The 55,268-nt window shown below is 64.8% G+C and carries 57 protein-coding genes and 1 tRNA gene (2 of these 58 cut by a window edge); 30 read left to right on the top strand and 28 right to left on the bottom strand.

Translation table 11 applies throughout. The features are described from left to right. A protein-coding gene (locus ACVMB1_RS03955) for a division plane positioning ATPase MipZ (protein ID WP_244558651.1) crosses the window boundary here: on the bottom strand, positions 1–123 show its start. Its footprint begins 663 nt before the window's first position; the window shows 123 of its 786 coding nt (coding positions 1–123); it begins with the start codon at positions 121–123; the stop codon falls past the left edge of the window. Here ACVMB1_RS03955 and ACVMB1_RS03950 point away from each other — a divergent pair. Continuing rightward, positions 122–358 (top strand): hypothetical protein, encoded by a 237-nt coding sequence (locus ACVMB1_RS03950; protein WP_168857948.1) that lies wholly within the window; start codon positions 122–124, stop codon positions 356–358. The genes ACVMB1_RS03955 and ACVMB1_RS03950 overlap by 2 nt on opposite strands. A 6-nt stretch (positions 359–364) precedes the next feature. On the opposite strand, the gene ACVMB1_RS03945 is transcribed toward ACVMB1_RS03950, so the two are convergent. Beyond that, positions 365–1,153: a crotonase/enoyl-CoA hydratase family protein gene (locus ACVMB1_RS03945; protein WP_076824401.1), complete on the bottom strand. Its 789-nt coding sequence runs from the start codon at positions 1,151–1,153 to the stop codon at positions 365–367. A gap of 104 nt (positions 1,154–1,257) precedes the next feature. Here ACVMB1_RS03945 and ACVMB1_RS03940 point away from each other — a divergent pair, with 104 nt between their 5' ends. The 4 genes from ACVMB1_RS03940 to ACVMB1_RS03925 all read left to right on the top strand — a co-directional run bounded on the left by ACVMB1_RS03940 (position 1,258) and on the right by ACVMB1_RS03925 (position 4,904). Beyond that, entirely contained in the window at positions 1,258–1,827 is a 570-nt protein-coding gene (locus tag ACVMB1_RS03940) for a TetR/AcrR family transcriptional regulator (RefSeq protein WP_076824399.1), read from the top strand. Between the two features lie 37 nt (positions 1,828–1,864). Next, positions 1,865–2,623 (top strand): SDR family NAD(P)-dependent oxidoreductase, encoded by a 759-nt coding sequence (locus ACVMB1_RS03935; RefSeq protein WP_076824473.1) that lies wholly within the window; start codon positions 1,865–1,867, stop codon positions 2,621–2,623. Positions 2,624–2,732: 109 nt separating this feature from the next. Beyond that, entirely contained in the window at positions 2,733–3,656 is a 924-nt protein-coding gene (locus tag ACVMB1_RS03930; protein ID WP_076824397.1) for a glutathione S-transferase family protein, read from the top strand. Between the two features lie 213 nt (positions 3,657–3,869). Continuing rightward, on the top strand, positions 3,870–4,904 hold the full coding sequence (locus tag ACVMB1_RS03925; RefSeq protein WP_141343047.1) for an LLM class flavin-dependent oxidoreductase: 1,035 nt from the start codon (positions 3,870–3,872) through the stop codon (positions 4,902–4,904). 84 nt (positions 4,905–4,988) lie between these two features. On the opposite strand, the gene ACVMB1_RS03920 is transcribed toward ACVMB1_RS03925, so the two are convergent. From ACVMB1_RS03920 to ACVMB1_RS03910, 3 genes are all read right to left on the bottom strand, one after another. Further along, a complete protein-coding gene (locus tag ACVMB1_RS03920) occupies positions 4,989–6,560 on the bottom strand; it encodes a porin (RefSeq protein ID WP_057015232.1) in 1,572 nt (523 codons plus the stop codon). Between the two features lie 738 nt (positions 6,561–7,298). Next, the gene (locus ACVMB1_RS03915) at positions 7,299–10,403 is read right to left on the bottom strand and encodes a DEAD/DEAH box helicase (protein ID WP_076824471.1); all 3,105 of its coding nucleotides are present in this window, start codon (positions 10,401–10,403) and stop codon (positions 7,299–7,301) included. A gap of 291 nt (positions 10,404–10,694) precedes the next feature. Then, positions 10,695–10,769 (bottom strand) — tRNA-Gln (locus ACVMB1_RS03910). Positions 10,770–10,987: 218 nt separating this feature from the next. On the opposite strand from ACVMB1_RS03910, the gene ACVMB1_RS03905 reads away from it, so the two are divergent. Beyond that, positions 10,988–12,766: an acyl-CoA dehydrogenase gene (locus ACVMB1_RS03905; protein WP_057015231.1), complete on the top strand. Its 1,779-nt coding sequence runs from the start codon at positions 10,988–10,990 to the stop codon at positions 12,764–12,766. 346 nt (positions 12,767–13,112) lie between these two features. Next, on the top strand, positions 13,113–14,357 hold the full coding sequence (locus tag ACVMB1_RS03900; RefSeq protein ID WP_229193590.1) for an IS4 family transposase: 1,245 nt from the start codon (positions 13,113–13,115) through the stop codon (positions 14,355–14,357). A 169-nt stretch (positions 14,358–14,526) separates the two neighbouring features. On the opposite strand, the gene ACVMB1_RS03895 is transcribed toward ACVMB1_RS03900, so the two are convergent. After that, complete coding sequence (locus ACVMB1_RS03895; protein ID WP_256520744.1) at positions 14,527–14,649, bottom strand: hypothetical protein; 123 nt, start codon at positions 14,647–14,649, stop codon at positions 14,527–14,529. A 162-nt stretch (positions 14,650–14,811) separates the two neighbouring features. Beyond that, on the bottom strand, positions 14,812–15,117 hold the full coding sequence (rpsU, locus tag ACVMB1_RS03890; protein ID WP_076829105.1) for a 30S ribosomal protein S21: 306 nt from the start codon (positions 15,115–15,117) through the stop codon (positions 14,812–14,814). A gap of 498 nt (positions 15,118–15,615) precedes the next feature. On the opposite strand from rpsU, the gene ACVMB1_RS03885 reads away from it, so the two are divergent. Next, positions 15,616–15,849 carry a DUF6894 family protein gene (locus ACVMB1_RS03885; RefSeq protein WP_057015230.1) on the top strand — a complete coding sequence of 78 codons (234 nt, stop codon included), beginning with the start codon at positions 15,616–15,618 and terminating at the stop codon, positions 15,847–15,849. A 22-nt stretch (positions 15,850–15,871) separates the two neighbouring features. Here the strand turns inward: ACVMB1_RS03885 and ACVMB1_RS03880 are convergent, their stop codons facing one another. Continuing rightward, positions 15,872–16,114, bottom strand: coding sequence for a DUF6894 family protein (locus tag ACVMB1_RS03880; protein WP_082653668.1), 243 nt, complete (start codon positions 16,112–16,114; stop codon positions 15,872–15,874). Positions 16,115–16,203: 89 nt separating this feature from the next. On the opposite strand from ACVMB1_RS03880, the gene ACVMB1_RS03875 reads away from it, so the two are divergent. Continuing rightward, complete coding sequence (locus tag ACVMB1_RS03875) at positions 16,204–16,446, top strand: hypothetical protein (RefSeq protein WP_057015229.1); 243 nt, start codon at positions 16,204–16,206, stop codon at positions 16,444–16,446. Between the two features lie 110 nt (positions 16,447–16,556). Here the strand turns inward: ACVMB1_RS03875 and ACVMB1_RS03870 are convergent, their stop codons facing one another. The 3 genes from ACVMB1_RS03870 to ACVMB1_RS03860 all read right to left on the bottom strand — a co-directional run bounded on the left by ACVMB1_RS03870 (position 16,557) and on the right by ACVMB1_RS03860 (position 18,415). Continuing rightward, positions 16,557–16,817 (bottom strand): hypothetical protein, encoded by a 261-nt coding sequence (locus ACVMB1_RS03870; RefSeq protein WP_057015228.1) that lies wholly within the window; start codon positions 16,815–16,817, stop codon positions 16,557–16,559. 104 nt (positions 16,818–16,921) lie between these two features. Next, on the bottom strand, positions 16,922–17,131 hold the full coding sequence (locus ACVMB1_RS03865; protein WP_028339489.1) for a cold-shock protein: 210 nt from the start codon (positions 17,129–17,131) through the stop codon (positions 16,922–16,924). A gap of 291 nt (positions 17,132–17,422) precedes the next feature. Beyond that, positions 17,423–18,415 carry a LysR family transcriptional regulator gene (locus ACVMB1_RS03860; protein WP_057015227.1) on the bottom strand — a complete coding sequence of 331 codons (993 nt, stop codon included), beginning with the start codon at positions 18,413–18,415 and terminating at the stop codon, positions 17,423–17,425. Positions 18,416–18,558: 143 nt separating this feature from the next. Between ACVMB1_RS03860 and ACVMB1_RS03855 the strand changes: the two genes are divergently transcribed. Then, a complete protein-coding gene (locus tag ACVMB1_RS03855; RefSeq protein ID WP_076828970.1) occupies positions 18,559–18,945 on the top strand; it encodes a DUF1330 domain-containing protein in 387 nt (128 codons plus the stop codon). A gap of 44 nt (positions 18,946–18,989) precedes the next feature. On the opposite strand, the gene ACVMB1_RS03850 is transcribed toward ACVMB1_RS03855, so the two are convergent. Together ACVMB1_RS03850 and ACVMB1_RS03845 are read right to left on the bottom strand one after the other, a co-directional pair. After that, on the bottom strand, positions 18,990–20,060 hold the full coding sequence (locus ACVMB1_RS03850) for a lytic transglycosylase domain-containing protein (RefSeq protein ID WP_083715064.1): 1,071 nt from the start codon (positions 20,058–20,060) through the stop codon (positions 18,990–18,992). 75 nt (positions 20,061–20,135) lie between these two features. Next, positions 20,136–20,828, bottom strand: a complete 693-nt coding sequence (locus ACVMB1_RS03845; RefSeq protein ID WP_456848296.1) for a VOC family protein — start codon at positions 20,826–20,828, stop codon at positions 20,136–20,138. A 136-nt stretch (positions 20,829–20,964) separates the two neighbouring features. On the opposite strand from ACVMB1_RS03845, the gene ACVMB1_RS03840 reads away from it, so the two are divergent. After that, positions 20,965–21,528, top strand: a complete 564-nt coding sequence (locus ACVMB1_RS03840; protein ID WP_057015223.1) for a DinB family protein — start codon at positions 20,965–20,967, stop codon at positions 21,526–21,528. Positions 21,529–21,630: 102 nt separating this feature from the next. After that, on the top strand, positions 21,631–22,359 hold the full coding sequence (locus ACVMB1_RS03835; protein ID WP_028334486.1) for an alpha/beta fold hydrolase: 729 nt from the start codon (positions 21,631–21,633) through the stop codon (positions 22,357–22,359). 89 nt (positions 22,360–22,448) lie between these two features. On the opposite strand, the gene paoC is transcribed toward ACVMB1_RS03835, so the two are convergent. From paoC to ACVMB1_RS03815, 4 genes are read right to left on the bottom strand one after another with little or no spacing between them, the layout of a single operon-like run. Further along, positions 22,449–24,656 carry an aldehyde oxidoreductase molybdenum-binding subunit PaoC gene (paoC, locus tag ACVMB1_RS03830; protein ID WP_076828974.1) on the bottom strand — a complete coding sequence of 736 codons (2,208 nt, stop codon included), beginning with the start codon at positions 24,654–24,656 and terminating at the stop codon, positions 22,449–22,451. 31 nt (positions 24,657–24,687) lie between these two features. Continuing rightward, positions 24,688–25,638, bottom strand: a complete 951-nt coding sequence (locus tag ACVMB1_RS03825; protein ID WP_456814086.1) for an FAD binding domain-containing protein — start codon at positions 25,636–25,638, stop codon at positions 24,688–24,690. After that, positions 25,635–26,276, bottom strand: a complete 642-nt coding sequence (gene paoA / locus ACVMB1_RS03820) for an aldehyde dehydrogenase iron-sulfur subunit PaoA (RefSeq protein WP_076828978.1) — start codon at positions 26,274–26,276, stop codon at positions 25,635–25,637. The genes ACVMB1_RS03825 and paoA overlap by 4 nt, the downstream gene beginning before the upstream one ends. A gap of 13 nt (positions 26,277–26,289) precedes the next feature. Beyond that, entirely contained in the window at positions 26,290–26,472 is a 183-nt protein-coding gene (locus ACVMB1_RS03815; RefSeq protein WP_141340070.1) for a hypothetical protein, read from the bottom strand. A gap of 203 nt (positions 26,473–26,675) precedes the next feature. Here ACVMB1_RS03815 and ACVMB1_RS03810 point away from each other — a divergent pair, with 203 nt between their 5' ends. The 9 genes from ACVMB1_RS03810 to ACVMB1_RS03770 all read left to right on the top strand — a co-directional run bounded on the left by ACVMB1_RS03810 (position 26,676) and on the right by ACVMB1_RS03770 (position 36,752). Next, positions 26,676–27,437, top strand: coding sequence for a crotonase/enoyl-CoA hydratase family protein (locus ACVMB1_RS03810; protein ID WP_050387826.1), 762 nt, complete (start codon positions 26,676–26,678; stop codon positions 27,435–27,437). A gap of 61 nt (positions 27,438–27,498) precedes the next feature. Further along, a complete protein-coding gene (locus tag ACVMB1_RS03805) occupies positions 27,499–29,169 on the top strand; it encodes a bifunctional metallophosphatase/5'-nucleotidase (RefSeq protein WP_076829108.1) in 1,671 nt (556 codons plus the stop codon). Positions 29,170–29,457: 288 nt separating this feature from the next. Beyond that, positions 29,458–30,384, top strand: coding sequence for a histone deacetylase family protein (locus tag ACVMB1_RS03800; protein ID WP_057015218.1), 927 nt, complete (start codon positions 29,458–29,460; stop codon positions 30,382–30,384). A gap of 127 nt (positions 30,385–30,511) precedes the next feature. Beyond that, positions 30,512–30,763 (top strand): exodeoxyribonuclease VII small subunit, encoded by a 252-nt coding sequence (locus tag ACVMB1_RS03795; RefSeq protein WP_028334494.1) that lies wholly within the window; start codon positions 30,512–30,514, stop codon positions 30,761–30,763. A gap of 544 nt (positions 30,764–31,307) precedes the next feature. Beyond that, the gene (gene dxs / locus ACVMB1_RS03790; RefSeq protein ID WP_050387827.1) at positions 31,308–33,236 is read left to right on the top strand and encodes a 1-deoxy-D-xylulose-5-phosphate synthase; all 1,929 of its coding nucleotides are present in this window, start codon (positions 31,308–31,310) and stop codon (positions 33,234–33,236) included. Positions 33,237–33,335: 99 nt separating this feature from the next. Continuing rightward, positions 33,336–33,899, top strand: coding sequence for a nucleoside 2-deoxyribosyltransferase (locus ACVMB1_RS03785; RefSeq protein ID WP_057015217.1), 564 nt, complete (start codon positions 33,336–33,338; stop codon positions 33,897–33,899). After that, complete coding sequence (locus tag ACVMB1_RS03780) at positions 33,896–34,657, top strand: TlyA family RNA methyltransferase (protein ID WP_057015216.1); 762 nt, start codon at positions 33,896–33,898, stop codon at positions 34,655–34,657. The genes ACVMB1_RS03785 and ACVMB1_RS03780 overlap by 4 nt, the downstream gene beginning before the upstream one ends. Beyond that, positions 34,650–35,891: a class I SAM-dependent RNA methyltransferase gene (locus ACVMB1_RS03775; RefSeq protein WP_057015215.1), complete on the top strand. Its 1,242-nt coding sequence runs from the start codon at positions 34,650–34,652 to the stop codon at positions 35,889–35,891. Before ACVMB1_RS03780 ends, ACVMB1_RS03775 begins: the two co-directional genes overlap by 8 nt. A gap of 54 nt (positions 35,892–35,945) precedes the next feature. Beyond that, positions 35,946–36,752: a nucleotidyltransferase domain-containing protein gene (locus ACVMB1_RS03770; RefSeq protein ID WP_456849875.1), complete on the top strand. Its 807-nt coding sequence runs from the start codon at positions 35,946–35,948 to the stop codon at positions 36,750–36,752. 131 nt (positions 36,753–36,883) lie between these two features. Here ACVMB1_RS03770 and ACVMB1_RS03765 read toward each other — a convergent pair whose 3' ends face one another. After that, entirely contained in the window at positions 36,884–37,735 is an 852-nt protein-coding gene (locus tag ACVMB1_RS03765) for a DUF1194 domain-containing protein (protein ID WP_057015213.1), read from the bottom strand. A 233-nt stretch (positions 37,736–37,968) separates the two neighbouring features. On the opposite strand from ACVMB1_RS03765, the gene clpS reads away from it, so the two are divergent. Both clpS and ACVMB1_RS03755 read left to right on the top strand, forming a co-directional pair. Continuing rightward, the gene (clpS, locus tag ACVMB1_RS03760) at positions 37,969–38,274 is read left to right on the top strand and encodes an ATP-dependent Clp protease adapter ClpS (protein ID WP_021076758.1); all 306 of its coding nucleotides are present in this window, start codon (positions 37,969–37,971) and stop codon (positions 38,272–38,274) included. Between the two features lie 90 nt (positions 38,275–38,364). Beyond that, positions 38,365–39,129: a hypothetical protein gene (locus ACVMB1_RS03755; protein ID WP_246786842.1), complete on the top strand. Its 765-nt coding sequence runs from the start codon at positions 38,365–38,367 to the stop codon at positions 39,127–39,129. A 97-nt stretch (positions 39,130–39,226) separates the two neighbouring features. On the opposite strand, the gene ACVMB1_RS03750 is transcribed toward ACVMB1_RS03755, so the two are convergent. The 3 genes from ACVMB1_RS03750 to ACVMB1_RS03740 form a co-directional block, all read right to left on the bottom strand. After that, positions 39,227–40,420, bottom strand: a complete 1,194-nt coding sequence (locus tag ACVMB1_RS03750) for an adenylate/guanylate cyclase domain-containing protein (protein WP_057015212.1) — start codon at positions 40,418–40,420, stop codon at positions 39,227–39,229. A gap of 44 nt (positions 40,421–40,464) precedes the next feature. Continuing rightward, positions 40,465–41,553, bottom strand: coding sequence for a chorismate synthase (aroC, locus tag ACVMB1_RS03745; protein WP_057015211.1), 1,089 nt, complete (start codon positions 41,551–41,553; stop codon positions 40,465–40,467). Positions 41,554–41,702: 149 nt separating this feature from the next. Next, positions 41,703–42,302, bottom strand: coding sequence for a histidine phosphatase family protein (locus ACVMB1_RS03740; protein WP_076828980.1), 600 nt, complete (start codon positions 42,300–42,302; stop codon positions 41,703–41,705). Between the two features lie 226 nt (positions 42,303–42,528). Between ACVMB1_RS03740 and ACVMB1_RS03735 the strand changes: the two genes are divergently transcribed. Together ACVMB1_RS03735 and ACVMB1_RS03730 are read left to right on the top strand one after the other, a co-directional pair. After that, entirely contained in the window at positions 42,529–43,017 is a 489-nt protein-coding gene (locus ACVMB1_RS03735) for a sigma-70 family RNA polymerase sigma factor (RefSeq protein ID WP_016844579.1), read from the top strand. Between the two features lie 67 nt (positions 43,018–43,084). Further along, complete coding sequence (locus ACVMB1_RS03730; protein WP_076828982.1) at positions 43,085–43,849, top strand: anti-sigma factor family protein; 765 nt, start codon at positions 43,085–43,087, stop codon at positions 43,847–43,849. 385 nt (positions 43,850–44,234) lie between these two features. Here ACVMB1_RS03730 and ACVMB1_RS03725 read toward each other — a convergent pair whose 3' ends face one another. Continuing rightward, positions 44,235–45,194: a DnaJ C-terminal domain-containing protein gene (locus tag ACVMB1_RS03725; RefSeq protein ID WP_076828984.1), complete on the bottom strand. Its 960-nt coding sequence runs from the start codon at positions 45,192–45,194 to the stop codon at positions 44,235–44,237. 118 nt (positions 45,195–45,312) lie between these two features. Further along, positions 45,313–45,720, bottom strand: a complete 408-nt coding sequence (locus ACVMB1_RS03720) for an RT0821/Lpp0805 family surface protein (RefSeq protein WP_057015270.1) — start codon at positions 45,718–45,720, stop codon at positions 45,313–45,315. Between the two features lie 108 nt (positions 45,721–45,828). On the opposite strand from ACVMB1_RS03720, the gene pdxH reads away from it, so the two are divergent. After that, on the top strand, positions 45,829–46,470 hold the full coding sequence (pdxH, locus tag ACVMB1_RS03715) for a pyridoxamine 5'-phosphate oxidase (RefSeq protein ID WP_057015208.1): 642 nt from the start codon (positions 45,829–45,831) through the stop codon (positions 46,468–46,470). A 155-nt stretch (positions 46,471–46,625) separates the two neighbouring features. Beyond that, complete coding sequence (locus tag ACVMB1_RS03710) at positions 46,626–47,378, top strand: SDR family NAD(P)-dependent oxidoreductase (protein ID WP_018270354.1); 753 nt, start codon at positions 46,626–46,628, stop codon at positions 47,376–47,378. Between the two features lie 132 nt (positions 47,379–47,510). Here the strand turns inward: ACVMB1_RS03710 and ACVMB1_RS03705 are convergent, their stop codons facing one another. Both ACVMB1_RS03705 and ACVMB1_RS03700 read right to left on the bottom strand, forming a co-directional pair. Then, entirely contained in the window at positions 47,511–47,732 is a 222-nt protein-coding gene (locus tag ACVMB1_RS03705; RefSeq protein ID WP_063709281.1) for a hypothetical protein, read from the bottom strand. Between the two features lie 130 nt (positions 47,733–47,862). After that, the gene (locus tag ACVMB1_RS03700) at positions 47,863–48,840 is read right to left on the bottom strand and encodes a magnesium transporter CorA family protein (protein ID WP_057015269.1); all 978 of its coding nucleotides are present in this window, start codon (positions 48,838–48,840) and stop codon (positions 47,863–47,865) included. Between the two features lie 338 nt (positions 48,841–49,178). Between ACVMB1_RS03700 and ACVMB1_RS03695 the strand changes: the two genes are divergently transcribed. Next, positions 49,179–49,856, top strand: a complete 678-nt coding sequence (locus ACVMB1_RS03695; protein ID WP_057015206.1) for a L,D-transpeptidase — start codon at positions 49,179–49,181, stop codon at positions 49,854–49,856. 11 nt (positions 49,857–49,867) lie between these two features. Here the strand turns inward: ACVMB1_RS03695 and ACVMB1_RS03690 are convergent, their stop codons facing one another. Next, positions 49,868–51,064 (bottom strand): extensin family protein, encoded by a 1,197-nt coding sequence (locus ACVMB1_RS03690; RefSeq protein ID WP_076828986.1) that lies wholly within the window; start codon positions 51,062–51,064, stop codon positions 49,868–49,870. 76 nt (positions 51,065–51,140) lie between these two features. Between ACVMB1_RS03690 and ACVMB1_RS03685 the strand changes: the two genes are divergently transcribed. Both ACVMB1_RS03685 and ACVMB1_RS03680 read left to right on the top strand, forming a co-directional pair. After that, on the top strand, positions 51,141–52,769 hold the full coding sequence (locus ACVMB1_RS03685; protein ID WP_057015204.1) for a fatty-acid--CoA ligase: 1,629 nt from the start codon (positions 51,141–51,143) through the stop codon (positions 52,767–52,769). A gap of 243 nt (positions 52,770–53,012) precedes the next feature. Further along, positions 53,013–53,870 (top strand): DUF1499 domain-containing protein, encoded by an 858-nt coding sequence (locus ACVMB1_RS03680; protein ID WP_057015203.1) that lies wholly within the window; start codon positions 53,013–53,015, stop codon positions 53,868–53,870. Positions 53,871–53,962: 92 nt separating this feature from the next. Here ACVMB1_RS03680 and ACVMB1_RS03675 read toward each other — a convergent pair whose 3' ends face one another. Then, the gene (locus tag ACVMB1_RS03675) at positions 53,963–54,880 is read right to left on the bottom strand and encodes an MBL fold metallo-hydrolase (protein WP_057015202.1); all 918 of its coding nucleotides are present in this window, start codon (positions 54,878–54,880) and stop codon (positions 53,963–53,965) included. A 200-nt stretch (positions 54,881–55,080) separates the two neighbouring features. Beyond that, on the bottom strand, positions 55,081–55,268 hold the final stretch of the coding sequence (locus tag ACVMB1_RS03670) for an acyl-CoA dehydrogenase (RefSeq protein WP_028334515.1). Its footprint extends 1,027 nt past the window's final position; the window shows 188 of its 1,215 coding nt (coding positions 1,028–1,215); the start codon falls outside the window, past its right edge; the stop codon is at positions 55,081–55,083.

Genomic DNA, 55,268 nt, shown 5'->3' with positions numbered 1-55,268 from the left:
CGAGGTTTCCCGCGCCCAGTCCCGCCGGTTCTCGACGTAGTGCGTCAGCGACTTCTGCTTGTTATCGAGATCGATGGTAGCGACGCGCTGACCCGCCTTGATCAGCGTGATGGCGATATGCATGGCAATTGTCGACTTGCCCGAGCCGCCCTTGTTATTTCCGACAACTATTACTCGTGCGTTTGTCATGGGAATCCATACCGGACGCTTGAGTGAAAGCAGGACGAAACAGAATTTAATGAATGGATCGAATCTCCCTGATTCGATGAATCTCGACAAGAGTCGCTGCTACATTGTCGTGATCGAAATCAAGAAGCTGCGACATCATTGTCACAGCTTCTTCGAGCACGTATCGTGAACGCAACTAGCGCCCCTGAAACACCGCGGCGCGGCGCTCAACGAACGACTTGATACCCTCGGCCGCATCTGATGTGTTGAGCACACGTTCGCGGATCTGCGGAATGATCGCGATTGCCGCCTGCTCGCCGGCTTCGATGAACTTGCGGCCCGCCTCCTTGGTCACCTGGATTCCAAGCGGCGCATTGCGCGCGATGATCTCCGCGAGCGCCATCGCGCGCTCGACCTGCTGGCCCGCCGGCACGACTTCCTGCACGAGACCGATCCGATGCGCCTCGGCGGCGGTGAACTCGTCGCACAGCAACAGGTGATACATCGCATCGCCCCACCCGGCGCGGCTGATATAGCGGAAATGCGCGCCCGCCAGCGGCGCGATGCCGCGCTTGGCTTCCATCTGGCAGAAGCGGCTGTCGTCCGCGGCGATCACGATATCGCCGGCCAGCATCATCTCGATGCCGACGGTGAACACGATACCCTGCACCGCCGTGACGATCGGCTTCCGGCAGCGCTTCGACAATCCGAACGGGTCGACGTTGCCCTCCGGCAGCGGCTTGCGCGTCGCCGTCGGACCGAAGAATTTCGGCATGTCGAGACCCGCGGTGAAACTGCCGCCGGCGGCGCAGAGCACCCCGACCCAGAGGCCGTCGTCATTGTCGAGCAGCGTCAGCGCGTCGGAAAGCTCAGCCATCATCTCCGGACTGAAGGCGTTCTTCTTCGCGGGATTGTCGATGATGATCTTGAGGATGTGGTCGTGCCGCTCGTGGCGGACCCGCCCTTCGCTCGCGCTGCCGGACATCAGTTCCTCCCTGCTTTGTGACTGGATAATTTCTGGATGATGGTTGTCATGCAGATGCATGATGGTCATAATCCAGAAAGAGAGTCAAACAGGGGCGAGGCGAGATGGGCCATTCCCAGGCCGACAAGGCCAGGAGCCGTGAGCGTATTCTGAACGAGGCTGCGACGCAGATCCGCGACAAGGGCCTCGACGCGCTCAGCATCGGCGGCCTGATGCAGCAGGTGAAGCTGACCCATGGCGGTTTCTATGGGCACTTCGCCTCGCGTTCCGACCTGATCGCCGCGGCTCTGGAACTGGCGCTGCATGCAGGCGAAGCGTCGGCTCACGCGGCGCGCGATCCCGACAAGCCGGGCAATATCAGTACACTGGTGCGGAGCTATCTCAGCCGCGCCCATCGCGACTCGCCCAAGTCGGGCTGCGCGATCGGCGCGCTGATCTCGGATGTCGGTCGCGCCGATGCGCAGTGCCGCGCGGTGATGGAGCCGCACATCGAATCCTTCATCGCTAAGGTCGCCGAGACGTTCGGCGACGATGACGACGGCAACGCAATCCTCGCGGTGAGTGCGATGGTCGGGGCGCTGGCGATCTCGCGCGTCCTCACCGACCAGAAGCGGTCCGATGCCGTCCTGCGCACCGTGCGCGACAGCATCATCGCGATGGCGTCCGACGAATGATTTCGCCCGCGCCGCGGGCACCTTGATGGAGCAAGCCATGAACGACCGATCCGCCCTCGAGCCGACCGCCGTACAAGGAAGCGTGCTGATTGCCGGCGTCGGCGCGTCGAACGGCCTCGGCGCCGCGATTGCGCGTCGCTTTGCCGCCGGCGGCTATCCCGTCGCGATCGCCGGCCGCAACGCCGACAAGCTCGCCGCGACCGCGGCCGAGCTGGCCGCAAGCGGCGCAACGGTCGCGCATGTGGTCGGCGACGCCTCCACGGCGGCCGACGTCGCGCGCTTCGTCGCGGCGGCCGAGCGGCTCGCACCGCTCGCGATGGCTGTGCACAATGCAGGCTCCAACCGGCCGGCACCGTTTCTGAAGGTCAGCGAGCAACGCTTCGAGGAGCACTGGCGCGAACACGCGCTCGGCGGTTTCCAGCTGGCACAGGCCGCGATCCCTGCTTTGCTTGCGCGCGGCGGCGGCACGCTGGTCTTTACGGGCGCCAGCGGTTCGCTGCGCGGCAAGGCCAACTACTCACCGTTCGCCGCCGCCAAGGCCGCGCTGCGCGCGCTGGCGCAGAGCGTGGCGCGGGAATTCGGGCCGCAGGGCATCCATGTCGGCCATGTCGTGGTCGATGGCGGGATCGAGGGCGACCGCCTGCTGAGCATGCGTCCGCAATTGAAGGACGAGCGCGGGCCGGACGGCATGCTCAACATCGCGGCCATCGCCGACGCCTATTGGGTGCTGCATCACCAGCATCGCAGCGCCTGGACGCTGGAGCTCGACCTGCGGCCGTGGGCGGAGCAGTTCTGAACGCGCTGCGCCGCCCTCCCGCCCGTGAATATAGGTTGCGATCGGCCGGAATCTTGTCAGCTTATGCGGCAAGGTCCGTCGAGATCGCACCCTGTCCCGGGAGAAGGCCATGTCGCAGCCCACGCCGATCCTGCACCATTTCGATCAATCGCCGTTCTCCGAGAAGATTCGCATCATCTTCGGATTCAAGAAGCTCGCCTGGAGCTCGGTGCGGATCTCGCGGATCATGCCGCGGCCGGACCTGATGCCGATGACCGGCGGCTATCGCCGCACGCCGACGATGCAGATCGGCGCCGACATCTATTGTGACACCCAGATCATCATCCGCGAGCTGGAGCGGCGCTACCCGACGCCGACGCTGTTTCCGGCAGGCAATGCCGGCGTGCCCTGGGCGCTCGGCATGTGGGCCGACCGGCCGTTCTTCCAGAACACGGTCAACCTCGTGTTCGGCTTCGTCGGCGACAGGGTCCCGCGGGATTTCATCGAGGATCGCGAGAAGTTGCGCGGCGGCAAGTTCGACGTCGCCGCCATGACCGCGGCGCTGCCGCAGATGCGCGACCAGTTCCGCGCCAATATCGACTGGATCGAGGCGCAACTCGGCGACGGCCGGCCGTGGCTGTTCGGCGAGTTCAGCCTCGCGGACGTCAGCGCCTACATGAACGTGTGGTACGCGCGGCAGAGCCTCGCCACGATGGACGAGATCATGAATTCCTTTCCGCGCGTTGTGGCATGGGAGGAGCGCATCCGCGCCATCGGCCACGGCACGCGCACCGAGATGTCGTCGGCCGACGCGCTCGAGATCGCGGCGAAGGCGCGGCCGGAGTCGCCCGTGTTCGGCGACCCCAGCGACCCGAACGGTCGCAAGCCCGGCGACGTCGTTGCCGTGATGCCGGATGACTACGGCAAGATCCCGGTGCGTGGCGAGATCATCTCGCTGTCGGCGCAACACATCGCGATCCGCCGGTCGGATGAACGCGTCGGCGAGGTGGTGGTGCATTTCCCGCGCGCCGGCTTCCTGGTGGTCCCGGGCTGATTGGCGCAGGCTGCTCCGAAGCGGGCCTGGAAACGCTGCGTTTCGCGGCGTGACCTTGCCGGCCCCCTGAACCGGCAATAGTTCCCATCTATCTCCAACCCAAGGCTCCACAGCGCAGGCTTGCGGATCGATCCGCAGCAACCCGACCTTTCGGCCTGCGTGCGATGGGTGGCCCGTGGCGGATGCTCCGCCACGCCGACAACCGGACTGACCATGACGACCTCCGTCGAATTCGGGCTTGATACGTTTGGCGACGTCACCAACGACGCCGCCGGCACGCCGCTGCCTCATGCCCAGGTGATCCGCAACGTCGTCGACGAAGCGGTGCTGGCCGATCAGCTCGGGATCGATTTCATCGGGCTCGGCGAGCACCACCGCGCCGATTTTGCGATCTCCACGCCCGAGACCGTGCTGGCGGCAATCGCGGCACGCACCCAAAACATCCGCCTCGGCTCGGCGGTGACCGTGCTGAGCTCGGACGATCCGATCCGCGTCTTCCAGCGCTTCGCCACGGTCGACGCGGTCTCGAACGGCCGCGCTGAGGTGATCCTCGGCCGCGGCTCCTTCACCGAGTCGTTCCCGCTGTTCGGCTTCGACCTCAGGCAATACAACGAGCTGTTCGAGGAGAAGCTCGATCTGTTCACCGAATTGCTCAAGCAGGAGCCGGTGACCTGGCAGGGCAAGCTGCGGCCACCGCTCAAGAACCAGTCGGTCTATCCGCCGGTCGAGCACGGCCGGCTGAAGGCCTGGATCGGCGTCGGCGGCAGTCCCGAATCGGTGGTGCGCGCGGCGCATTACGACCTGCCGCTGATGCTTGCCATCATCGGCGGCGATCCCAAGCGCTTTGCACCTTATGTCGACCTGCACCAGCGGGCCTACCAGCAGTTCGGCCGCGAACCGAAGCCGATCGGCGTGCACTCGCCGGGATATGTCGCCGAGACGGACGCGCAGGCACGCGAGGAGCTGTGGCCGGACTACAAGGTCATGCGCGACCGTATCGGCAAGGAGCGCGGCTGGCCGCCGATGGGCCGCGACGAGTTCGTGGCCGAGGCCGAGCACGGCTCGCTCTATGTCGGCGCGCCGGAAACCGTTGCTCGCAAGATCGCGGCGACCGTCAAGGCGCTCGGCGCGGCGCGCTTCCAGCTGAAATACTCGGCGGGCCCGCTGCCGCACGACAAGCTGATGAAGAGCATCGAGCTCTATGGCCGCGAGGTGGCGCCGATGGTGCGCGAGATGCTGGCCGCGTGACGCGCCAGAACCGGCATGACAAAGCAAAACCCCCGGCGTTTTCGCGCCGGGGGCTCTGTTAGATCGCAATCAGATCAATCGGTATTACCAGTTGCGCTGAGCGCGGAGCAGCAACATGTAGGTGTTCTGGTCCTTCAGCTCGTAGATTGCGCCGGGCTTGCCGATCGTCGGGCTGCCGGGGAAGGCGACCGTACCGGCGAAGCTCTGGTCCAGACGGGTGTAGGTGAAGTCGGCCGAGAAGGTCAGGTTCTTCACCGGGGTCCACTGAGTCTGCGTGCCGAGCTGCGCGATGCTGTAGTCGGGGTTGCAGGACGTCAGAGCCGAACCAGCACCGAAGAAGTTGCTGAGCGAGCCACCCACGCCGTTGCCGGCCGGACCGCAGATGTAGCCCTTGGCCGTGCTGTTGTAGTTAACCTGGGCCCAGGCACCGTAGATGCTGGTGTTCCAGTTCGGATTCCAGTTGTGCACGTAGGCACCGCGGAAGCCGTAGGTCGTGATCAGCTGCTGCTGACCGCCGGTCACGAAGATCGAGTCCGGCGCGATGCCGAAGCCGATGCTCTGATAGGCGCCCGGAACGTTGGTTCCGCCGAAGATGGTGTTGCCACCAGCCGAACCGGCGAGGTCCTGGATGTTGTAGCGGGTTGCACCGTTGGTGTAGACACCCTGCAAGTTGATGGTGTCGCCAGGTCCGGTCGGGATGTTCTTGATCGACAAGGCCAACGCACCAGCCCAGCCCCACTTGTCGTCCGGATGACCGGTCAACTCGGTGCCGCCGTAGTAGGCCGCGTGGTTGTTATGCGCGGCGAACGATGCCTGGAACAGACCCCAGGCCTGATCGACGCGCAGCATCGCGACGAGATCCGGAGCGATCGTGCCGGCGTAGTCGCTGATACCGAACACGTTGGTGTTGCCGGGAACGCCGAAGGTGACCGGCGCGCCGAGGTTGACCACGCCAGCCTGATAGTAAGCCGTCTGGTCCTGAGCCGACAAAGACAGCGACACGCCGTTGCCGAACTGCGCGGTGTAGGTGAACTGGTTCACACCAGTGATCGTGCCGCCGCCGCCGACGAGACCGTCGTAGCTGTTGCCCGGGTAGTTGGCCCACGGAGCCGAGAACTGCGAGACCGCCTTACCGATGGTGAAGCCGGCGAACTGAATGAATGCGTAGTAGACACCGACCGTACCAGCGGCGACGTTACCAGAGCCGGCATTGTTCGGAGCCGCAGACGTACCGATCGGCGAGTAAACGGTCGAGCCGTTGCCCAGACCGGCATAGTTGTCTGTCGTCCAGGAGAACGTCGCATCGAAGAAGGTGCGGACCACGCCGTATTCGGTCGCGGTGCGCGTATCGATGTTCAGATCTTCACGCGAACGCCAGGTGTAGCCGTTGGTGAAGCGGTTGTTCGCACCACCAGCACCCGAGGTGTTGCCGGTGTGGTCCGAGTTGGTGTTCGCCAGAACGTCGACGCGCAGGTAGCCGCCCAGCTTGATACAAGTGTCGGTGCCCGGGATGTAGTAGAAACCGGGACCATACAGGGAGCAAACCTTCACGTACTCGACCGCTTTGGCCTTGACGGGAAGATCGGCCGCCTGAGCTCCGCCGACCGCGACGAGAGCCGCCGCCGAGCCGAGGATAAGGCTCTTAACCATCTTCATGTTAAACCTCCAAGTTGCTCTATCTCAGGGAAGGTTCCGGATCCGCCGGGTAAAACACCCTCAGGTTGGTTCCCTTGTCCCTTAAATCCCCGCTTAGTCGCTTCGCGTCTTCGGACACACCCGCATGAACGCGAGGGACTTAAGCGAACCACCTAGAACGGGACGACCTCGGGATGCCCCCCTCCGTCGTAGTTCCATATGAGACAGAAGGCCCCCGATCACGCAACAAAAGACCGCTCGGTTTGGGGCGAGTTGCGGCTGTTTTCGGGCAAATGTTGCACAAATATCACGGACTTTTGAATTGCGGCATTTCCGCAAGCCATTGAAACAAAATACGAATATTTCAGTTACCGCTATCGGGCACAAGATTGGGCAACACCACGCGGAACGGTGTGCAAAACGCGTAGTCCTACTGAGAAAGCGATTGCTGAAGCCGGCTTCGGCAAGCGCTGATTCCGGTATCCGGGCACGACGTTTCGGCCCAAAACGCCGCGATTTGAACAACATAACCCGCCCTGAATACCGTCGACTCGCGCCTGGAAGGGCTTTCCGATGGCTCGGAGCAGGCCGAATGACGGCGGGCGGTTCGCCACGCATGTGCAGTAACGATGCTACATGTCACTGGGATGTCAGCGCGCAGAATCGGTCGATTTGTTCTCCGCAGCTCCGGCGCGCTGAAATATCTCTACTGCGCGCGGCGCACCCGCAAGGCTCGTCTCCGACGGAGCCGCGTCGCCCTCACTCGTCCAAAATGTCCAGGAGATCCTCGATCCGCTCGAAAGGCGGCTCGTGTATGTTGTCCGAATAGAACACGCGATCGCCGTCGCGCTGGAGCGAACGTGCTCTGGATTTGGGCAGCCTCCCGGGAAGGAACGTCGCCGCGACGGCCTCCGGGCCGACATCGAGCCTCACGATCCCTCGCCGCTTGCAATCGATCCTGAGCCTCGCCGCGGCGAAGAAGTCCCGCCCCGCCGACGGCAGCCTGCCGAAGCGGCGCGAGGTCTCTTCCTCGAGATCCTCCAGATCGTCTTCGCTCCGGCACCTCGCGGCACGGCCATAGATTTCAAGCCGCACGGATTCCGATTGCACATAGCTCCTGGGCAGCAGATCCGCGAGCGGAAGGTTGAGATCGGGCACCCACATATCGGCGGACCGGTCGTTGGTTTTCTCCGAGGCTTGCTTCAGAAGGTGGCTGTAGAGCACCGGACCGAAAACCTGCACGTGGCCGGATTGCCGCTCCGAAAGCAGATCCCCGGCGCCTCTGAGGTCGAGATCCCGCTCGCTGATCGCAAAACCGGCGCCCGGTCTGCTGAACTCCTCCAGAACGGCCAAACGCCTCCCGGATTGTTCCGAACTGGATTCGGTCAGCATGTATGCGAAGGCTCGTGTCCCGCCGCGTCCCACCCGGCCTCTGAGCTGGTGGAGCTGTGCCAGACCGAACTTTTCCGGCCAGCAGACCACGATGGTGTTCGCCCGGGGGATGTCGAGACCGCTTTCCACGATGTTGGTCGCCAGGAGGACGTCCGCCTCGCCTTCGACGAAGCTCATCATTCGATCGTCGATTTCGTCGACGGGTAGCTTGCCATGCAGGCAGACGATGCGGAGCTCCGGGGCCATCGACTGCACGCGCGCCAGCATCGGATCCAGATCCTGGATGCGCGGACAGATCAGAAAGCTTTGCCCGTGACGTCGCTGCTCGCGCAGCAATGCTGCGGCGATGGCGGCGTCCGAGAGCGGAGCGATCTTGGTCGCGACCGGAAGCCGATGAACGGGCGGGGATGCGATCACGCTCAGCTCCCTGAATCCCGCAAGGCCCGCCGCAAGTGTGCGCGGAATCGGCGTGGCACTCATCCACAGCGTATGGGCGCCCTTCGCCAGCCCTGAAAGCTTCGCCTTCTCGGCCGCGCCGAAGTGCTGCTCTTCGTCGACAATGACCAGGCTCAGCTTGGCGAACCTCACGTCCTTCGATGCGATCGCCTGCGTGCCGACCACGACCTTCATCTTGCCGCTTCGCAGGCCCTCCTTGGTCTCCTTCACCTCCGGAGCCGACGTCGCCCGCGACAGGCTTCCCACTTCGATGCCAAGCGGAGCAAACCGTTTGCGGAAGGTTGCAACGTGCTGCCTTGCCAGAACAGTCGTCGGCACGACGACGGCGACCTGCTTGCCCGACAGCGCAACGGCCGCCGCCGCGCGCAATGCCACCTCGGTCTTGCCAAACCCGACGTCGCCGCAGACGACCCGATCCATCGGATGACCGGACGCCAGATCATCGAGGACGTCGCGAATTGCCTTCGCCTGGTCGACGGTCGTGAAATACGGAAAGCGCGCGACGAACCGCTCATAGGCGGGACCGGGAGCGACCAGCTTGGGAGCGCGCCGGCGGCGCCGTTGCGCGATGTGTTTGGCAAGCGCCTTGGCGGCAGTCTGGATTTCCCGCTCCGCCTTGCCACGCCGCGTCCACCACGTACTGCCATCGGCCCTGTCCAATGCCAGCTTGCCGAGCTCCGCGGCATACGGCCAGATCAGCGCAAGATCGGCCGGCGGAACGAGGACGGCATCATCCCCCGCGAATGCCAGCCTGATCATCTCGCGCGATGATCCCTTCCCCATATCGAAGGTCTGCAAGCCATCGAGCACGGCCAGCCCGCGTTGCAGATGCACGACGACCGCGCCGCGCTCCGGCACGTCGGGATGATCGAAAGCCGAGCTCCAGGCTCGCGCCATGGGCTGCGGATGATGCGCCCTGCTGCCGAGCACGTCGGTCGCCGTCACGACGACGAGCGGCTTGCGCCCTGAGCCGATGAAGCCGGTGTCGAAGTCGGCCAGCAGCGCGCCTTCGCCGCCCCGCCCCTTCGCCGCCTCGTTCCAGTCGGCGAAGCGCTCCGCCTTGATCCCGCTCATTCGCTCCATCGCGCGCAGGTCATCTTCGACCGCCGCGACAAACAGCAGCCGCGATCCGGCGCGCTCGGTGTCGGCGACAAATGCGCGAAGAGCCTTCCGCGATGAGGCGACCTTCGAGAAATCAGGCGTGGCGGTGAAAGCTGCCTTTCGGGGCAGCGAGCTCATCCGTTTGGTCAGCCGTTTCCAGTCAGCGGGCCCCAGATACTCGCGCTCCGCCTCCCTGCGGCCGGCCGCCTCCTTGATCGTGCTCAGCCAGCTATCGGCGTGGCCCGAAACGCCGGCGTCCGCGATCCAGCGCGCGCGCTGACAATAATCCGGCAGCGCCGCCCGCTGTGCCCGCTTGCCTCCCAACGCGATCCGTTCGGACATCGGGTCGATGTGCAGTTCCTCCGCGTCGAACACGACGTCGTGCTCGTCTGGATCGACACCGGCGATTCTGCGGATCACGCCACCGGAATGCTCAATTCTGAACGGCCCCAGCGCGCCCGCGGGAAATACCTCGAACGTCATTCCGTGGAACAGAGCGCTGCCGGGATAATCCGCCTCTTCGTCGAGATCGTATCCCAGAGCTTCCAGACGATCCTTGAGTTCCTGCTCGGAATAGCCCGCCCCCACCTTCAGGCTGATGCTGAGGCGCGCCGAGCTGGCGGGCAACGGCAACCGCTCCATGATCGCCTCGGCCGTCGACACCAGGAAGACCGGCTTCTTGCTCCGGGCGAGGCGCCTCAACACCGAACTGCGCCGGCCGGCGATCTCTCGTGACGGCTCCAGCCCGTCAAAGGGCAAGGTATTCAGCCTCGGGAACACCAGCACCTCGAGCGAGGGATCGAGCGAATGCAGCACGCTGCCCAGGCGCTCTGCCCTGTTCTCGCTTTCCGCAAGGAAAACGATGCCGTCCCGCCCGGATTTCTTCCATTGCTCGAGAAGATGAAGCGCCAGCATGCCAAGCGGTGAGGAAGACGAGATCCCGGAACGCGCCGATCCCTTGCTTTTCTTCTTCGCGCCAGCAGCAGCGCGTGCCTTCTTGGTATTCGCCACGTCAGATCCGTCGTTATGTCGTGATTACGATCGCCCGTTGACCTGGATCTCCGGGCGACTCGGGGCTTGTCGCCCGCCGCCATGGAAGCGAAAGCGGCACAGATTTCCAGCCAAGCCGGCCCAATCCGCCCGAAATGGCGGCGGGGGCGGCCGGCAAAAAAACGATTCCTCTCTTGAAATCAACGGCTTGCTTGCTGGCTGGGGCGGGAGGGATCGAACCTCCGAATGGCGGAATCAAAATCCGCTGCCTTACCGCTTGGCTACGCCCCAACGCGCCGATCGAAGGCCACGTCGGTCTATAGGGTGAGTCCCGCCATTTCAACAGGGCGGCGATCGAAAAGGCACGAAAGCCGCAGGATGATGACGGTACTCTTTATAAGGCGACGCCGCGGTGGCCGAAACAGACCGTGCGATGTCCGTTCGGACTGTTGAGAGGGCGCCGGTTTCATGGGATGACAATTTGCAAACGCCTCGTCGGGAGTAACGCCATGACCTACCGTGCGCCGATCAACGATATCTTGCTGTCCCTCAATCACGGTGCGGGGCTCGCTGCCGCCGTGGAGGCCGGCCATTACGGCGATTTCGACGGCGACATCACCGCTGCGGTGCTAGAAGAAGCCGGCAAGTTCGCCTCCGACGTGCTGGCGCCGCTGAATCGTGTCGGCGACGAGCACGGCATCAAGCTCGACAACGGCAAGGTGACGACCGCGCCGGGCTGGCCCGACGCCTACCACCGCTGGACCGCCGCGGGCTGGAACGCGGTCTCAGGGCCGGAAGCATTCGGCGGCCAGGGCCTGCCGCTCGCGGTCAACGCCGCCTGCACCGAGATCTGGAGCGCGTCGAACGTCGCCTTCGGCCTCTGCCCGCTGCTGACGCTGTCGGCAATCGAGGCGCTCGATGCCCATGGCAGCGCCGAGCTGAAGAAGACCTATCTCGAGAAGCTGGTCACCGGCGAGTGGACCGGCACGATGCAGCTCACCGAGCCCAATGCCGGCTCCGACGTCGGCGCGCTGCGCACCCGCGCCGAACGCGCCCCCGACGGCACCTACCGCATCAAGGGCACCAAGATCTTCATCACCTATGGCGAGCACGACATGACCGACAACATCGTGCATTTCGTGCTTGCACGATTGCCCGATGCCCCCTCGGGCACCAAGGGAATCTCGCTATTCCTGGTTCCGAAATTCCTGGTCAATGCCGACGGCTCGCTCGGCGAGCGCAACGACATCCATGCCAGCGGCGTCGAGCACAAGCTCGGCATGCACGCCTCGCCGACCTGCACCATGACGATGGGCGATAAGGGCGGCGCGATCGGTTATCTGATCGGCGAGGAAAACCAGGGCATGCGCTGCATGTTCACGATGATGAACCAGGCCCGCCTCGGCGTCGGCCTCGAAGGCGTCGGCATTGCCGACCGCGCCTATCAGCAGGCGCTGGCCTATGCGCAGGAGCGAAGGCAAGGCAAGGCGATCGGCCACAAGGGCGACGGGATGGATCCGATCATCGTGCATCCCGACGTCAAGCGCATGCTGATGCAGATGCGCAGCATGACGGCGGCGGCGCGCACGATCTGCTACGCCACCGCGGTCGCGCTCGACGTTTCGGTGCGCGCCAGGGACGCCAAGGTGCGCGCCGAGGCCGCGGCCCGCGGCGCGCTGCTGACCCCGATCGCCAAGGCCTTCTCCACCGACATCGGCAACGAGGTCGCCTATCTCGGCGTGCAGATCCACGGCGGCATGGGCTTCATCGAGGAGACCGGCGCCGCGCAGCATTATCGCGACGCCCGCATCACCTCGATCTACGAGGGCACCAACGGCATCCAGTCGATCGACCTCGTCACCCGCAAGCTCGGCGCCAATGGCGGCGCCTCGGTCTGGGCGCTGCTGGACGAGCTCGCTGCCGTCATCAAGCAGGTCGAGACCTCCAACGATCCGGCGTTCGGCACCACGGGCGCCAAGCTGCGCGACGCGCACGCCGCGCTGGAGCGCACCAGCAAATGGCTGCTCGAGCGCCTCGCCTCGGCGCCGAACGAGGCACTGGCCGGCGCAACGCCCTATCTGCGGCTGTTCGCCGCAACGCTCGGCGGCTGCATGCTCGCCGGCGAAGCGCTGGCCGCCAAGGCGAACGGCGAAGCCGAGCCGCAGCGCTATGTCGCGCTGGCGCGCTTCTTCGCCGAGAACATCGCCGTGCAGGCGCCGTCGCTGGAAAAGACCGTGACCGAAAGCGCCGAGGCGGTGACCGGCGCGGATGCGGTGCTGGCGGGATAAGATACCTTCCACCGTCATTGCGAGGTCAGAGGGCCCAAAGCGCTGTGCTCGCCAAAGGCCCTCCTCGCTCGTTTGATGCACATGACGTGCCGCATCACAACTGTCGTCCCTGCTGTCGCACTAGCGTGTCTACACGGTTTTGGGGCGCGACAGATTGACTCGGTGCAGCAAGAAGTGGCGTCTCTGCAGCATGTTGTATGATTCTCTCACTGGCGCTTTGATTCGAAGGAGCGCCAGCGATGCAGCCGGATTTGTCTTTGGGTGAGTTCGGGGACGTTCGTCTCGACAAAAGGGGGCGACGCTTCTCCGGGCTATGCTTTGCACGCGCAGCGTCTGCTTGCGCCAGATGGCCCGGGGCGATTGGGCTGCCAATATGGCGTTCTGGCGGTTTGTGAACAACCCCCAAGTCACGATCGATAAATTGATTGAGGGCTGGAGCGCGCAGACGCGGACTGCGGTCAGCGGGCGTCATGTGCTGGCGATCCAGGATACGAGCGAGGTCAAGTTCCAGACCCAGGCGGGACGGCGGCGCGGGCTGGGCAAAGTCGGCAAGGGCAATGCTCGCGGCGTGCTGTTGCATGCGATGATGGCGGTGGATGCCGACAGCGGGGTCTGTCTTGGCCTTACTGGCGGCAACGTTTGGACGCGCAAAGGCAAGGTAAAAATCCCGCATGAGCGGCGCGCCTTGGCCGACAAGGAGTCGGCGCGCTGGGTGACGGCCGCCGAGCAAGGCCGCGACGTCCTGGCAGATGCCCGCATGATCACCGTCGTCAACGACCGCGAGGGGGATTTCTTTGCTCACTGGGCGCTGACGCCAGCTGAGAATGTCCATCTTCTGTCGCGTGCCATGCACGACCATGCGCTGGTCGATGGCGACACACTTTATCAGGCGGTCGAGCGGAGCCGCTTCTGCGACAACGCGGTGATCGATCTGCCGCAGCGAATGGATCGGCGCGGCCGGCAGGCCCATCTCTCGATGCGCTTCGGAACCGTCGTGCTCAAGCGGCCGCAGAGGCCCGGCGTCACCGACTTGGCGGAGGGCATCAAACTCAGCTTCGTAGAAGTGGTCGAGTTGCATCCGCCGAGAGGTGCGGAGCCCATTCGCTGGCTGCTCCTGACCACTCATCCGGTCGCCACCGTTAAAGACGCCTGGCAGATCGTCTCCTGGTACCGCCAGCGCTGGATCATTGAGCAACTCTTTCGCTCGCTGAAGAGCCAGGGTTTGCGCATCGAGGATAGTCAGATCGAGAGCGCCGAAGGCCTGATCAAGCTCGTGGCGGTCGCCACCAGAGCGGCATGTATCGTCATTCAACTCGTTCAGGCCCGCAACAGTGGCGAAGAATTGCCGGCTGAATTTGTCTTCACCGCAGAAGAGATCGAGACGCTCAGGGCCATCAACAAAACCATGAAAGGTCGCACCGAGCTTCAGAAAAACCACCATCGCCCCAACACTCTTGCTTGGGCGGCATGGATCATCGCAAAACTCGGCGGATGGACCGGCTACGCCTCCCACCGTCCACCTGGACCAATCACCTTCCACACCGGAATGGCCCGCTTCCAAATCCTCGCAAATGGCCCGACAAACGTGTAGATGCACTAGTGCGAAAGCAGGGACCCATAACCACAGCCTTCCGTTTTGAAACGAGCTGTGGCTCCAGCGTTGCAAACCAATCGGCACTTGTGGTTATGGGTCCCGGGTCGCGCTTCGCTTGCCCGGGACGGCATCGAGTTTTGCGCCTACCGCCGAATCATACGTTTCGTCAGCGATCCGCGCGAAACGCGCGAAATTCCTCCGGGCCGTCGAGCAAGTCACGCTTGCGCGCGGCCTGATCGAACTGGCTGGCGGAATGATCTGCCATTGCGTTGATGGCCGTGCCGGCCAAGTTCTGCGCGCGTCGCCGTTGATCGTCGTGCCTCGACCGAATATCCCGATCCACGGCTCGCCGACGACAGATCTCATCGGAGAGACGTTCCTGGAGGCATCCGTTGCCTCGATAAGATCGCTGCGTCATCTTGCACGATCCTTCCAGCAGGATCGGTACGGGCTAGGTCTCCCGTGTGCTGCCTGCTTGCTGTGGCGATTGTGGTGATTGCCTTGGCGCCGAAGGTTTGGACGCCGGGAATTTGGGTTTCCGCGGAGGCGCCGCGATCAATCCATCCCGTATCGCTTGCTTGCGGGCAAGCTTGCGGGCTCGCCGCACGGCCTCGGATTTCTCTCGAGCCCTTTTTTCCGATGGCTTTTCGAACGATCTGCGGCGCTTCATCTCTCTAAAGACGCCCTCGCGCTGCAACCTCTTCTTTAGAACTCGAAGCGCCTGGTCGATGTTGTTGTCCCTGACAAGAACTTGCAACGGATCACCTCTCTCGCGGTACAACGCACTTTGAATGAACAAGACCAGAGCCCGCTCTATCAATGACAGAGCGGGCCGCACTGCCATTCCAGTACACCCGTGGAACGGCAGCCGACCGACAACGTCGCGGAAGCTTCAGCCGCGGTGCTACAAGCACGCGTCCTCGCTTTCATCCGACGATGTCTTTGGAAAAAGGTCCTGGGACCGATCTACAAGGCTCAAGGCCAGTCGATCTAGTACAGTTATGCACTCATCTCAGCTATGCAAGACACAATCGCAGACCGTGAGAATTATATCCGACGGTTCAGCCACGGCGAGATCATGGCTGAACGGCGATGGCGGCTTGACCGCGAACGCGAAAAGCGGTTCCCCAAAAATCTCCATCGTTGCCGAGTAGCAAATTCGCTCCAACAGGCGCAGAGTACGGCGCTGCCGGACGACTGTTGAGCGCCGGCACCTGAGAGCCTGGGCAGCTCCCGCCACCAAAGGGAGCCGAAGATGGCAACCCGCTTCTATTTCGATATCCGCAACGGCGAGCAACTCTATGCCGACAAACAGGGCATCGAGCTACGCGACGAGGAAACTGCCGCGCACGAAGCGATGCAGTCATTGCTCAGCATAGCCAAGGAGAACCTGCCTTTGGATAAACACAGGCTGCTGGCGTTTGAGGTCCGGACGGACGAAGGGCCGCTGTTTCAGGTCAGTCTCAGTCTGGGTATCACAAGGTGCTAACTGCCGCGCTGCGCAGCCAAACTCAAGAATCCAGCCGGCAACTGCGCCAAGCGATAGCCACCTCAAGCACGGGCCCGTCGCCGTCCCGGACCTCGATGGCAATCTGATGGAAATTGTGACCGCGAAAGGAATCCCGAATGACGTCGGCCAAGGCGCGCGCAGCCTCCTCCTGAACCGCACCGAAGTTGGACATCTCCATGCCCTCTTCGTCGATCGCCAGGCCGCCGCCGTCACGAAGATCGAAATAATAGCGCGTCATCGGCATGGTAATTTACCCCGGCTCTCGATTGTTCCTGCGAAGACCGGGGAATGTGGCCGGTGAGGACAGTGGCGCGCGAGCCGTCCGGGTGAGTCATGACCGCAAAAGCGAGAGAGTTCCTTGATTTCTGGATTGAAAACAGCGTCCACGCTGCCGAGCAATATGGAACGCCGGGTGCCTCGCAGGACGTTGCCGAGTTGGCGCGCCGGTGCATCGAGATGGCGGGACAGCAAGGCCTGACGGAACAGGATCTGCGTGATGCGGCCGGCGATATCACTGACTACATCAGGATCAGACTGAAGGCGGCGAACAGGAAGGAAGCCGATCGTCCCAAATAGTTCGGGCCACGGCCTGGCTTCGCGGCCTGAACTGGCGGCCGAGGCCGCGAAACAACAGGTCCGCTTCAGCAACGTATCAGCGACGGACTCGACGTGCGTGATTGCGCGGCTTAACGCACGATGCGCTTGACCCGTTTGGTTCTCTTGGCAGCCACAGATGCCGTGCCAGCGGGTGCAGAGCCAGCCTGCGCGGCGGCCGCCTCGGCGTCACGCGCTTCACGGAGAGCCCGCAGACGCACCATGTTCTTGCGCACGGCGATCGCATCGCGCTCGACTTCAGCGATTGCCTGCGCACCGGCCTCGGCGGCAAGCCGCTGGCGTTGGGCCTTGGCCAGGCGCTCGGCAGAGAGTTCTTCCGGCTTCTTGGCCATGAGCGAATGAGCCCTTTGAAAAGCAGCGAGACCCGCTCAACCCATCAGAGGATCGAGCGGGCCGTGGCTGTCATCCCAGTACATCCGTGGAATAACAGATCGATTCAAGCCAGCCGAAGATCTTCGGCGCTGGTCTTGCCACGCATCTTGTCGACCTTGAGTTCGAACGACAGCTTCTGGCCCTCGGCGAGACCGCCAAGTCCGGCCCGCTCGACAGCGCTGATGTGAACGAACACGTCATTCGTGCCATCATCGGGCTGAATGAAACCGAAGCCCTTCTGGCCATTGAACCACTTCACAGTACCTGTAGGCATTTGTCTTCTCCAAAGCGGACGCACGTGAATTCGCGCCTGGTTCCGCATCATCCTTCAACCGACGATGTTCTTTGGAAAAGGGCCGCTTTGACCATTCAACAAGGCACAACGGCAAATCGAACGCTGCAAGCATACACACTTAATCCGCTAGGGCAAGCTCGGAAGCGCCGTCGATGGGGGCGAGCGGAGCTTCACCGAGCTGCCGTTCCGATAAACCGAACCATGTTTCGCGTAAGGGCTTGCGCCGCCGCGCAACTCGGTGATCGGTGACGCGGACGCAAATCGCGATATTCAACCGCCCGAACTTTTCGCCTTGCGTGGAACTCGCTTGGCGCGCGTCTGAACACTTGCTTTTGCCGCTGCCGGTTCCGTCGGGCGCGTGATCGGAAACGTCTCCCGCATATGCGCTGCCAGCATTGCACAGTAATCGGTCGCGAAACGAGGCAACGGACGCCGCTTGTCCCATGAGATAGTCAGAGGCTCCTGCAACACGCGGCGCCTGTGCGTGAGACCAACAATCCTTAATTCGTAGCGCCAGCACTGAAGCTGGGAGGGAACGATCGCGACGCCGTGCCCCGCCTCGGCCAGTGCCAGCAAGGTGTGCGGACTGCGACTCTCGAACGTGATCTTCGGTTTCAGCCCCGCCATACGGCTTGCCGCATCGAAAGCACGCCGAAATCCGAACCCGCTGTCCAGCAGCAGCAACGGAAGTTCGGCGAGGTCAGCGATCTCGATTGTGCAACGGGGACCAAGCGGCATCGACGGATGACAAGCAGCCAGTAACTGTACGGATCCAAGCGGAAGGCTGCCGAAGTGCTGCTCGTTCAGTCTGACGGCGTGCAGCAAATTTTGGCCGAGGTGAACTTCGCCGCGTTCCAGCATCGCCAATATCTCGCTGCCCGTCCCCTCCCTGATCCTGATCTCGACCCTGGGATATCGCTCCGCGTACCGGTGGAGAAAATCTGACAGCACGCTCTCGATGTGTTGCGGCGAGCCGGCGATCCTCAAGACCCCGGTATCTCCTTGGCGAAGCAGCTGAGCCTGCTCTTTCAGCGAATTGACGCTGTTGAGCAGCAGACGGCAGCCCGCAATCAACTGCTCGCCTTCGCCAGTCAATAGAAGCCGGCGCCCGACGCGATCGAAGAGCTGCAAGCCGAGCTCCCGTTCGAGACCGATGATTTGCCTGGACAGGGCGGGTTGGGCGACACGCAACCGCAATGCGGCCTTTGAGACGGTGCCGAGCTCGGCCACCGTCAAGAACGTGAGGGCCTGTTGAAGGTTCATGCCCGCTTATACCATTCGAGCATAAGGTTCGAGAAAATATATGTATTGGACGTATTTCGAAGCCTCGTGAAGAGTCCTGTCAGGCTGCGGCTTGCCGCACAGGCACGGCACCGGAGGAGGCTCCCATGAATTCTGGAGGTAAGATGGCTCTGGTCATGTTGAGTTGTACCGCTATCGGCGCTCTTGGCAGCGAAGCGCTGCATGGCGAAGCCAGGCCGCCCGCCTATTTGATCGGCCAAATCGAGGTCACCGATCCCGATGGCTATGCCAGGGAATATCTCCCGAAGGCGAAGGAGATCATCAGGGCACATGGCGGCAAGTTGATTGCGGCTGCCGGCGCGGCGGCAACCGGGTCGCAGGTCGTTGCCGTCGATGGAGATCCACCCAAGCGCGTCGTCGTCTACATGTATCCGAGCATGGAGGCGCTTTGGGCCTGGCGATACGATCCGGCCTACGTGCAGGTTCGGGCCGTCGGCGAGAAATACGCGAGGTACCACACATTTGCAGTTGAGGGCTCTGTCGCCAATTAGCGCTGACCACGCCGTCGATCGCTGCGACCTGCAACGTGTGCCACCTAGTTGCGAAACACCAGGCAGCGACCGCCGACTGCCTCCAACCGGGCGCACAGCTGGTTAGCTCGCTCACGGGTCGTCTCGGCGACCCGGAGCAGATACCAGGTGGCCGAGCCTGGCCCGGCCATGCGCGATCTCAGAACGAGCGGTGCGCGATCGCCGAGCACGGATGCAAATCGTTTCTGAAGTTGCTGGTAGTCGGCGAGTACGCGCGATTGCGACGGGCCGCCGGCCAATTGAAGTCCCCAGGGCCCCCACGCAGCTTGCTGCGCGATTGTCACGGACTCTCTTGGGCCCGCGGGAAGCGCCCGAACGAGCATGCCGCGCACGATGTCACCGCAGGCCATGGCCGCGTCGGTGTGGACCCGATCCTCAAGCGAACCCTGCGCCCATTCCTCGGCGGACCTGCCGGTGATCATCCTGACATAAGCGCGCGTTTCGCCCGGCAGGCTTCCACGTCCCGCCAACCAATCCTGAACCCGCCGTGGACCACCATTATAGGCGGCCGCCGCAAGGCCGAGATTGCCGAACTGCGCGCGCAGCTCGCGGAGCCAGCGCGCGGATTCCTGCAAGGCAGGCAATGGCTCGAACGGGTCGGCCAGACCGCGCCACCGCGCAGTACCGGGCATGAACTGGGCGATCCCCTGGGCACCGGCCGAACTGACCGAGTTGGGATCGAAATTGCTTTCCTGCCAGATCAGCCGGACGAAGAAATCCGGCGGCAAGTCGTTCTCTAAAGCAGCCTCCTCCAACGCCTTGCAGTACTGCTGCGGCCCATCGAGCTTTGGACGCAAAGGTGTCGGCGCCGGCGACGGAACGGATGACGATTGCTGATCGGACGCCGACCGATCGGCCTCAGCGTTGCGCACTGCGGCGTTGGTATCCGGACGAGACGTTTCCGTTTGCGATGTTTGTGCCTGCGCCAGCTCTGCGCGCTGCGCGGAGGGCGTTACCGCTGGATTGCCGGGAGGTTGGGCGTTTGCGACGGGGACGAACAGCAGCAGGCAAGCCGAGCCGATAGCCGCTGGCAAAATCGATCGATGAACCCGCCGCGGCCCGAAAATCGACTGCATAAAGCGATCATCAAATTGGATGCATTCGCAGAATCATATCATCGGTGCCGACCGGGCGGCCAGAAAATTTGCTGCCTAGCGGTTGGACAGGTTTCCAACGATCGATGCGCGGCGGGACAGTTCGATCCAGTTGCCATCGGGATCGAGGATCATGGAGATCCGCGCGACCTCGCCGAGCGTCACCGGCGCAAGGCCTTCCCGCACGCCCTTGGCGCGCAACTCGTCATGCACGGCGTCGATGTCGGCGACCTGCAGCGTGATGTAGCGCCAGCCGCGCGCACCCCGAACCGGATCGATGGTTGCGGCGCGATCTTCCCTGAGCAGGATCAGACTGTCGCCGAGGCGAAACGCCGGACCATCAGACCATGACTGCTCGGTGAAGCCGAGGATGTCGCCGTAGAACCTGCGATGCGCGGCAAGGTCGCGCACCGCCATCGTGACGGCGATCTGGGTGATGCCGTCATGTCCGGGCGCAACCAGGCAAACGCTGTTGCCGTCGGGGTCGGCCATGCGTTGCGGTGCGTCAACGCCCGCGCGCGCAATGATCAGTTCGCGATAGCCGCTCGGCGCCGCATCCGGCAGCGGCTCGACATGATGGTTGAGCTTGATGACCGAACCTTGCGCGTCGTGCCGGTACTGCTTCTGCCCGCGGCGGATCGGCTGCACATGATCGAAGCGAAGTCCGGCCTCCTGCTGCCAGAACCGCAGCATCGGTTCGAGATCGTTGAAGGAAAGGCCGACGTCGATCACGTTCTTTGCCAGTTGCATCTGCTCCCGCCTTCGGATGAAGTGCACCACGATGGATTAGCTATGCGAGGATCAAGTCACCAACGCAAGCACCACGATCACTGTCGCGGGTCGGCCGGTGCACCTGCCTGAAACAGTCAATCCAGTGAGGACCGATATGCAAGCAGGCCTCGTTCAGACCTTTCGCGCTTTTGCGTACAACAATGCCTGGGCCAATCACCGCCTGCTCACGGCCTGCGCCGGTCTCAGCCAGGCGGAGTTCGCCGCCGCGCGGACCGGGTTCTTCCCGAGCCTGCAGGCGACGCTCAACCACATTCATGTCATCGATCTCTTCTACATTGATGCGCTCGAGGGCGGCTGGCTCGGGCCGAAGGCGTGGGCCAACGAGGTGCCCTACCCGTCAGTCGCCGCGCTGAAAGACGCCCAGCGCGCGATCGATCAGCGGTTGATCGTGCACTGCGATGCGCTGACGGCTGAGCGGCTCGATGATGTGGTGAAGATCAATCGCGACACGAGCGTGCAGACCGAGCGGCGCGACCGCCTCTTGATGCATCTGTTTCAGCACCAGATTCATCATCGCGGCCAGGCCCATGCGATGCTCTCGGAGACCACGGTGAAGCCGCCGCAGCTCGACGAATTCTTCGCCGCCGGCGAAGCCCCGCTCCGGGCAGCCGAGTTCAGGGATCTCGGCTGGAGCGAAGCCACCGTGTGGGGCGGCTGATGGTTCGCCCGCCATCGGCGATGCGGTTCCTGATCCGGAACGAGGTCTTGAAACCCGGCGCCTCCACGCTCACCTCTGGTAAAACGTGGGGAACTCTATCCGATGCCATTCGCCAATCACCGGGGCCAGCGTATCCATTACACCGTCGAGGGATCCGGGCCGCTGATCGTGCTGCAGCACGGTCTCTTGCTCGACGCCGCGAGCTGGAAACAATGCGGCGTGGTCGACGCGCTTGCCGATCGCTTTCGCGTCGTCTGCGTCGATTCGCTCGGACATGGCCTGAGCGACAAGCCCGCCGATCCGGCGCTCTATAATCAGGCGCAGCGTGCCGGCGACATCGTCGCCGTGATCGACGATCTCGGCGACGAGCGCGCCCACGTGGTGGGACATTCGATGGGCGGCTGGGTCGCGGTCGGTGTCGCCCGGTTTTTCCCGGCACGGCTGGCGTCGCTGGCGATCGGCGGCTGGGACTTTCTCACCGGACTGCCGCGCGGCAACGCCGGCCCGCTGACCTATGGTGCCTTCATCACCTTTGCCCGCCGCACGGTGCCGGAGCTCGCCGAATGGGTGACGCCGGATCTCGAAGGCGGCGTGCGCGCCTGCTTCAATGCGCTCGGACAGGTCGATGGCGCCAAGGACGCGGTGCTGTCCTCGCGCGTGCCGGTGCTGCTTTGGAACGGACAGGACGACGGGCCGCATGCGCCGATGCAGCGCTTCGCCGCGGAGAACGGCCTCGATGCGATGTCGGTGCCCGGCGATCACCTCGGCGCGCTGTTTCAGCACGGCGCCGCGATCGGCCGGGGCATCGGCTCGTTCGTCGGTCGCGGTTAGAGCGTTTAGGTAGAACAGCGCCCCCGACTCCGCTGTGCTCCCTCTCCCCGTTCTTCACCCGCTTGCGGGGCGAGGTGAAGCGTCCCGCGCTACGCCGGCTCCGGCATCCCTGCCAGCAACTTGTCGAGCGTGATCGGATAGTCGCGCACCCGCACGCCGGTCGCATTGTGGACCGCATTGGCGACCGCGGCGGCGACGCCGCAGATGCCGAGTTCGGCGACGCCCTTGGCCTTCATCGGCGATGAGATCGGATCGATCTCGTCGAGGAAGATCATCTCCTGATGCGGGATGTCGGCATGGACCGGCACCTCATAGGCAGCAAGGTCGTGATTGATGAACAGGCCATGACGCCTGTCGACGACGAGATCTTCCATCAGCGCCGCGCCGACACCCATGGTCATCGCGCCGATCACTTGGCTGCGCGCCGCCTTCGGATTGAGGATGCGGCCCGCCGCGCAGACCGCAAGCATCCGCCGCACCCGGATTTCAGCCGTGTCGGCGTCGACGCCGACCTCGACGAAATGCGCGCCGAAGGTCGACTGCTGGTAGGTTTTCGCGAGATCGCCGTATTCGATGGCATCCTCCGCCACGAGGTCGCCGCCGCCGGCGGCCTGCGCCAGCGGCACGCTGCGATTGCCGGAGCGGACCACGCCGTCGGCAAAAACCGCCTCCTCGGAATTGAAGCCGAGCTTCTGCGTAATGGCCTCGCGCAGCTTGGTGCAGGCGGCATAGACGCCGGCGGTGGAATTGTTGCCGCCCCACTGCCCGCCCGAGCCGCAGGACACCGGGAAGTCGGAATCGCCGAGCCGCACCGCGACCTTCTCGAGCGGCACGCCCATCATCTCGGCCGCGGTCTGCGCGATGATGGTGTAGGAGCCGGTGCCGATGTCGGTCATGTCGGTCTCGACGGTCACGATGCCGTTCTGGTCGAGACGAACGCGTGCCGCCGACTTGGTCACGAGATTGTTGCGGAACGCCGCGGCGACGCCCATTCCCACCAGCCAGCGCCCGTCACGGACGGCGCCGGGTTTCGGATTGCGCTTGTCCCAACCGAACCGCGCCGCGCCATCGCTCAGGCACTGCACCAGTTGCCGCTGCGAAAAGTGCCGCTCCGGATGCTCGGGGTCGACCTGGGTGTCGTTGCTGATGCGCAGCACGACCGGGTCGATGCCGAGCTTCTCGGCGAGTTCGTCGATCGCGATCTCGAGCGCCATCATGCCGGAGGCTTCTCCGGGCGCGCGCATCGCATTGCCCTCCGGCAGATCGAGCGCCGCAAGCCGCGTCGCCGTCATCCGGCTGGCGCCGGCATAAAGCAGCCGCGTCTGGCTCACCGCCATCTCGGGCTCGCCGTCCTTGACGTTGCCAGACCAGCTTTCGTGGCCGATCGCCGTGATCTTGCCGTCGCGCTCGGCGCCGATGCGGATGCGCTGGATCGTCGCCGGACGGTGTGTCGTGTTGTTGAACATCAGCGGACGTTGCAGCGCGATCTTGACCGGCCGGCCGGCCGCGCGGGCGCCGAGCGCGGCGAGCAGCACCTCGGCGCGCAGGAACAGCTTGCCGCCGAAGCCGCCGCCGATATAGGGCGACACCAGACGGACATTCTCCTTGGCGATGCCAAGCGTCTTCGCCATATCCTCAGCGCCCCAGGCGATCATCTGGTTGGAAGTCCAAACCGTGAGCTTGTCGCCGTCCCAGGCCGCGATCGAAGCATGCGGCTCCATCATCGCGTGGCCCTGATCGGGCGTGGTGTAGGTGGCATCGAGCTGCACGGGCGCACCAGCGAAGGCGGCGGCGAAATCGCCGACGGCGCTATCGGCCGGGCCGCCGAATGATGGGTGCGGCGTGACGCCCTTGTCCCGCTCCGCGGCGAGATCGAACTTGCCGTCGCCCTTGACGTAGTCGATCCGGACCAGTTGCGCCGCGGCCCGCGCCTGCTCGAAGGTCCCGGCGACGACGACGGCGACGGCCTGGTGATAATGCGCGATCTCCGGCCCGCCGAGCAGCGGCGCCGCATTGCGCTCTCCTTTGCCAAGCTTGCCGGCATTGTCCGCTGTGACGATGGCGAGCACGCCCGGCGCAGCCTTGGCCGCCTCGAGATCGATCGAACCGATCCGCCCCTTGCCGATCGCCGAACCGACCACGTAGCCATAGGCCTGGTTGGCCACGACGTCGTGCCGCTCATAGGCGTAAGGCGCGGTGCCGGTGGTCTTCAGCGGCCCGTCGATCCGGCTGGTCGGGTGGCCGATCACCTTGAGCTGGTCGATCGGATTGAAGGTGGCAGGATGTTCAAATCGCATGATGTCAGGCCCTCTTCTTAAGCCCTGGATCTCAAGCTCTGGCCTCGCGCAGCACCGCCGCCAGCGTTCGCTCGGCGAGCGGCAGCTTGTACGCATTGTCCTTGGTCGGCTTCGCATCGGCGAACAGGCGCGCGGTGACGGCCTTGGCGCCAGCAGGCAATTCCGCCTCCGCCGCCTCGACGCGCCACGGCTTGTGCGCCACGCCGCCGAGCGCGACGCGGCCGGTGCCGTCGCGCTGCACGATCGCGGCAACCGAGACCAGCGCAAAGGCATAAGAGGCGCGGTCGCGCACCTTGCGATAGGCCTGCGCGCCGCCGACCGGTTTCGGCAGCACCACCGCGGTGATCAGCTCGCCCGGCTCCAGGCTGGTTTCGATCTCGGGGCTGTCGCCGGGCAGACGATGCAGCTCGGCGATCGGGATGCTGCGCGTGGTGCCGTCGGGCCGCACCGTCTCGACGACGGCGTCGAGCGCGCGCATCGCCACCGCCATGTCGCTCGGATGGGTCGCGATGCAGGCGTCGCTCACACCGACCACCGCATGCTGGCGGCTGAAGCCGCCGATCGCGGCGCAGCCGCTGCCGGGCTTGCGCTTGTTGCAGGGCAGATTGATGTCGTAGAAATAAGGACAGCGCGTCCGCTGCAGCAGATTGCCCGCGGTCGTCGCCTTGTTGCGTAATTGGCCGGAGGCACCGGCGAGCAGCGCGCGCGACAGCACGCCGTAGTCGCGCCGCACGCGTATATCGGCGGCGAGATCGGTGTTGCGCACCAGCGCGCCGATCCGCAAGCCGCCGTCCGCGGTCTCCTCGATGCGGTCGAGCGCCAGGTCGTTGACGTCGATCAGATGCGCCGGCGTCTCGATCTCGAGCTTCATCAGGTCGAGCAGATTCGTACCGCCGGCGATGAACTTGGCGTTCGCGGTGCCGGCGGCGGCTGCGGCCGCCGCGCCCGGCGAGGCGGCGCGCTCATAGCTGAATGATCTCATGCGCTCCTCCCGGCGACCTCGCTGATCGCCTCGGCGATGTTGGAATAGGCGCCGCAGCGGCAGATATTGCCGCTCATGCGCTCGCGGAGCTCGGCATTGGTCAGTCGCAGCGGCGCATTCAGATCCGCCGTGACATGGCTCGGGATGCCGGCCTTGACCTCGGCAAGCACTGCGACCGCCGAGCAGATCTGGCCGGGCGTGCAATAGCCGCACTGATAGCCATCATGCTCGACGAATGCCGCCTGCAGCGGATGCAGCTCGTCCGGCGTGCCGAGCCCCTCGATCGTCGTGATCTCGTCGCCCTGATGCATCACGGCGAGCGTCAGGCAGGAATTGATCCGCCGGCCGTCGACAATCACCGTGCAGGCGCCGCATTGGCCGTGGTCGCAGCCCTTCTTGGTGCCGGTCAGATGCAGGTGCTCGCGCAGGGCATCAAGCAGCGTGGTCCTGGTGTCGAGCTCGAGCTGGTGGGTTTCGCCGTTCACGTCAAAGGATACTCTCGTCATCACGGGCGCTCCGGTCGGGGCAGATTGGGCGGCCGCAGGCGGAGGCGTCGCGATCGACGACGCCGCAAGCGAGGCGGCTCCAACAATCAACAGATGGCGCCGCGATAGTTCCAAACGTCCGGAGATCTGCATGCCGCCGCTCTCCTCAAGTCAGCCGCACGCGGAACCACGACAACGACGTGTCGAGGTCTGTTCGGCCTGTCAGTAAAGGGGGGAATGCCGCGAACAGCGGAATGTTTCTCGCGGGGAAGTTAAACTCGTCGCGAGCGCCACGGGCGCGGCGGGCGGGCAGCATCGGCGCCATCGTGGCGCTGGCGGAAGGCAGCATCGCCGTGCGCCTCCGCGCCTACGACCAACGTCCCCTGCCCGGAATCGCAAGATTCCGATTATCTGCATTGCGCCGTTCTCATGCTCGCCCACGGGGAAAAGCGGCCCGGAACACGCCGGAGCTCTTGGGGCTTGCACGGGATCATGTAGGATGGCGGCACGACCTCCACCGGCGACGATGCCGGCCGACCCTGGGACCGCTCGATGACCGCGCATGTCATAGTGACCGACGAAGCCGCCACGCGCGTGATCCGGCTGCGCAGGCCCGAGAAGAAGAACGCGATCACCCAGGAGATGTTTCGCGCGATCAGCGACGCGATCGACAAGGCGCAGAACAATCCGAAGATCCGCTGCCTGATCATCACCGGCGGCTCCGGCGTGTTCACCGCGGGCAACGACATCGAGGACCTGCTCGCGCAGGGCACCTCGACCGGTGAGACGCCGCCGGCCTCTGACCTCGTCAAATTCCTGTATTCGCTGGCCCACAATGTGAAGCCGATCATCGCCGCCGTCGACGGCGTCGCGATGGGCATCGGCACCACCATGCTGTTTCACTGCGACTATGTGCTCGCCAGCAAGACCGCGCTGTTCTCGACGCCGTTCTCGAATTTCGGCCTGGTGCCGGAAGGCGCCTCGAGCCTGTTGATGCCGCGCATGATGGGCCACCAGCGTGCCTTCGCGATGCTGGTGATGGGCCGCACCATGTCGGCCGACGACGCCCGCGTCGCCGGCTTCGTCAATACCGTGGTGGCGCCGGGACATGCCGAGGTGGAGGCGCACAAGGTGGCGCGCGAGATCTGCGCGCTGCCGGCCGAGGCGGTGGCGATCTCGCGGCGCCTGATCCGGCTGCCGCCGGAGGACGTCACCCGCCGCATCGAGCAGGAGAACCATCTGTTCAGCGAACGGATGCGCTCCGAGGAAGCAGTCGAGGCGTTCAAGGCATTCATGGCTCGCCCGAAGGATTGAAACGAAGCGTCGCAAAATTGTAGTGGCGCGGCGCCATGATCCCGTGCTCCATGGACAGGTCATGAGACAGTCCCGCCTTTCCCCTCTCGCCGCGCTTTGCGCGTTCGGACTGGCCGCAGCAAGCCCCTGTCCGGCGCAGGCCGCGGAGCCGGTGAGCCTGCGCATTCTCGCGATCAACGATTTCCACGGCTATCTGCGGCCGCCGCCGGGCGGCATCCGCATCACCGACGCCGCTGACGCGACCAAAAAGATCATGGAGCCCGCCGGCGGCGCCGAGCGGATGGCCACCGTCGTCAAGCAGCTGCGCGAGGGCCACAAGAACAACATCTTCGTCGCGGCCGGCGACCTGATCGGCGCGAGCCCGTTCCTGTCGGCGATGTTTCATGACGAGCCGACCATCGAGTCGCTCTCGCTGATGGGGCTTGCGATCTCCTCGGTCGGCAATCACGAATTCGACGAGGGCAAGGACGAGCTGCTGCGGATGCAGAATGGCGGTTGCCATCCGATCGACAAATGCCAGGGGCCGCACCCGTTCACAGGAGCCAAATTCCGCTATCTCGCCGCCTCTACGATCGAGAAGGCGACCGGCAAGCCGGTGTTTCCGCCCTACGAGATCAAGCAATTCGACGGCATTGCAGTGGCCTTCATCGGGCTGACGCTGAAGAACACCCCGAACCTGGTGTCGCCGGCCGGCGTCGCGAGCCTCGACTTTCGCGACGAGGCCGAGACCGTCAATGCGCTGGTCCCCGAGCTGAAGGCAAAGGGCGTCGAGGCGATCGTGGTGCTGATCCACGAAGGCGGCTTTCCGACCGGCGACTATAATGAATGTCCAGGGATCTCCGGGCCGATCGTCGACATCGTCAAGAAGTTCGATCGCGCGGTCGACGTCGTGGTCTCCGGCCACACCCACCAGGCCTATGTCTGCGAGATCGACGGACGGCTCGTCACCTCCGGCGACAAATACGGCACCCTGGTCACCGCGATCGACCTTCAGCTTGATCCGAACAGCCATGACGTGATCAGCGCCAGGGCCGCCAACACCATCGTGCGGATCGCCGGCACGGCCAAGGATCCCGAGCAGAGCGCGCTGCTGGAATCCTACGACCGGCTGGCCGCGCCGATCGCGAGCCGCGCGGCAGGCTCGGTCACCGAAACGCTGTCGCGTACACCTGCCGAAACTGGCGAGAGCCCGCTCGGCGACATCGTCGCCGATGCACAGCTGCTTGCAACCAGCGCCGAGCCGAATGGCGGCGCGGTAATCGCCTTCACCAATCCCGGCGGCGTGCGCACCGACATCGTCAAGCGCGAGGACGGCGCGGTGACCTATGCCGATATCTTTGCAAGCCAGCCGTTCCGCAACCAGCTGGTGACGATGACGCTGACCGGCAAGCAGCTCAAGGACGCGCTGGAGCAGCAATGGGCCGATCCGAAGCGGCCGCGCGCCCTCCAGGTCTCGAAGGGGTTCTCCTATGCGTGGGATGCGAGCAAGCCCGATGGCGCGCGCATCATTGCCGCACGGATGTCGCTGGACGGCAAGCCGATCGACCCGGCCGCGAGCTACCGCGTCACCGTGAACAATTATCTCGCCGAGGGCGGCGACGGCTTCACGGTGTTCAAGCAAGGAACCGCGCAGCAGTTCGGCATCTACGACGTCGATGCGCTCTATGCCTACTTCAAGGCCAACAGCCCGGTGGGCCCGACGGCAGACAAGCGGATCGAGCGGATCAATTGAGCGAGGTCTAGGGGTGGCGTACGCAGCTCCTCACGTCATTACGAACGGAGCGAACCAATCCATTGTCTCCGAGCATGCGGCGGCATGGATTGCTTCGCTCCGCTGGCAATGACGCGGAAAACACCCCGGCTTTGGAAGGACGGGAACAGGGATGATGTCGGCCCTTTCCGGAACGCCGCTAACGGCCTAGATTAGGGCCTGCTCTTGCATGATCTTGGTCGGAAAACCGCTGCGCACTTTTCCGGATCATGCGTCCTCGCACGCGCATCGATTGCGCCGGGAATCTGCATGACACTGCTTCTGACGCATTCCGCCTGTCTCGACCACCTGACCCCTCCCGGACATCCCGAACGCCCCGACCGGCTGCGGGCGGTCGCCGAGGTGCTCGGCGAGGATCGCTTCAAGGCGCTGGTGCGCGATTCCGCGCCGGAAGGCGACCTCGACACCGTGCTGCTCTGTCACGGTGAGCACTATGTCGGCGAACTCCGCCACATCGCGCCGACCTCCGGCATGATCTATATCGACGGCGACACCTCGATGTCGCCGGGCACCTGGGAAGCGGTGATGCGCGGCGTCGGCGGCGCGGTGGCCGCCGCCGATGCGGTGATGGAGGGCAAGCATCAAAACGCGTTCGTCGCGGTGCGCCCGCCCGGGCACCACGCCGAGAAATCGACGCCGATGGGCTTCTGCTTCTTCGACAATGCCGCGATCGCTGCCCGCCACGCGCAGCGCAAATACGGCATCAAGCGCGCCGCAATCATCGATTTCGACGTCCATCACGGCAACGGCACGCAGGATATCTTCTGGGCCGACCCGACCGTGATGTATTGCTCGACGCACCAGATGCCGCTGTTCCCCGGCACTGGGGCCGCCGGCGAGCGTGGCGAGCACGACACTGTCGTCAACGCGCCGCTGGCGCCCGGCGACGGCGGCGCCAAGTTCCGCTCCGCTTTCGAGAACCTGATCCTGCCGCAGCTGGAGAAGTTCTCCCCCGAACTTATCGTCATTTCGGCGGGCTTCGACGCGCATCACCGCGATCCCTTGGCCTCGATCAACCTGACGGGCGAGGATTTCGGCTGGGTCACGCGCAAGCTGATGGATCTCGCCGACAAAAGCGCCGGCGGCCGCGTCGTCTCCGTCCTGGAAGGCGGCTACGACCTGCAGGGCCTGAAAGAGTCGGTGGCATCTCACGTCACCGCATTGATGGACGGGTAAATCCCCGCCACAATACGCCCGCAAAAATTCGATTGATTCTGCGCCGGGGCGAGCATGGCCTGCGACAGGTCATGTTTGGACGACAAGATCAGGTTGCGATCTGATCCACGCAATCGGGAACGCAAGAATGGCCGAGAATACCCAAGCCGACGTGAAGAAGCTCTCCTTTGAACGCGCGATCGAGGAACTCGAATCGATCGTCAAGCGGCTCGAGGACGGCAAGGTCCCGCTTGAGGAATCGGTCGCGATCTACGAGCGCGGCGAGGCGCTGAAGCGGCGCTGCGAGGAATTGCTGCGTCAGGCCGAAGCCCGCGTCGACAAGATCACCACCGACGCCTCGGGCCAGCCGACCGGCACCGAGCCGCTCGACGTGCAGTAGCGCTACCGACCACGTCGATCGTGCGGCGCGATGTCCGCCACGGCGGGCAATTGTTGCTGTGCATTTCCAGCCACCCGCAAACCTCCGGGGCTACCCGCGGGGTCGGGTACGGCTGCGAATCAGGCCGAGCCGGCCCGGCCGGCTGCCGCCAAATTAGGCAAATTGGAACCCAGCTCCCACCCGACTATTGAAAAGACTAGGTTTTTCGGCGCGCCGCATAGGAACCTTGCGGCCCCTATCGGGTTGGCTTTGGCGGCGGCTTTGGTGTAATGCTTCCAGTTCTATGGGCATTTGAGAGTGGCGGGCAGCCCGACTTTTCGGGCGGCATGCATCTCAAATGGTTCGACAAAACTGAACCGGGACGGGTGAAGAGCGACCAAGGTGATGCATATCACGTGGTCCAATCCGGAGTGAATCTAGGCTTACAACCAGGCACCGGCCTGCCGGGGCGGCACCCAGTGTCTGGCATTCGCTGCGCGGTGTGCGCGCCATCCCATCTCGCGTCGGGCGGTTCGTTCCGACAGGCAAAAATTGGAAATTCGCTGTGACCACATTTAGTAAGACGCCGCTTCTTGACACTATTCACACGCCGGATGACCTGCGCAAGCTGAAGGTCGAGCAGGTGCAGCAGGTTGCCGACGAGCTGCGCCAGGAAACCATCGACGCGGTGTCGGTGACCGGCGGCCATTTCGGCGCCGGCCTCGGCGTGGTCGAACTGACCACCGCCATCCACTACATCTTCGACACCCCGCGCGACCGCCTGATCTGGGACGTCGGCCACCAGGCCTACCCGCACAAGATCCTGACCGGACGCCGCGACCGCATCCGCACGCTACGCACCGGCGGCGGTCTCTCCGGCTTCACCAAGCGCACCGAAAGCGACTACGATCCGTTCGGCGCCGCGCACTCCTCGACCTCGATCTCGGCCGGCCTCGGCATGGCCGTGGCGCGCGATCTCTCCGGCGGCAAGAACAACGTTATCGCCGTGATCGGTGACGGCGCGATGTCGGCGGGCATGGCCTATGAGGCGATGAACAACGCCGGCGCGATGAACTCGCGCCTGATCGTGATCCTCAACGACAACGACATGTCGATCGCGCCGCCCGTCGGCGCGATGAGCGCCTATCTGTCGCGCCTCTACTCCGGCAAGACCTACCGCTCGCTGCGCGAGGCCGCCAAGCAGATCAACAAGCGCCTGCCGAAGATCCTCGCCAACCGCGCCAACCGCGTCGAGGAATATTCCCGCGGCTTCATGATGGACGGCGGCACGCTGTTCGAGGAACTCGGCTTCTACTATGTCGGCCCGATCGACGGTCACAATCTCGACCATCTGCTGCCGGTGCTGAAGAACGTCCGCGACATGGAGACCGGCCCGATCCTGGTTCACGTCGTGACCCAGAAGGGCAAGGGCTACGGCCCGGCCGAAGCCTCCGCCGACAAGTACCACGCCGTGGTCAAGTTCGACGTCGCGACCGGCACCCAGGCCAAGGCCAAGCCGAATGCGCCGGCCTACCAGAACGTGTTCGGCCAGAGCCTCGTCAAGGAAGCCGAGAAGGACGACAAGATCGTCGCCATCACCGCGGCGATGCCGTCAGGCACCGGCGTCGACATCTTCAACAAGGCGTTCCCGGACCGCACCTTCGACGTCGGCATTGCCGAGCAGCACGCGGTGACCTTCGCCGCCGGCCTCGCCACCGAAGGCTACAAGCCGTTCTGCGCGATCTACTCGACCTTCCTGCAGCGCGGCTATGACCAGGTGGTCCATGACGTCGCGATCCAGAGCCTTCCGGTCCGCTTCGCGATCGACCGCGCCGGCCTGGTCGGCGCCGACGGCGCGACGCACGCGGGTTCGTTCGACAATGCTTATCTCGGCTGTCTGCCGAACATGGTGATCATGGCCGCCGCCGACGAGGCGGAACTGGTCCACATGGTGGCGACGCAGGTTGCGATCAACGATCGTCCGAGCGCGCTGCGCTATCCGCGCGGCGAAGGCCGCGGCATCGAGATGCCGGAAGTCGGCGTTGCCCTCGAGGTCGGCAAGGGCCGCATCATCCGTGAGGGCAAGAAGGTCGCGCTGCTGTCGTTCGGCACCCGTCTCGCCGAGTGCGAGAAGGCGGCCGACGAGCTCGCCGCGCACGGCCTTTCCGCCACGATCGCCGACGCGCGCTTCATGAAGCCGCTCGACGAAGAGATGATCATGAAGCTCGCCCGCGACCATGAGATCCTGATCACGATCGAGGAAGGCTCGATCGGCGGCTTTGGCTCGCATGTCATGCAGTTCCTGTCGGACAACGCCATGCTCGACAGCGGCATGCTCAAGTTCCGCTCGATGATCCTGCCCGACGTGTTCCTCGACCACGACACGCCGGCGGCGATGTATGCCCGCGCCGGTCTCGACGCCAAGAGCATCGTTGCCAAGGTGTTCGAAACCCTCGGCAAGGACTACAAGGCCGAGACCGTCAAGCTCGCCTGATCGTGACGGGCGGCGCTCACTGGAGCATTTTCGGTTCTGATTGAATCAGAACCGAAGCTCCAGGTTGTCGCTCGAAAACGCACCAGCCCCGGCAAGTCCATGAAGATCTATCTGGCAGGTCCTGACGTGTTCCTGCCGGATGCCGTGGAGATCGGCCGCCGCAAGGCGGAGGTTTGCGCCTATCACGGGCTGACCGGGCTGTATCCGCTCGACAACAGCATCGATCCCACCGCCGCCGGCGTCTCGCTCACCATCTTCAAGAGCAACGAGGCGATGATGGAGTCTGCCGACGCCATCATCGCCAACTTGACGCCGTTTCGCGGCCCCAGTGCCGACGCAGGCACGGTTTACGAACTCGGCTACATGGCGGGACGCGGCAAACTGTGCCTCGCCTATTCCAACGATCCCACGTCCTACGCCAATCGCGTGGCGCGGCTCAGCCAGGTCGTGCCGGCATCCGACGGACGCCTGATCGATGCGGAGGGGCTGACGGTGGAAGAGTTTGGATTGCCGGACAATCTGATGATGATGCACGCGCTCGACCTGCACGGCAGCCCGCTGGTGACCCCGCGCGAGCCGTCGGCCGACCTATGGCACGACCTCACCTCCTTCGAGGCCTGCGTGCGGCTCGCTGCCGCGCAGCGCCGGCAGGCGGCGAAGTGACCAGAGCGGGCGACAACGACAACGACGCATCCGCCGGCAAACGCATCGACGTGCTGCTGGTGGAACGCGGCCTGTTCGAAAGCCGGGCGCGAGCGCGCGCCGCCATCGACGCCGGCCTCGTCACCGCCGACGGCAGGCAGATCGCGAAGGCGTCCGAGATCGTCGCACCGGGCGCGGCCCTCTCGGCCGAGCCGGCGCATCCCTATGTCTCGCGCGGCGGCGTCAAGCTCGCCGGCGCGCTCGAGCACTATCCGATCGACGTCGAGGGCCATGTCTGCCTCGATGTCGGCGCCTCGACCGGCGGCTTCACCGAAGTGCTGCTCGCCAATGGCGCGAGCCTCGTGTTCGCCATCGATGTCGGCCACGGCCAGCTGCATCCCTCGCTGCAGGGGCATCCGAAAATCGTCTCCATGGAGGCGACCGACATCAGGAGTTTCGAGGGCAAGCGCCTGCCGGCGCGGCCCGACATCGTGGTGATCGACGTCAGCTTCATCTCGCTGAAGCTGGTGCTGCCGGTTGCGCTGTCGCTGGCGGCCGCCCCGATGCATCTCTTGGCGCTGATCAAGCCGCAATTCGAGGCGGCGCGCAAACACTCCAAGCGCGGCGTGATCCGCAACGCGATGGTGCACCAGGAGATCTGCGACGACATCGCCGCCTTTGCCGCCTCGCTGGGCTGCACCGACATCCAGGTGTTCCCGTCCTCGATCCCGGGCGGCGACGGCAATATCGAATTCTTCCTCGGCGCGCGCCGTGGCTGAGCTTCTCACCATTGACCATGTCGGCCACCGCGGCGACGGCGTCGCGATCGAGGGATCGCAATCGATCTTTGTGCCTTATGCGCTGGCCGGCGAAACGGTCGAGGTCGACGACGTCCCGGGCAATCATCCCGACCGGCGGCGGCTGCTGCGGATCGCGCAGGAAAGCCCCGAGCGCATCGCGCCGTTCTGTCCGCATTTCGGCGTCTGCGGCGGCTGCGCGATCCAGCACTGGAACGATGCGCCCTACCACGCCTGGAAGCGCAACATCGTGGTCGAGACGCTGGCGCAGGCGAAGATTGCGGCGGACGTCGCAGCGCTGATCGATGCCCATGGCGCGGGCCGTCGCCGCATCACGCTGCACGGGCGCATGGGCACCCATGACGTCCTCAAGGTCGGCTACGCCGCGGCAGGTTCGCACGACATCATCCCGGTCGATCGCTGCCCGATCCTCGATCCTGCGCTCGACGGCGCGATCGAGGCGGCCTGGGCCACCGCCGAGCCGCTGATCGCGATCGGCAAGCCGCTCGACATCCAGGTCACCGCAACCGTCAACGGACTCGACATCGACGTGCGCGGTTCCGGCGCGCTGCCGACCAGCCTGATCACCACTTTGTCGCGCGTTGCGGAGAAGCACCGGCTGGCGCGGCTGACACGCCACGGCGAGCTGGTGCTGCAGCGTGCCTCTCCCGAGATTGCGATCGGAAAGGCGAAGGTCGTGCTGCCGCCCGGCTCGTTCCTGCAGGCGACCGTCAAGGGCGAGGAGACGCTGGCCGCGCTGGTTCGCGAGCATTGCGGACGCGCCAAGCATATCGCCGACCTGTTTTGCGGCGTCGGTCCGTTTGCGCTGCGCCTCGCGGAGAAGGCGCGGATCGCCGCCTTCGACAGCGACACGGGTGCGATCACCGCGCTGCAGAAGGCCGCGCAATCGACGCCAGGGCTGAAGCCACTCAAGGCCGAGGCGCGCGACCTGTTCCGCCGTCCCCTGATGCCGCAGGAGTTGCGCGACTATGACGCCGTCGTGTTCGACCCGCCCCGCCAGGGCGCGCAGGCGCAGGTCACCCAGCTGGCGGCGAGCAAGGTGCCGGTGATCGTCGCGGTGTCCTGCAACGCTGCGACGTTTGCGCGCGACGCGAAAATCCTGATCGACGGCGGCTACAAGATCGCAGCCGTCACACCGGTCGATCAGTTCCGCCACACGGCGCATGTCGAGCTGGTGGCGCGGTTCGCGCGCTGACAGGACGGAGCTGCTATCGCTGAGCGCGGGCAGTCTCGCTATAGTCTGCGCTCCATGTCCGACGATCCGCTGCTCGCACGCATCATCCCCGTTATCGCCGCCGTATCGGGCGTCGCCGCCATCGTACTCGGCGGCTCGCGGGCGCGCGGCACGGCGCATGACACCTCCGACACCGATATCGGCCTCTACTATCGTGGATGGCGCCGCGCCGGATATCGATCGGCTGCGCGAAGCTGTAACGGGTCTGGTCGACGACCCCGCCGCTGCGCATGTCACGCCGGTCGGCGAATGGGGACCGTGGATCGTCGGCGGTGCCTGGCTCACGATCGGCGGCCGCAAGGTCGACCTGCTCTACCGCAGCACCGATCAGGTCTCTGCTGTCATCGATGCTTGCCGGAACGGCGAGATCAGCATGCACTACCAGCCGGGCCATCCGCACGGCTTCTGCTCGGCGATCTGGATGGGCGAGGTCGCGCTGTGCCATCAGCTGCACGATCCCGACGGCCTCGTCGCGGCGCTGAAGGCGAGGACTGTGCCCTACCCGCCGGCCCTGCGCGATGCGCTGATCCGGCGCTTTCAATGGGAAGTCCTGTTCAGCATCGAGAATGCAGAGCTTGCTCTGCCGCGCGGCGACGGCACGCATGTCGCCGGCTGCGCCTATCGCGCGCTGGCCTGCCTCGCACAGGTGCTGTTTGCGCTGAACGGGCAATATCTGATCAACGAAAAGAGCGCACTGGCGCAGGCCGCGAATTTTCCGGTGACGGTTCGCGGCCTTGCTGGCCGCGCCGCAGAGGTCTGGCGGCAGATCGGTGCGACCGAGCATGCCGCCGCGTTGCAGATGCTGCGCGCGATACAGACTGAGCTCCAGAAGATCTGTAAGGCGAGTTAGACCGTAGGATGGGTAGAGCGCAGCGAAATCCATCATTCGCGCCATAGACATGAATTGATGGGTTTCGCTGCGCTCTACCCATCCTACGAGGTCCACATGATCGCTACCGCCCCCAGCGGTCCTGCCAGATCTTCTCGCCGATCAGGCAATTGACCCGCGGCTCCTTCTCGGCGGTCCGCATGATGGGGCGCTCGGGGGTGCGGCCGGCAACTTCGAGCAGCAGCTTGGTGCGGATCGCCTCCTTGAACTTCTCACGATCCTTGATCGTCACCACGAAGGAGCCCGGTCCGCCGATCACGCAGTCCTCGTAGTAATAGTCGAGATTCTCGATATCCATCGTCGAGTAGGACGGTTCCTTCACCATGATCGGCAGACCGTTGATGACGATGCCCTTGTCGAGCGCCGCATCGCGCGCGGGCGTGATCGGCGTGCCGTTGTTGTTGGGCCCGTCGCCGGAAATATCGATCACGCGGCGCAGCCCGCGATGCGGATTCTCGTCGAACATCGGGATCGCGAAATAGATCGCGCCGGAGATCGAGGTGCGCGAGGCGCGGCGCACCGGCGTCTTCATGATCTCGGCGGCGACCGCATCGGCGGATTCAGGGCCGTCGATCACCCGCCAGGGGATGATGATCTTCTGATCGTTGGAGGCGGCCCATTCGAAATAGGTGATCGAGATCTTGCCGTTCGGACCGGCCTTCAGCGCCTGCAGGAAATCCTTGGAGACGATCGCCTGCGCATAGCCCTCGCGCTGGATCGCGAGCTCGTCCATGTCCATCGAATAGGAAACGTCGACCGCGATGATCAACTCGATGTCGACGCTCGGTGTGGATTCCTTTTCAGCCAGGCGATGGCCGGGTTGGGTTCCCGGGCCGGGCGCGGCAACACCGGCCACATCGCCGCAGGCCAACATGCCCGCGACAAGCACCGCTCCGATCGAGACATACCAGCGCATTGCGGCCCTCCCGTCGTATGAGTGTCATGGTGACACGCAATTCAGGCGGCGAAAAGCGCAGATATCAGCTGTCCTTCACATTCAGGTTAGACGTCCACACTCAAGTCAAACTTCGTTTGTCTCGAATGCGGCAACGCGCGCCGTGCCGTTGCCGCAATGACGCCGTGCAAATCGAACGGTTCCAAGGCGCGCCTGAAGACGGTATTCTTACGGGGCAATCGCGAGGGAGTGCGATGCCAGATACCGTCGTCAAGCCGAAAACCAGGACGAAGACCAAGGTCGAGCGGCCGCGCCTGCACAAGGTGATCCTGGTCAACGACGACTACACGCCGCGCGAATTCGTCGTCACCGTGCTGAAGGGTGAATTCCGCATGACCGACGACCAAGCCTACAAGGTGATGCTGACGGCGCACCAGCGCGGCGTCTGCGTCGTCGCTGTCTTCACCAGGGACGTCGCCGAGACCAAGGCGACGCGCGCCACCGACGCCGGCCGCGCCAAGGGCTATCCGCTGCTGTTCACCACCGAGCCCGAGGAATAGCGCGCCAGCGCCAGATTGCCACAGGCCTTGCCGCGAATTTTAGCGATCGCGGCGACCGGTGCTTTAGGGATCGCATGGCATGAACGCGGCATGTCCGTCGCACTGCGCCAACAGCTCTCACTGCGGAAGACCCGCCCAGAAACCTCGTTCGGGCCGTTTCGCCCCCTGCCCGCTCTGCCCTCGCTCGTCATGGCGGCGGCGCTGCGGATCGTCGGTTTCGGCAGGCCCGGCCTGACGCTGCCCGCGCTGGTGCTGGCCGACATCTGCGTGCTGCTCGCCTTCTTCGCGACAGCGCGGGACTCGATCCAGGCTGCCGGAGGCCAATCGTCGCTCGGCGAATGGACCCTGGCCGAGCAGACCAGACTGTCGGCGTCGATCCTGTGGCGGATCATGCTCGTGATGATCGTGGCATCAGTCGGCACCGCCGCGGTCGGCTTCACGTCGTTTGCTCCGCATTTGATGTGGGGCCTCGACGGCATGGCCTTCGATCAGGACTCCGATCTCGGCCGGTTCTGGAGTGCGGCGATCGCAGCGCTGGTGCTCTTGATCATCGTCAATGCGGAAGGCAATGGCGGCCGTGTCGCACTGTTTGCCGCCGTCAAGGATCTGGGCCGGCATGCGCTGTGGCTCGGCGCCGCGGTGCTGGTGCTCGGTGCGATCAACGTCGCGCTGGGCTACGGTCAGGAGCTTGTCCGCACCGCGATCTGGCACTTCTGGCAGACCGCGACGGTGGGCCAGCCGCTCAAGAACCTGGTCTACGTCGTCTTCATCTTCGGCTTCGCCATGCTGCGGCTGTGGATCACGCTGTCGATCCTGACCTTCGGCCTGAAGCAGTCTTACGCCCGCGGCGGCTAAGGCGCGATGAGATTAGGTTGAATCGTCATCGCGCCTTAGCTCTTTGTTTGAGCATGAGCTTTTCGGAAAACCGCTTCGCACTTTTCCGGATCATGCTTTAGCTCGCAGCAGCGACCGGCGCCTCGTCGTACAGGCCGTAGACCCGTTCGGCCTTGGCAAATCCAGCGATAGGAAACTCGCCGAGATCGCTCCAGCCGCCGTCGCTGATGCCGGCGAAGCGCTCCGAGGCCACCACGGTGCGGCCAAGACGGCCGGCGATCTTCTCCAGCCGCGCGGCGAGATTGACCGCCGGACCGATGCAGGTGAAGTCGAGCCGGTTGCCGCCGCCAATATTGCCGTAGAGCACGCGCCCGAGATGCAGCGCGAGGCCGAAACGGAAGCGTTCGACGGCATCGCCATTGGCGAATTGCAGCGCCTCGACGCCGGCGCGGGACGCGCGCGCGGCTTCCAGCACCCGTGAGCAGACCTGCACCTCGTCGCCGAGATATTCGTCGACCGGGAACACCGCGAGCAGGCCGTCGCCCATGAATTTGAGCACTTCGCCGCCATGGTCGCGGATCGCGGTGACCTGGCAATCGAAGTAGAGGTTGAGGATTTCCACCACCGTCTCGGCCGGCAAGCGGTCCGACAGCGCGGTGAAGCCGCGCAGGTCCGACAGCCAGATCGCGGCATCCATCGTATCGGCATGGCCGCGCCGGATCTGGCCGCCCATGATGCGCTCGCCGGCACGGTTGCCGACGTAGGTGTCGAGCAAGAGCGAGGCGGTGCGGCGCAGGGTGATGATCTCGATATAGCGCGCCAATGGCACGGTGATCGACCGGATCGCATCGAGCTGCTCCTCGGTGAAGCCACCCGGCTGCCTGGTGGTCCAGCTCGAGGCATTGACGAAGCCGTCGGTATAGACCAGCGGCACGGCGATGTAGTCGGTGACGCCTTCGGCCTGCAGGTCCACGACGATCGGAAACCGGGCGCTTGCGGGATCGTCGAGCCGCGCGCGTACTTCAACACCCTGCCTGAACACGGTCGACAGCGGGCTGACGGCAAATTCCGGGGAGTCCAGGATGTTGTGATCGACGGTGCCGGTTTCGACCTCGGCGCCGGGCTTCCAGAAGAAATGGCGGCCATAGATCTCCGGATGCAGCGTGCGCACGAAGACGCCGATGCGCCACAGCGGCAGGCCGGCCCGCACCAGGCGCTCGCAGCATTCCGCCATCATCTGCGGCGGGGTCGGCGCCGACCGCGCGCCGCCGATCATCCATTCGATGATGTCCCGAAGCTCCGACGCGTTCATGGCATTCCCCCAGGGCGGTCTGGCGACCGCCACTATATAAGGGATCAGCGCCCGGTCTGCCCGCGGTCGCGCAGAAAATGATCGGCCAGCACGCAGGCCATCATGGCCTCGCCGACCGGTACCGCCCGGATGCCGACGCAGGGGTCGTGGCGGCCCTTGGTCAGGATGTCGGTATCCGCGCCCTTGCGGTCCACGGTCCGGCGCGTGGTCAGGATCGAGGACGTCGGCTTGACCGCAAAGCGCACCACCACCGGCTGCCCGGTCGAGATGCCGCCGAGGACGCCGCCGGCATGGTTGGACAGGAAACGCGTTCCGTTGTTGCCGGTCCGCATCTCGTCGGCGTTCTCCTCGCCCGACAATTCGGCGGCGCCGAAGCCGGCGCCGATCTCGACGCCCTTGACCGCGTTGATGCTCATCATCGCCGCCGCCAGGTCGCTGTCGAGTTTGGCGTAGATCGGCGCGCCGAGGCCGGCTGGCACGCCCTCGGCGACGACCTCGATGACGGCGCCGATCGAGGAGCCGCTCTTCCTGATGCCGTCGAGATAGCTTTCGAAGAACGCCGCCTTGTCCTTGTCGGGACAGAAGAACGGGTTGTTCGCAATCTCGTCCCAGTCCCACTTCTCGCGGTCGATCTTGTGCGGCCCCATCTGCACCAGCGCGCCGCGCACCTTCACCTCGGGCAGTACCTTGCGCGCGATCGCACCGGCCGCGACGCGGGTCGCGGTCTCGCGCGCGGAGGAGCGTCCGCCGCCGCGATAGTCGCGCAGGCCGTATTTCGCTTCATAGGTGAAGTCGGCATGGCCGGGCCGGAACTTGTCCTTGATCTCGGAATAATCCTTCGAGCGCTGGTCGGTGTTCTCGATCAGCAGCGCGATCGGCGTGCCGGTCGTCACCTGCGCGCCGGTTTCCGGATGCGCCATCACGCCGGACAGGATCTTGACCGCATCCGGCTCCTGGCGCTGGGTGGTGAAGCGCGACTGGCCGGGGCGGCGGCGGTCGAGGTCGTGCTGGATCTCCTCCGCGGTCAGGGGGATCAGCGGCGGGCAGCCGTCCACGACGCAGCCGATCGCGACCCCATGGCTCTCGCCGAAGGTCGTGACGCGGAACATATGACCGAAAGTATTGAAGGACATGGCGTGTCGTAACGCGCAGAGGCAGCGGGGTCAAACAGCCAAGCTGTCATTCCGGGGCGATGCGGAGCATCGAACCCGGAATCTCGAGATTCCCCGGGGCGCAATTGCGCCTCTGAGGTTCGCTTCGTGCCCCGGAATGACAGTGCGAGTTAACTATGCTTCCGCAGCCCCTGCTCACCGAATACGTAGACCGCTCCCTGCTCGATATAGAGTTCGGCGGCCGAGGCCGGCGTCTCGAAGCCGAGCGCCACCATCAGCGCCCGCGCCGTACCGCCATGGGCGACCGCGACCGTGTCCGACGTCACCGAGCGGTACCAGTCGGTCATCCGCACCTGCACGTCGACATAGCTCTCGCCGCCGGACGGCGACACCGTCCACTTCTCGGCCAGGCGGCGGGCATACAGCGCGGGGTCCGCAGCCTGCGCCTGCGCCAAGGTCGAGCCCTCCCACGTCCCGTAGCCGATCTCGCGCAGCCGCGCGTCGAGCGCGTAGTCGCCCGGCGGCAGGCCGAGCTCGGCGCGCACCAGCTCCATGGTGGCACGCGCCCGGATCAGCGGGCTTGCGACGAACGGCAGCGTCGCCTTGTCACGGCGGTCGCGCGCGAGGAGATCGCCGAGGATGCGCCCGGCATGCGCGGCCTGGGCGCGACCGCGCTCATTGAGGGCGACGTCCTGCACGCCCTGGAGCCGCCCTTCGGCGTTCCACGCGGTCTCGCCGTGGCGGATGTAATAGATCGTCGGTACCGGCATTCCCGTAACGGCTGGTCCCTGCTGCGCGAGAGGTCGGCCGCCTCAAGGCTTCCACGCTTCGAATTTTTTCGGCTCGGAGGTACACCAGCACTTCGGCTGGCGACAAGCCCAAATCGGCCGCAGCTTGGGCGGTATGCGCGCAGATCGGCGCAGACGGAATAGCCACGCCGCCAGGGTGTTATGTTGACAAGGCGGCTATCGCCGAGACCATCGAAGACTGGGATGCATGACCGCGTTTCGTCAAAGTGTCGAAGCCATGATACCGGCGCTGCGTCGCTATGCGCGCGCGCTGGCGCGTGACACGGATATCGCCGACGATCTGGTGCAGGACACGCTGGTGCGGGCGCTGCGCTCGGAGCGGCTGTTTCTCGGCGGCGACGTCAGGAGCTGGCTCTACACGATCCTGACCAATCTGAACAAGAACCGCCGGCGCTCGCTGGCGCGGCGGCCGGCGTTCGTGCCGCTGCTCGATAACAATGCCGACGCCAGCGGCACCGAGGCCGAGGGACGCGACATCGAACGCGCGCTGTCGACGCTGGTCGAGGAACAACGCTCGGTGCTGCTGCTCGTCATGCTGGAGGGCATGAGCTACCGCGAGGTCGCCGATATCCAGGGCGTGCCGATCGGCACGGTGATGTCCCGCCTCGCCCGCGCACGCGCCCATGTCCGGGCCTCGATCGAGGGCCAGCGCCCGGCGCTCCGGCGGGTGAAATGATAATGTGCGCGATGGCCGGCGTTATGCATGAACGATTTTCGAACAAGATTTGGCAGAGACGACTGATATGACCGACTCGAACATTCCCGTCACCGAAGACGAGTTGCACGCTTACGTCGACAACGAGCTGCCAGCCGAACGCCGCGGCGATGTCGAGGCGTGGCTTGCCGCGCATCCCGACGACGCGGCGCGGGTGCAGTCATGGCGTGCGATGGCCGAGACACTGCATGCACGCTACGACACCGTGCTGGACGAGGCGGTGCCGAAACGGCTCGAGCTCGAGCGGCTGGTGCGCCAGCCGCGCCGCTGGGTCTATGGCGCGGTGGCGGCGACGGTCATGGCCTTCGTCGCCGGTGGCGGCGCCGGCTGGATCGCGCGCGGAGCGGCGGCGACGCCGTCGGCATTCCAGAGCTTCACGGTCGATGCACTCGATGCGCATCGGCTCTACGTGGTCGAGGTCCGGCATCCCGTCGAGGTGCCCGGCAGCGAGCGCGACCACCTGCAGCAATGGCTGACCAAGCGCTGCGGCTGGGACGTCCGCGCGCCGGAGCTGACCGGGCTGAAGCTGGTCGGCGGCCGCCTGCTGCCCGGACCGAGCGGCCCGGCGTCGTTCCTGATGTATGAGAGCACGTCGGGTGAGCGGTTCACGGTCTATACCGCCAAGGTGAAGACCGAGGCGACCCAGATGCGCTATGCCGTGCAGGGCAGCGACGGCGCGCTGTTCTGGGCCGATCGAGGCGTCGCCTATGTCGTCAGCGGCGGCACCGATCGCACGCGCCTGACCCAGGTCGCGCAGGCCGTCTACGATCAGATGGAGAAGAGCGGCGGGTGATCTTCCGTAATTTTACGGAAGATCAGGTCGTCGAAATTGCGTCATTTCGAGCAAGTGAATCCAGCCTCACTCAGCGTCCCAATTCCGACATCGAAAACTTCGATTCGCGTCATCGACGCGTCTCATTATCGCACCGGATGCTCACGCGAAGATGATCCGCGCCCGATCCGCCGATCGGCGCACGCGGCCTCGATTGGGGTTTTGTGTACCGCGCTGGTCCCCCTCTCGAGGCCGCACTCCTTTTCCGTCATCCGGTCTGCACGCCGCAGACCTCGGACGGCCCGTCATCCTTTGTGACGCGCTCACGATGCCCGCGTCTACCCCGATAGAGTCCGGGGTAGTGCAGTTTCGCGTCTTCGCGTCTTTTGGGGCGCGTTATCGGCGGTCAGCCGAGATCGCTACGCGGATTGTAGGGTTTTTGATCCCGCCATGTCTGCATCAATGCCTCAAGCTCGGCATCGTTCCCGTCGGGAAGGATGATGCGGGTCGTGACATAGAGGTCGCCGGTCGCGCCCGCCTTCGACAGCCCCTTGGCCTTGAGGCGGAAGGTACGGCCGCTCGAGGTGTTCTTCGGGATCGACAGTTCGACCGCGCTGCCGAGCGTCGGCACGCGGACCTTGCCGCCCAGCACCGCCTCGTAGAGGGTGATGGGCAGGTCGATCCTGAGGTCGTTGCCGTCGACCTTGAAGAACGGGTGCGGCGCGACCGAGATCGTGATCAGGAGATCGCCGGGCGGATGGCCTTGCGCGGTCTCGCCCTGCCCCTTCAGCCGGATCTGCTGACCCGCAGCAACCCCGGGCGGAATCTTGACGTTGAGCTCGCGGCCGGTCGGCAGGCGGACGCGCTTGTCGGCGCCCCTGACCGATTCCTCCAGCGACACCGTCATAGCGACCGAAAGATCGAGGTCGACGCCGACCCCGCCGCCGTCAAACTCGAACGGACTGGCCCGGCCCGCGCGGCTGCCGCCTCCGCGAGCCGCATTGCCAAACATGCTGTTGAGGATGTCCTCGAAGCTGCCGCCGCCCATGCCGCCGCCGGGCCCGGAGCGGAAACTGTACTCGAAGCCGCCCGGACCGGCACGGCCGCCGGCACCGCTGCCGCCAGGGAAACCCTGGAAGCGCGGCTTGCCTTCGGCATCGATCTCGCCGCGGTCGAACTGCTTGCGCTTGTCCTCGTCGCCGACGATCTCGTTGGCCGTGTTGATCTCCGCAAAGCGGGCCGCCGCCTTCGGGTCGTTCTTGTTGTTATCAGGGTGATGCTTCTTGGCGAGCTTGCGATAGGCGCTCTTGATCGTCGCAGCGCTGGCGCTCCGCTGCACCCCCAAGACCTCATAGGGGTCGCGCATCCGTCACGTCTCCTTCACGGGAAAAATCAGTCCTGGCCGGGAACCCGTCCGGGCCCACTTTACCTTGATGTGGGGGCTCAGTGGCATTTTTGCAACTAGTCCGGCTTCGCCGGAATTCTCAGGATTTTCTCCAGGGCTTCAGGCTATGGATTTCCCACCGCCCTTGTCCAGCCTTGCATGCGGCGCCCTGCAGCCAGCTCTCGGTGGCTCCGTTGACGTAGCTGGCAAGGAAATCCCGGCACGTCTTGCCGTCCTCGCCCGAATAGGCCTGGGCCAGCGGCGTCACCGAGCCGCGCGCGCCGGTTTCAGGATTTTCCCAGGGCTGGCTGGAATCCTTGTCGCCCTTGGTCAGCACGTCGGAGGCGGCATTGCGGGCGAAGGCGAGGTCGCTGTCGGTCGGCATCACCGCATTGATCTGGGTCGGCCTGATCGAGCCCGTCACATCCTTGTCGTCCAGCTTGGCGAAGGCGTCGCTGCGCGACAGGCTGCAGCCGCTTGCGCCGACGCCGATCAGGATCAATGTCACCACCGCGCCTGCGGGGTGGATCGCCGATAGGCCAACGCGCCCCCATGCCCTATATAGGGCTAGTAACGCGCTTTCGGACGCGGGCGGATGCAAATCGGGACTCCTGACATGACCGACACGACCTCCATCAAACACCCGACACCGTTAACATCGGGTGATTTCACCGCGGCGGAGGAGCCGTTCGCCCTGTTCGCCGAATGGTTTGCGGAGGCGATCAAGTCCGAGCCGAACGATCCGAACGCGATGGCGCTTGCGACCGTCGATCCCGACGGCCTGCCCGACGTGCGGATGGTGCTGATGAAGGGCTTCGATGCCGACGGCTTCGTGTTCTACAGCCACATTGCGAGCGCCAAGGGCCGCGAATTGGCCGCAAATCCTAAGGCTGCTTTACTCTTCCACTGGAAATCGCTGCGCCGCCAGGTGCGCATCCGCGGGCCGGTCACGCCGGTGACCGATGCCGAGGCCGACGCCTATTTCGCCACCAGGCCGAAGCAGGCGCAGATCGGCGCTTGGGCCAGCAAGCAGTCGCAGCCGCTGGAGAGCCGCTTCGCATTCGAGCAGGCGATCGCCAAGACCGGTGCGAAATACGTCATCGGCGAGGTGCCGCGGCCGCCGGGCTGGAGCGGCTGGCGGATCACGCCGCAGCGCTTCGAGTTCTGGCACGACCGCCCGTACCGCCTGCACGACCGCATCGAATTCCGCCGCGACGGCGCCGGCAGCGCCTGGTCGAAGGTGCGGCTCTATCCCTGAAAGCTGCGACCGTCATGGCCGGGCGAAAGCGCGAAGCGCATCTTCGTGTAAGATGACCCGGCCAGCGACGTCTTGATCCCAAGTCATCCCAAGTCGTTCGAAGGCGTGGATGCCCGGCACGCCGCCGCGCATGACGAAAACGAAAGAAACCGTCGATGCCCCACCCATCCAATGCGCCGCGGCGCACGCTGCTTCTGACCGGCGCAAGCCGCGGCATCGGCCATGCCACCGCGATCCGGTTCTCGTCCGCCGGCTGGCGCGTCATCACCCTGTCGCGGCATGCGTTTCCCGAGGTCTGCCCCTGGGGCGCCGGGCCGGAAGACCACATCGAGGTCGACCTCGGCAGCCATGACGACACCGTGCGCGCGATCTCCGAGATCCGCAGGCGGCTCGAGAACGATGAACTGCACGCGCTGGTCAACAACGCCGCGATCTCGCCGAAGGCTGCGGGCGGCGGCCGGCTCGGCACCATGGACACCGACATCGAGACCTGGACCCACGTTTTCCACGTCAACTTCTTCGCACCGATCATGATCGCGCGCGGGCTGATCGAGGAGTTGAAGCACGCCAAGGGCGCGGTGGTGAACGTCACCTCGATCGCCGGCTCGCGCGTGCATCCGTTTGCCGGCGCGGCCTACGCGACGTCGAAGGCCGCGCTCGCGGCGCTGACGCGCGAGATGGCATCGGACTTCGGCCGCGTCGGCGTCCGCGTCAACGCGATCGCGCCGGGCGAGATCGATACCTCGATCCTGTCGCCGGGCACCGAGAAGATCGTCGACCAGCAGATCCCGATGCACCGCCTCGGCACGCCGGACGAGGTCGCCAAGATCATCTACGTTCTCTGCACGGAGACCAGCTCTTACGTGAACGGTGCGGAGATCCACATCAACGGTGGTCAGCACGTCTGACGCTGGGAAGAGCCGTATTTCGGGGAAGGAAGTTTTGAGGCGATCCCGGCCGCCGCCGCGGCCGTCATTGGGATTGCTTCACTTGCAGGCGTAACAACGCAAACGAGGCTTCTGCCTCCGAGGCTTCGGCCTCTAGTCTGCGTAGAACCGACGCGACTTCTTCTCGGGCTGCCGCAGCGCGACGTCGTTCAGCGCGCTGGAGCATTCGTCTTCGTCCTCGCCATCCAGCAACGCAGCGCCACAGTAACGGCAAAGTCTCGGCGAGATCGCCTGCACCTTGCCTGCTGCGCGGTCCTGTTGATAGCGCGCAAAGTCGATGACGTTACGCCGTGGCGTTATGATCTTCTCAACCATTGCTGTCCTCCGGCTTCGAGGCGGGCGTTATCGCAGACAAGTTTCGCCCAAACGTTCAGCGCAACGCTCAAATTTTAGCAGAGGAAATAAGGCAGGAAGCGCGTCCCAAAACGCGACGCGTGGAACCGGTCTACAGCCACTTCTTCCACTTGAAGATCCAGTACGGCACGATCGCCGCGATCAGCATCAGCACCAGTGCATACGGATAGCCGTGCGCCCATTCGAGTTCCGGCATCACCTTGAAATTCATGCCGTAGATCGAGGCGATCAGCGTCGGCGGCATCAAGACCACCGCCATCACCGAGAACAGCTTGATGATGTTGTTCTGTTCCAGATTGACCACGCCGAGCATGGCGTCGAGCACGAAGGTGATCTTGTTGGAGAGATAGGAGGCGTGGTCGGTCAGTGAGGCCACGTCACGCTGCATGGTCTTGAGCTGCTCGCGCATGTCCTTGGACCATTTCACGCCCTCGACCACCGCGGAGAGGAAGGTGACGAGGCGGCCGATCGAGACCAGGCTTTCGCGAACCTTCGAGGTCAGGTCGCCCTTGCGGCCGATCGCGATCAGAATCTGCGAATATTGCTTGGCGTGGCCGTGGCGCTCGCTCTCCGGCTCGAAGATGTCGTGGGACACCTGGTCGATATCGGCCCCGCAGCGCTCCAGAATGTCGGCGCAACGGTCGATCACCGCGTCCAGCAGTTCCATCAGCACCTGCTCCCCGGTGATGCTGGGGGAACAGGCGCGCGCCAGCTTGTTCTCGACCAGCGCGAACGGCTTCGGCAGGTCGTAGCGCACCGTCACCAGCCGATGACCGGTGAGGATGAAGGTCACCGCCGTGGTGCGCGGCATGTCGGTGTCGGACTGGCACATCAGCGTCGCGGTCATGTAGCGCGCGCTGTTCTCGATATAGAGGCGGCTGGAGATCTCGATCTCCTGCATGTCTTCCCGGGTCGGCACCGCGATCCCCGCGAGCTTCTCGACCGCCCGGTCCTCCTCCACGGTCGGATTCACCAGATCGACCCAGACCGCTCCCTCGGGCAGCGCGCCGAGGTCCGTCGCGGTGGCCTTCTTGAGCGAAAACTCTGACGGAACGAACACCGACAGCATCACGAACTCCACGAAACAAGGCTGGCAGGACCCGCCGACTTAGCGCGATTCTGGGGGGCGCTTCATGACCGGGGTATTAACCGGGCATCCATACTTGTGGCGGCCAGGCGGCAGCGACGTGACGCCGACTCGTCGACCGTTGCCTGTTTGCACAAAAACCAACCCGGCACCAGAACAGTTGCGGCAAAAAAGCCACAGACAGCGTCCCGCGATGCGGGAAAGGCATCTAAAGTCTGGGAATAATGGCACCTTTCGGCAATAATGCCGCTAATGGAATCGTGGCGTTTGGGGCGTAATAGTGGCGCTTTCGGGCGCGGATTTTCGATTGGAATGTAATCATGTCATCGCTCAAAGTTACCCTCGGGATTCTGGCCGCGGGCCTGATGTTGTCAGGCTGCATGCAGGCCACAACCTATGAGGCAACCAACACCGCGAACTTCAAGCCGCGTGACAAGGAACTCCTGGCCAAGACCACTTACGTCAAGACGCCGGTCGCTGAACCGTTCCGCCGCGCCATCGTCGAGTATCACCGCAAGGAAGCCCCCGGCTCGATCGTGGTCGATTCCGACAACCATTACCTCTATTACGTGCTGAACGACGGCAAGGCGATCCGCTACGGCATCACTGTCGGCGAGGAAGCCATGGCCTGGTCCGGCATCGCCAAGGTCGGCAGCATGACCGAATGGCCGGCCTGGCACCCGACCCCCGGCGAAATCTCGCGCCTCGGCGTCCCGACCTTCGTGGCCCCGGGCCCGGACAATCCGATGGGCTCGCGCGCGATGTATCTCTATTCGGGCGGCAAGGACACGCTGTTCCGCATCCACGGCACCAACCAGCCGGAATATATCGGCGCGTCGATCTCCTCGGGCTGCATCCGCATGACCAACGAGGACGTCATCGACCTCTACAACCGCGTCAAGCTCGGCACCATCGTCGTGGTGCTGGAGCCGAAGCACGGCGACTCGCCCTACAAGCCGCAGATGGCGCTGCAGGGCGGCGGCGGCACGACCTACTGATCCAATCGCGATCAAAAGCGCCGGCTTTGCCGGCGCTTTTTTGTTGGCTGCGGTTTGGTCTCGGCACTGCGGTCGGGCGCGGCCGCATCATCTGATTTTGTGGCGTTCGGCTTGCCGGTGCCAGACTTGCCGGTGTCAGACTTGCCGTGGTCAGCTTTGGATGTGTCCGCTTTCGGCGCGTTGGATTTGGCAGCGACCTCGCGCGGCGGCGCCTCTTCGGGGCGCTCGGCCGGCAACAGCGGCGCGACCTGCGGCAGCGGGTCGTCCACGTTCCACTGGCAGATCCGGTAATTGTTGCGACGCTCGATCAGGTCGAGATGGATGTGGTCCTCGTGGTACCAGTCCGAGCCCGGACCGAGCACCGTGGAGAAGCGGGCACAGACCGAATGCAGCACGGTCTCGCGCAAGGTCCGCGGCACGCTGCGGTCGGTCAGCGAGATCGACTTGCCGTTGGCGAGACCGAGCGCGCGGACGTCGAGCGCATTGGCGCGGCCGTGCTCGGAGAGCTGCGCTCCGGCGACCCGATTGCGGCCGCGGCACTCGAACGAGTCGAAATTGTCGAGATTGCTGATCCCGCCCCCGAGGCTCTGCGCGAGCGGCGCGATATCGGTGCGGACCCAGTCGGCGACCGCAGCGGCCATCTTGCAGCGGAGGATCGCGGCGGGCTTGACCGCGACCTTGCGCTTGTCCGCTAGCACGATCGCCTCGAGCCGCACCAGATCCTCGCCGCCGCAGCCCCCGGCGCCGTGGATATCCGGAATGCTCGGGGCGATCGCGATCTCCTCGGTCAGCGCCTGCCGGCAGGCCGAAAGCTGCGGCGCGGCGGGCTCGGCCGGCTTGGCGGCATCAGCGGGCTTGGCCGTCTCGCTGGGCCTGGCCGCCTCGGCAGGCGCGGCCGGAGACTGCGTCCCGGCTGCGGGAGGTTCGGGCTCGGTTGCCGCCGGCGCGTGAGCTGCCGCCGGCGCCTCAGCCGGGCGTGGCTTCGGCAGCGGCACCGCTGAGCGGCGGGCTGCCTTATGCGGCCTTTGCGGCCGGGTGCCGAACAGATCGTCCCACGGAAAGCTGGGCGCGCGGCGGGCGGCCTCGGCGGGGCCTGCTTGCATGCCAAGGCAAAGCAGCACGGCGGCGGCGGTAACCATTGCCGCGCCCCCGCGACGAAACGCGCCAACAGGCCATTTTCGGCTTGCTTTCTCCGCGCTAAAGTTCATGTCAGTTCCATGATTTTACTGCCGGCCGTCCAAGATGCCGGCGGATCATGTGTGAGGATCGAGGAGGGATTCGCGTATGCTTGGTTTGATGCAAGATTGGCCCTTGCTGTGTCACAAGATTATTGAGCACGCCGCCAAATATCACGGCACACAGGAAGTCGTGACGCGGTCGGTCGAAGGCCCCATTCATCGCACCACCTACGCCCAGATCCACACCCGCGCACTGAAGGTCTCGCAGAGCCTGGAACGTGACGGCATCAAGCTCGGCGACCGCGTCGCCACCATAGCCTGGAACACCTGGCGCCACCTCGAGGTCTGGTACGGCATCATGGGGATCGGCGCGATCTGCCATACGGTCAATCCGCGCCTGTTTCCGGAGCAGATCGCCTGGATCGTCAACCACGCCCAGGACCGTATCGTCATCACCGACCTCACCTTCGTTCCGGTGCTGGAGAAGATCGCAGGCCAGCTGCCGAGCGTCGAGCGCTACGTGGTGCTGACCGACAAGGCGCACATGCCGCAGACCACGCTGAAGAACGCGGTCGCCTATGAGGACTGGATCGCGGCATCCGACGGCAAGTTCGAGTGGAAGACCTTCGACGAGAACACCGCGGCGGCGATGTGCTACACCTCCGGCACGACGGGCGATCCCAAGGGTGTACTTTATTCGCACCGCTCCAACGTGTTGCACGCGCTGATGGCCAATTCGAAGGACGCGCTCGGCACCTCCGCGTCGGACACAATGCTTCCGGTGGTCCCCTTGTTCCATGCCAACAGCTGGGGCATCGCCTTCTCCGCGCCGTCGATGGGCACCAAGCTCGTGATGCCGGGCCCGAAGCTCGACGGCGCCTCGGTGTACGAGTTGCTGTCGACCGAGAAGGTCACGCACACCGCCGGCGTGCCGACGGTGTGGCTGATGCTGCTGCAATACATGGCCGCCAACAACGTCAAGCTGCCGGATCTGCAGATGGTGATCTGCGGCGGGTCGGCGATGCCACGCTCGATGATCCAGGCGTTCCTCGACATGGGCAGCCAGGTGCGCCACGCCTGGGGCATGACCGAGATGAGCCCGCTCGGCACGCTGGCGACGTTGAAGCCACCGTTTACCGAGCGCACCGGCGAGGAGCGGCTCGACATCCTGCAGACCCAGGGCTATCCGCCGTTCGGCGTCGAGATGAAGATCACCGACGATGCCGGCAAGGAGCTGCCGTGGGACGGCAAGACCTTCGGCCGTCTCAAGGTTTCGGGCCCGGCGATCGCCAAGGCCTATTTCCGGGTCGACAGCAACATCCTCGACGATGCCGGCTATTTCGACACCGGCGACGTCTCGACGATGGACGAGCACGGCTACATGCGGATCACCGACCGCTCCAAGGACGTGATCAAGTCCGGCGGCGAATGGATCTCCTCGATCGATCTCGAGAACCTCGCGGTCGGTCATCCGGCGGTCGCGGAAGCCGCCGTGATCGGTGTCCATCACCCCAAATGGGATGAGCGGCCGCTGCTGATCGTGCAACTCAAGCAGGGCCAGAGTGCCACGCGCGAGGACATCCTGAAGTTCATGGACGGCAAGATCGCCAAATGGTGGATGCCCGACGACGTCGCCTTCGTCGACGGCATTCCCCACACCGCGACCGGCAAGATCCTGAAGACGGCGCTGCGCGACCAATTCAAGGATTACACGTTCCCGACCGCCGCGGCGTGAAAACAAACGCTCGTCATGCCCGGGCTTGACCCGGGCATCCACGACTTCATCGTGCGGCAAGACATGGATGGCCGGGTCATAGGCGAGCGCAAGCGACGCCGTCCTTCGGACGGCTATGCGCGGCCATGACGATTCGGGGTAAAGCCCAAATCCCTTGAATTCGCCGCAGGTCCGTGGTCTCACACGACTGATCGCGGCGGCCGAGGTCGCCAGAGGACATCTCAACCGGCAGATTTTTCGACGATGGCGCGCAGGTTTTCCGCTCCCTACCAGCAGGAGCCCGTGTCCGGTCTCGCCACCTGGTCGCGCAACCTCGCCATCTTCTCCGTCGTCGCGGTGGTGGTCTCGATCCTGATCGTCCGCTTCGGGTTCCTGGAGGTCAAGCCGGCGCTGGCGACCTTCTTCGGCGCGCTGGGCCTGGCCGGCCTGTCGATCCTGCTCGGGCTGGCCGCCTTTGCCGCGATCTGGCAGAACGGCACCCGCGGCATGGGCCGGATCCTGCTCGCGCTGCTGATCGACGCGGCGATCCTCGCCTACCCGGCCTACCTCATCTATCAGTACCGCAAGCTGCCGCGGATTTACGACGTCACCACCGACGCGATCGACCCGCCGAAATTCGAGGCGCTGGCGCGGCTGCGCACCGGGGAAGGCACCAATCCTGCCGCCTATGCCGGCCTCTATTCGGCCGAGCGGCAGCGCGCGGCCTATCCCGATATCGAAACCGTCGAGCTCGAAACCCCGGTCGACCGCGCCTATGAGCTGACGCTGCGGCTGGTGAACCGCCGCAAATGGCTCGTCATCGACGCGCGCGCGCCGCAGCCGCCGCGCCGCATCGGCCGCATCGAGGCGGTAGCGCGGACGCCGATCATGGGTTTCCGCGAGGACGTCTCGATCCGGGTCACGCCTGACGACGAGGACTCCCGCGTCGATATCCGCTCGGCGTCGCGCTATTTCGACACCGATCTCGGCAGCAACGCCGCCCGCGTCAAGAAGCTGATCGAAGACCTCAACAGCGCGGCCGAGAACGACAATGCCAAGCCGGCGAAGAAGGCGGCTCCTGTCGCGCCAAAGGCGCCGCCGGCGAAGACGGTGAAGAAGTGACGCGGTAGCGTCATTCCGGGGCATCGCGCAGCGATGAACCCGGAATCTCGAGATTCCGGGTCTGGTGCTTGGCACCATCCCGGAATGACGAACTAGGCCAATCGGTACGTCCCGCCGATCACGGGATCGCCGTCCGTCGCCACGACGCCGCGTGCGACCAGGTCCTCCAGATGCGCCAGCACCGAATAGCCGGCGGCATTGGCGAGCCGCGGATCGAGCCCGATATAGATCGCCCGCACCATGGTCGGAATGTCGGCCTCGCCCTTGCCGAGACGATGCAGGATCGATGCCTCGCGCGCCCGGCGATGCCGCGCCAGGAAACGGACGTAACGCGGGCCTTCCGGAATCTCCGGGCCATGGCCGGAGAAATACAGCTGCTCGGGCCGCTGCTCCAGCCGCTCCAGCGAGGCCATGTAATCGATCATCGAGCCGTCCGGCGGCGCCACGATCGAGGTCGACCAGCCCATCACATGATCGCCGACGAAATTGATGCTGCGCTCGGCCCAGGCGAACGCCAGATGGTTGGCGGTGTGGCCGGGGGTCGCGACCGCCTCCAGCGCAAAGCCTGCCCCCTCGATGACGTCGCCGTGCTTGACCTGCACATCGGGCCGGAAATCGCGGTCGGCGCCGGATTCCGGATTGTGCTTTTCGCTCTCGAAGCGCGGCCGCGAGGCGCGGTGCGGTCCCTCGGCATAGACCGGCGCGCCGGTCGCGGCCTTTATCCGCGGCGTGTTCGGCGAATGGTCGCGATGGGTATGGGTGACCAGGATATGCGTCACGGTCTCGCCCTTGACCGCATCGAGCAGCGCCTTGGCATGCGCCTCGTCGTCGGGACCGGGATCGATGATCGCGACCTTCCCCTCGCCGACGATATAGCTGACCGTGCCCGTGAAGGTGAACGGGCTCGGATTGTTGCAGAGGACACGGCGAACGCCGGGGCGGACCTGTTCGACCACGCCGGGCTTCAGCGGAAAGTCGCGGTTGAACGGGATGTCGTCGTTGTCGGCCATGGGGATTTTCTCTGCATCGTCATTCCGGGATGGCCCGCAGGGCCAGACCCGGAATCTCGAAAGAAGGGAAAGGAACGCGGCGCGAGATTCCGGGTTCGCGCCGTCCAAATCGGCTGTTGCCGACTTAGACATTTAAGATCTTCCGAACTCGGGTAAACCTGAGTTCGGTTGGCGCGCCCCGGAATGACGAGCAAGCGCCCTTACGAGAACGCCTGGATGCCGGTGATTGCGCGGCCGAGGATCAGCGCATGGACGTCGTGCGTGCCCTCATAGGTGTTGACCGTCTCGAGGTTCGCGGCGTGACGCATCACGTGATACTCGATCTGGATGCCGTTGCCGCCATGCATGTCGCGCGCCATGCGGGCGATGTCGAGCGACTTGCCGCAAT

The sequence above is a fragment of the Bradyrhizobium sp. USDA 4504 genome, assembly GCF_054063995.1.
The sequence above is the reverse complement of the archived record's forward strand: the minus strand, read 5'-3'. Positions and strand labels throughout refer to the sequence as shown.

Bases quoted from the DNA above. Each gene is read 5' to 3' on its own strand.
- ACVMB1_RS03940 (WP_076824399.1), top strand. From the start codon at position 1,258: ATGGGCCATTCCCAGGCCGACAAGGCCAGGAGCCGTGAGCGTATTCTG.
- clpS (WP_021076758.1), top strand. From the start codon at position 37,969: ATGCCAGATACCGTCGTCAAGCCGAAAACCAGGACGAAGACCAAGGTC.
- ACVMB1_RS03785 (WP_057015217.1), top strand. From the start codon at position 33,336: ATGAAGATCTATCTGGCAGGTCCTGACGTGTTCCTGCCGGATGCCGTG.
- ACVMB1_RS03825 (WP_456814086.1), bottom strand. From the start codon at position 25,638: ATGAGATCATTCAGCTATGAGCGCGCCGCCTCGCCGGGCGCGGCGGCC.
- ACVMB1_RS03920 (WP_057015232.1), bottom strand. From the start codon at position 6,560: ATGAAGATGGTTAAGAGCCTTATCCTCGGCTCGGCGGCGGCTCTCGTC.
- ACVMB1_RS03810 (WP_050387826.1), top strand. From the start codon at position 26,676: ATGACCGCGCATGTCATAGTGACCGACGAAGCCGCCACGCGCGTGATC.
- ACVMB1_RS03680 (WP_057015203.1), top strand. From the start codon at position 53,013: ATGGCGCGCAGGTTTTCCGCTCCCTACCAGCAGGAGCCCGTGTCCGGT.
- ACVMB1_RS03905 (WP_057015231.1), top strand. From the start codon at position 10,988: ATGACCTACCGTGCGCCGATCAACGATATCTTGCTGTCCCTCAATCAC.
- ACVMB1_RS03705 (WP_063709281.1), bottom strand. From the start codon at position 47,732: ATGGTTGAGAAGATCATAACGCCACGGCGTAACGTCATCGACTTTGCG.
- ACVMB1_RS03815 (WP_141340070.1), bottom strand. From the start codon at position 26,472: ATGCTGCCTTCCGCCAGCGCCACGATGGCGCCGATGCTGCCCGCCCGC.
- ACVMB1_RS03875 (WP_057015229.1), top strand. From the start codon at position 16,204: ATGACCGCAAAAGCGAGAGAGTTCCTTGATTTCTGGATTGAAAACAGC.
- ACVMB1_RS03730 (WP_076828982.1), top strand. From the start codon at position 43,085: ATGACCGACTCGAACATTCCCGTCACCGAAGACGAGTTGCACGCTTAC.
- pdxH (WP_057015208.1), top strand. From the start codon at position 45,829: ATGACCGACACGACCTCCATCAAACACCCGACACCGTTAACATCGGGT.
- ACVMB1_RS03850 (WP_083715064.1), bottom strand. From the start codon at position 20,060: ATGCAGTCGATTTTCGGGCCGCGGCGGGTTCATCGATCGATTTTGCCA.
- ACVMB1_RS03675 (WP_057015202.1), bottom strand. From the start codon at position 54,880: ATGGCCGACAACGACGACATCCCGTTCAACCGCGACTTTCCGCTGAAG.
- ACVMB1_RS03805 (WP_076829108.1), top strand. From the start codon at position 27,499: ATGAGACAGTCCCGCCTTTCCCCTCTCGCCGCGCTTTGCGCGTTCGGA.
- ACVMB1_RS03740 (WP_076828980.1), bottom strand. From the start codon at position 42,302: ATGCCGGTACCGACGATCTATTACATCCGCCACGGCGAGACCGCGTGG.
- ACVMB1_RS03930 (WP_076824397.1), top strand. From the start codon at position 2,733: ATGTCGCAGCCCACGCCGATCCTGCACCATTTCGATCAATCGCCGTTC.
- ACVMB1_RS03950 (WP_168857948.1), top strand. From the start codon at position 122: ATGGCAATTGTCGACTTGCCCGAGCCGCCCTTGTTATTTCCGACAACT.
- ACVMB1_RS03865 (WP_028339489.1), bottom strand. From the start codon at position 17,131: ATGCCTACAGGTACTGTGAAGTGGTTCAATGGCCAGAAGGGCTTCGGT.
- ACVMB1_RS03725 (WP_076828984.1), bottom strand. From the start codon at position 45,194: ATGCGCGACCCCTATGAGGTCTTGGGGGTGCAGCGGAGCGCCAGCGCT.
- ACVMB1_RS03800 (WP_057015218.1), top strand. From the start codon at position 29,458: ATGACACTGCTTCTGACGCATTCCGCCTGTCTCGACCACCTGACCCCT.
- ACVMB1_RS03885 (WP_057015230.1), top strand. From the start codon at position 15,616: ATGGCAACCCGCTTCTATTTCGATATCCGCAACGGCGAGCAACTCTAT.
- ACVMB1_RS03765 (WP_057015213.1), bottom strand. From the start codon at position 37,735: ATGCGCTGGTATGTCTCGATCGGAGCGGTGCTTGTCGCGGGCATGTTG.
- ACVMB1_RS03925 (WP_141343047.1), top strand. From the start codon at position 3,870: ATGACGACCTCCGTCGAATTCGGGCTTGATACGTTTGGCGACGTCACC.
- ACVMB1_RS03855 (WP_076828970.1), top strand. From the start codon at position 18,559: ATGGCTCTGGTCATGTTGAGTTGTACCGCTATCGGCGCTCTTGGCAGC.
- ACVMB1_RS03845 (WP_456848296.1), bottom strand. From the start codon at position 20,828: ATGCAACTGGCAAAGAACGTGATCGACGTCGGCCTTTCCTTCAACGAT.
- ACVMB1_RS03750 (WP_057015212.1), bottom strand. From the start codon at position 40,420: ATGAACGCGTCGGAGCTTCGGGACATCATCGAATGGATGATCGGCGGC.
- ACVMB1_RS03835 (WP_028334486.1), top strand. From the start codon at position 21,631: ATGCCATTCGCCAATCACCGGGGCCAGCGTATCCATTACACCGTCGAG.
- ACVMB1_RS03700 (WP_057015269.1), bottom strand. From the start codon at position 48,840: ATGCTGTCGGTGTTCGTTCCGTCAGAGTTTTCGCTCAAGAAGGCCACC.
- ACVMB1_RS03945 (WP_076824401.1), bottom strand. From the start codon at position 1,153: ATGTCCGGCAGCGCGAGCGAAGGGCGGGTCCGCCACGAGCGGCACGAC.
- ACVMB1_RS03870 (WP_057015228.1), bottom strand. From the start codon at position 16,817: ATGGCCAAGAAGCCGGAAGAACTCTCTGCCGAGCGCCTGGCCAAGGCC.
- ACVMB1_RS03935 (WP_076824473.1), top strand. From the start codon at position 1,865: ATGAACGACCGATCCGCCCTCGAGCCGACCGCCGTACAAGGAAGCGTG.
- ACVMB1_RS03770 (WP_456849875.1), top strand. From the start codon at position 35,946: ATGTCCGACGATCCGCTGCTCGCACGCATCATCCCCGTTATCGCCGCC.
- ACVMB1_RS03685 (WP_057015204.1), top strand. From the start codon at position 51,141: ATGCTTGGTTTGATGCAAGATTGGCCCTTGCTGTGTCACAAGATTATT.
- ACVMB1_RS03735 (WP_016844579.1), top strand. From the start codon at position 42,529: ATGACCGCGTTTCGTCAAAGTGTCGAAGCCATGATACCGGCGCTGCGT.
- ACVMB1_RS03795 (WP_028334494.1), top strand. From the start codon at position 30,512: ATGGCCGAGAATACCCAAGCCGACGTGAAGAAGCTCTCCTTTGAACGC.
- ACVMB1_RS03690 (WP_076828986.1), bottom strand. From the start codon at position 51,064: ATGAACTTTAGCGCGGAGAAAGCAAGCCGAAAATGGCCTGTTGGCGCG.
- ACVMB1_RS03900 (WP_229193590.1), top strand. From the start codon at position 13,113: ATGGCCCGGGGCGATTGGGCTGCCAATATGGCGTTCTGGCGGTTTGTG.
- ACVMB1_RS03915 (WP_076824471.1), bottom strand. From the start codon at position 10,403: ATGCTGGCGCTTCATCTTCTCGAGCAATGGAAGAAATCCGGGCGGGAC.
- ACVMB1_RS03880 (WP_082653668.1), bottom strand. From the start codon at position 16,114: ATGCCGATGACGCGCTATTATTTCGATCTTCGTGACGGCGGCGGCCTG.
- ACVMB1_RS03840 (WP_057015223.1), top strand. From the start codon at position 20,965: ATGCAAGCAGGCCTCGTTCAGACCTTTCGCGCTTTTGCGTACAACAAT.
- ACVMB1_RS03860 (WP_057015227.1), bottom strand. From the start codon at position 18,415: ATGAACCTTCAACAGGCCCTCACGTTCTTGACGGTGGCCGAGCTCGGC.
- ACVMB1_RS03695 (WP_057015206.1), top strand. From the start codon at position 49,179: ATGTCATCGCTCAAAGTTACCCTCGGGATTCTGGCCGCGGGCCTGATG.
- aroC (WP_057015211.1), bottom strand. From the start codon at position 41,553: ATGTCCTTCAATACTTTCGGTCATATGTTCCGCGTCACGACCTTCGGC.
- ACVMB1_RS03710 (WP_018270354.1), top strand. From the start codon at position 46,626: ATGCCCCACCCATCCAATGCGCCGCGGCGCACGCTGCTTCTGACCGGC.
- paoC (WP_076828974.1), bottom strand. From the start codon at position 24,656: ATGCGATTTGAACATCCTGCCACCTTCAATCCGATCGACCAGCTCAAG.
- paoA (WP_076828978.1), bottom strand. From the start codon at position 26,276: ATGCAGATCTCCGGACGTTTGGAACTATCGCGGCGCCATCTGTTGATT.
- ACVMB1_RS03755 (WP_246786842.1), top strand. From the start codon at position 38,365: ATGTCCGTCGCACTGCGCCAACAGCTCTCACTGCGGAAGACCCGCCCA.